Here is a 57671-nt window from a genome sequence, read left to right on the forward strand (position 1 = left end):
CGATCTACTTTCACATTAATGAAAGCATCGTTCATGAGCTCAGCAATTTCAGGATCTTCAAAGCTTTCATGAGCCATTACATGACACCAGTGGCAGGTGGCATAACCAATAGAGAGGAATATAGGTTTGTTCTCAGCTTTTGCTTTTTGAAAGGCTTCATCACCCCAGGGATACCAATCCACAGGATTATCGGCATGTTGTTTTAGATAGGGACTTTTCTCGTTTTTGAGTTTATTCGGCATCGAAATCTTTTTTAAATCGCTGACTGTAATCCACAATAAAGCGATCGTATTTAGTCTTCATAATAGGGGAGGTGATGAGGAAGTCGGCAGAGGAACGGTTGCAGGCCATTGGAATATTATAGACGATACTAATACGCTGCAGAGCCTTCACATCTACATCATGAGGCTGGGCTTGTAGCGGATCCCAGAAAAAGATCATCACGTTAATTTCATTTTGCACAATGGCGGTACCGATTTGAAGGTCACCACCTAGCGGCCCGCTCTTAAACGTAAATACCGGAAGTTTTAATTTTTCTGAAACCAAAGAGCCGGTTGTACCGGTACCAAACAGGTTGTGTTCGGAAAGATGTTCGCTGTTGTATTCCGCCCAATCAAGTAAATCAGCTTTACGGTGATCATGAGCGATCAGCGCAATGTTTTTCTTGGGTTTCATGGGTTCAATAGTATCAGCAATGGAAGGATGTAATTTATTAGCAGACATAGTGAGATGTCGGTTGAGTGAGTAATCAATAACCAAAGATGCGAAGTGAAGGGCAATTATGAAAGTGAATTACTAAAGATAACCAACTGGTAACGCTTTTAATGTGAGGGAGACCTTCATTCTGGTTGCTAACTCCAGCTTAGCAACACAGTCCGGGAAGCTCCAGCTTCCCAAGCCTTAGTTTGATACACTGTATACCTAACTGCGTTAATGACTGGAAGCTGGAGCTTCTGGGTGGGCGTCACGAAGGTAGACCTTCGTGACGAGGGAAAGAGAAACGAATGCGCACAGTTTCCGACCTCTTTTGTTTTCTACTTCGCAAGGAGAAAGACTCTTTTAAAACGTTTTGCTAAAAAATGGCATCATGGCAAGAAAAAGCAATTGCATGTCTCCTCCTTGAGAAGGAGGAGATATAGAGGAGGTCGGTGGTGATAGAAGGGAAAGAGTTGTATTTAGTAGTTAATTCGTTTAGCGTTCTACTGAGGGTTGAAATCAAAGACCCCTGACTCAAACTATAACTAAATAACCAATCTCATTGGTGGACGTTCAAGGCGGATTTGCTTCACTTTAAACTCTTCATCGTCGAAACCTTTAAGCTCTTTCATGCTTTCTTTAACGAAGAAGGTATCAGAGTTTTTTTCGAGATAAAGTTGTACATCAGGATGATTAAAAACAGCTTCTGAAACCATAATCTCCTTCTCTGATGCAATATCCACCAAACGGGAGGCGATATTAACTGTTGTACCAAAATAATCGATTCTGCCGTTTAAGTTTACGGCTGTGCAGTCTCCGAAATGGACCCCTGCTTTAATCTTAAAGGCATCGCCCATGGAAGTTGAAGTCGTAAAAATCTGCTGAATACGCTGAATGGCTTTAAGGGCAGAGACGGGTTCCCAAAAGACAGCCATCACCGAGTCGCCAATGGTTTTCACAATACCGCCACGTTCCTCAGCCACAATCTGCTGAATAATTTTAAAATGACCCATTACTCGTCCTATAGCAGATTCATCACCTTCCTGAACATAAAGTTCAGTTGAGTTCATGAGGTCTGTGAAAAGCATGGTTACTTCCGATGCTTTAACCTTGCTGGTTTCCTTAAGAGTTTCATGAGAGAAAAGCTCTCTGAAGTCATGAGAAGAACTGACCTCGCTGGCATAAATGGCTTCTTCCTTCCAGTTAAGCTTATCAATAAAGCACACCGTTTTTTTCGATGAGCGGTTGCTGATAATCAGGTTTGGGTTGGTTGAAATAGTTATTTCCTGCCCATCCAATTCCGTATCTGGAATATGTATTGTAACGTTTTCAAAACCTTCATCCCGCACATGTAATATCAGGTGTCCCTGGTGATTATGGGTTCGGAATAAGTAAGTTCCCTCTTCGAGCTTAACCTGCGGATAACGCTCACTTCCAATCTCGAGCTTTTGCTGAATTACCCGGTGAGGCTTAGAACGTGGTCCGCCGAGGCAGAATTTTTTATCGGCTAATTTCCTAATCAGGGGATGTGGCCTGAAGACAAGATGCATATTGCGATTGAAGTCCATCATGTAGTCATTATCGCAATTTTCGCAAAATAGATGTACTCGGGCTTCCTTCATTTTTCTGAAGGTATGTTGGGGAGATTTACAAGTTGGACAGCATACATCCCAGCTAAAGTCGAGAAGGTTTAACTTTGCTGCATGGAGGAACACATTTAATACAGAATACTTTTTCTCCCCCCAATATTCAGCAAGGGAATAGGGGTGGATGCGCTCCAAGTCTTCATCATCAGCAGAAGTAATGAGGTCCAAGAGACGGTTAACAATTCGTTTTCTCTTACTCGCCTCTAGCAGCTGTTCTTTTATAACTTTGATCTTGCGGTCTGCCCCTCGCACTAATTTATTCTCTTTAGAAAGCTCATAAGGCTTCAGGTTTTGGCTGACACTTTCATCTACCTGATTTATGAAGTTTGTAAGCTTTCGTTTTATCACATAATCAACAAAGGTTTTAACCATAAAAGAAAAGAAGGGATTGGAAGGCTGAACCCAAAGTTTGATACTTAGCTTGGTTCCATTATCCGTTTCAGTCAGCTCTACAAATAATTTCAATTCCTTCAGGATACCTAACTTATAATATCGGCTAACTCCATAGCGGTAGGGTTCTTCCCACGTGTAGGGATCTTCCTGCCAGGTAGCATAAGACTTGAGCTTGTTGTGGCTAAGCTCTAAAAAACCTTTTGGGGTGGTTCGGGAAAGTGAGGTTTGATGAACAGGGGTAGCACCCAACTTTCGAAATATTCGATTGGTATCAGATAGATACGGCCATAATTCAGCCGGTTCTCCAGCAAGGCTGAAGTGCCAATGGTGTAATTGTTGTTGTCCTTCCTTCATGATAAATAACCGAATAACTCTCAGATAAGGTTCGAATCTTGATGTGTGAACTCTTATCTTTACGGATCACATAATAGAGTTTCTGTTATCCTAAATGTTACAAAATTTTAATAGACTATAATAATGGCAAAAGAAAGAACACTGACTATTCTCAAACCTGATTGTGTCCGAAAAGGGCTGATCGGAGAAGTGACAAAAAGAATCCAGGAAGCTGGATTTAAAATCCTGGCAATGAAGCTAACTCGCCTTACCAAAGATACAGCCGGTGGATTTTATGCCGTGCACAAAGAGCGTCCTTTTTATGATGAGCTATGTGAGTTTATGAGCAGCGGAGCTTGCGTGCCTATGATTCTTGAAAAGGAAAATGCAATCGCAGATTTTAGAACATTGATTGGTGCTACTAACCCAGCTGATGCAGATGAAGGTACGATCAGAGCTGACTTTGCAGACAGCGTTGGCGAAAATATTATCCACGGATCTGATTCTGTAGAAAATGGAAAAATCGAAGCCAATTACTTTTTTGCAGAATCTGATGTAGTTGCAAATCAGGCTTAACAAATTACAGTAATCCTACTAAATTAAAGTCCGGCACTAATATAAGTGACGGACTTTTTTTATGAACTGAAGTTTTAACTCTCATTTTCTATGAAGTACACAATCTCAATCCTTTTCATATCCTTGTTTTTTGTGAGTTGTGATGCAAAACAGGAAAAGCCCGCAACAGTCGTAAAGACCGGGGCTGAAGTATTACTGGATAATCATATATCCGAATTAGAAGGCAAGAGAATCGGGCTTGTGATGAATCCCACCTCCAGAGTAGATGGTATCCACATGGTTGATACTTTGATAAGTCTTGGGGTGAATGTGACGGCTCTATTTGCTGCAGAACATGGCTTTAGGGGAAATGCTGGAGCGGGAGAAACCATAGAAGATGGGGTGGATGCTGAAACCGGATTACCTGTTTTTTCTTTATACGGTTCCACAAAAAAGCCTACTCCTGTGATGATGGAGAACATTGATCTACTTCTTTTTGACTTGCCGGATATGGGCGTGCGATTCTATACCTATAGCACAACAATGGGGCTTGTGATGGAGGCTGTTGCAGAGAATAATAAAGAGCTATGGATTTTAGATCGCCCCAATCCCTTGGGGGGCGAATATGTGGCGGGGTGGATTCTGAGAGATGAATTCAAATCTTTCGTTGGAGCTTACCCGATGCCCATTGCGTATGGACTTACCATGGGTGAACTGGCCGATATGGCCATAGGTGAGGGATGGCTGAACTTGACTTCAAAACCAAATTACAAAGTCATCAAAACCTCCGGATGGGCGCGCGATATGCTTTGGCCGGAAACTGGACTCGAATGGATTGCCCCGTCTCCAAACCTTCCAACTTTTGAACACGCTTTTGCCTATCCCGGCACAGTAATCTTGGAAGGGACAAATATTTCAGAGGGGCGGGGGACTTCAGATCCATTTCTGATAATCGGTTCTCCGAAAACCAATTTTGATACCTCAGCCTTAGCAAAACTTGAAAAAAAGCATAGCCTTAATCTTGAAAAGGTTTCGTTCACACCAAAATCTATACCCGGTAAATCTGCATACCCCAAACACGAAGATCAGCAGTGTACCGGTATTAGTATTTCATTTGATGGAGACTACACCCAAACCGATCCGGTACAACTCGGACTAGATCTGCTCATATTCATGAAGGCAAATACCCCTGATTTTGAGATCAAGGCATTTGCCAACAACCTGTATGGTATCAACCTTAAACAAATCATTGAGCAAGGAAGTGAAATTCCGGGGTGGGAAAAAGAAGCGAATCAATTCAAAAAGCAGAGAAAAAAATACTTACTCTACTGATTGTTATTGCTGCCGTTTCCATTCATAACTTACCAAAGCGGCACTTACAGAAGCGTTCAAAGATTCAACATCATGTTCCATGGGGATGTTAATCAGTTCATCACAACGTTTTAAGTTTGATGGATGAATGCCTTCGCCTTCGCTTCCTATAAGAAAAGCTAGTGGTCGTTTTAGGTCTGTTTCCCAGAGGGTTTGTTTTGCACTTCCATCCAATCCTACAATTGAGAATCCCGTTGCCTTTAGGTCTTTAAGGCCTTGATTGATATCGTGAATTCTGATTACAGGAATTCTACCTGCGGTACCTGCTGATGTTTTAAAAACCGTAGCATTTACCGGCGCCTGATTTTGCATGGGAATAATGACTGCCTCAATTCCGGCAGCAGCGGCAGATCTGAGAATGGCTCCAAAGTTGTGGGGATCTTCAATCCCGTGAAGTAAAAGAACTGCAGGATTGTTTGAGAGTATGAGGGTCTCAACCCAGTCAAAAAAGTTGGTGTACTTTGCAGCACTCATCTGCAAAACAAAGCCCTGATCATTCACTTTGCCAACAAGGTTATAGATTTTTGCCCCGGGAACCTTGACTAAGGGGACATCGTTATCAGAAGCAAGTTCAGATATATTTTGATAAGTAGATGGCTTTATATTGTTCTTTATAAACACTTTGTCAACTTCATCCGGCCGATTTTGTAGAGCTTCTTCGACTGGATTCCGTCCGTAGATAAAAAAGTTTTCTGTTTTTGACATAAAAAATTTTAAAGTCGTTTGAGTTTCATTATAATAAATGAGTGTTAGTATACAGGTTAGCTAAAAAATAAAGGACATGTTTGAAGAAGAGAAACATAAAAATTCATTAGTTAGCGATGGGTCAACGCAGCTAAATATAACAAATCGAAACGCCACAGGTATTTCTGATTTTATGGATCGTGTGCATTCCATTAATGGGTTGCATTTTTTATCTGCCATGAGTCAGATTTTTTTAGGTACATCTGTGGTAGCGCTTTCATTAATAAGCAGTATACAGCCAGTATGGTTAGCAACTATAATGACAGTGTTTGGAAGTATTACAACAATGGTCGGTCTATACTTTATGTATAATATTATTACACAAACCGGTGCCTTCGATTCTCTATTGCACAAAGCGATAAAGCGCGTTATTAGCTCACAAAATTAATCTATCGTTAACAACTAGTTTATTTATTCAATAATTAATCTCATTATTGTTGGGAAGGTTATGTGTTCTTTCTGCTAAACAAACTGAGGAAAAATTGAAATTCTATTCTCTTATCATTGTATTATTGTTGGTATATATTCCTGCATCAGCCCAACAAGGAAAAATGAATTTACCCGTCAAACTCTACACAGATAATAATGATGGCTTTGTAATTATCGGTCATCGGGGAGCAAGTGCTTACTATCCTGAGAATACCCTCTCTGCATTTATAGCTGCGTATGAAATGGGAGCTGAGATGGTAGAGCTCGATATCCTTCTAACCAAAGATGGCGTACCTGTAGTTATTCATGATGAAACGCTGGACAGAACCACAAATGGTAAAGGCAAAGTTGCTGATTTTTCATTGGAAGAATTAAAGAAATTGGATGCCGGACTCTGGTTTGGCGAAGCTCATCAAGGTGAACCGATTCCCACACTTGAAGAAGTACTGCAATTCGCAAAAGGCAAGATTGCACTGAATATTGAAATAAAGACAGAAGCTGTTACTGATACACTTAAGAATGGGGTAGAAGAGAAGGCTCTTAATCTGGTTAAAAAGTACGGAATGCAAGACTACGTACTGTTCTCAAGTTTTGATTACCGGGCTATTGCGCATTTAAGGGAGTTAGATGTTGACATCTCAACTGCTTTGTTATATGAAAGGAGTCAGTCGGGGAGTAGCCTTCCTTCTGAGCTAGTAGCTTCTTATCAAGCTAATGCTTTCAATTGCAGCAGGCGCCAATTCTCCAAAAAGTGGGCAAATGATACAAAGGAGCAAGAAATCCCTGTTTTTATTTATACAGTGAATAAAGAAAAGAATATGAAAAAAATGATAAACCGCGGCGCTAGCGGGATTTTTTCTGATAAGCCCGACCTTTTGAAGCAAGTTGTGGATAATATGTGGAAAACAAAGTGACTTTTATCAGTATTCTACATTGAATAGGGATGGTGAACCTCCTATATTTTACATCCATCAACTACACTCACTTCCCGCATGTCCACCAAATATATTTTTGTAACCGGAGGGGTTACGTCGTCACTAGGTAAAGGTATAATCTGTGCTTCTCTCGGGCGCTTATTAGTGGCGCAAGGTCTCAAAGTTACCATTCAAAAACTGGATCCATATATCAATGTTGATCCCGGAACTATGAACCCGTACGAACACGGGGAAGTTTATGTAACCGACGACGGTGCAGAGACAGATCTTGACTTAGGTCACTACGAACGTTTTTTAGATATAAAAACCTCACAGAGTAATAATGTGACGACTGGCCGCATTTACTATGATGTGATTTCAAAAGAACGTCAGGGAGCATATCTCGGAAAGACCGTTCAGGTTATCCCGCACATTACTGATGAGATTCAATCCCATGTACTCAAGCTTGGTCAGTCAGGGAATTATGATGTTGTGATCATCGAAATTGGTGGTACGGTGGGTGATATTGAAAGTCTTCCATACATAGAAGCTGTTCGTCAGCTCAGATATAATGTAGGCCGCCAAAACACACTTTCCATTCATTTAACATTAGTGCCATATTTGGCAGCTGCAGGTGAGTTGAAGACGAAGCCTACTCAACATTCCGTAAAAACATTATCGGAAAGCGGACTTCAACCGGATATCTTGGTTTGTCGTTCTGAGCATAAACTGGATGAAACAATTCGCCGTAAAGTAGCTCAGTTTTGTAATGTAGATCTCGAAGATGTTATTGAATCCCGGGATGCAAAGAGCATCTATGAAGTGCCGTTGCTGATGCGTGAAGAAGGGCTCGATAAACGGGTTATTGAAAAACTAAAGCTGAAAACTGAAGAACCAAATCTCGATAATTGGATTGGTTTTGTTGAAGCTGTTTGTAATCCATCCGGAGATATTAATATTGCTTTGGTTGGTAAATATGTAGAGCATCATGATTCTTACAAATCAATTGTTGAGGCTTTTATTCATGCCGGTGCAGTCAATGATTGCAAAGTGAATGTTAAATGGATTCAATCAGACGACCTCACCAGAGAAAATGTAAAAGAAACGTTTAAAGATATTTCCGGTGTATTGGTGGCACCAGGATTTGGAGGCCGAGGAATTGATGGTAAACTGGCCGCTGTCGAGTACGCCCGTGTAAATAATATTCCATTTTTTGGAATTTGTCTGGGGATGCAATGCGCAGTTATTGAATATGCCCGTGATGTTTGCGGATGGGAAGATTCAAACAGTACTGAGTTTGATGAAAATACAGAGTATCCCATCATCGATATTATGCACGATCAGAAAAATATCGAGAACATGGGTGGAACTATGCGTCTTGGTAAGTACACCTGTAAGCTCAAAGAGGGTACGAAATCACATGCGGCATACGGCACCGATATTGTAGATGAGCGCCATCGTCATCGCTACGAAGTAAATAATAATTTACGATATAAACTTACAGAACACGGAATGGAACTCGCTGGGATGAACCCGGAAAGAGACTTGGTTGAGATTGTAGAAATTCCTGAACACCCGTGGTTTGTAGGAGTTCAATTCCATCCGGAATTACGCAGTACGGTGAATAATCCACAACCGCTGTTTGTTGATTTTGTGAAGGCCAGCTTGAAGTATGCAAAATCAAACAAGTTGTATAAGTCCCGTAAAAAGTCAGAAGCTGTTCCTGAAAAGTCCTAATGTCCGATTCGTTTTCAAATCGGTTAAGGGTACGGTCTTGTGGCATTTTAGTAGAGGATGAAAAAGTATTACTGATCGAGCTTTTCTCACCAGTCACTAATAAATGGACATGGATTCCACCCGGAGGGGGAGTCGATTTCGGTGAGTCTTTAGAAGATGCATTGATTCGCGAATTCAAGGAAGAAACAAATCTACAGATATCCGTTGGCAAGCGTTTGCATGTAAACGAAGTTATCGTAGGTTCTATACATGCCATTGAATTCTATCACTTAGTGAAACGAGAGGGTGGGGCTTTGAAGCTTGGATCAGACCCCGAAATGACTCCCGACCAGCAGATCTTAAGAGACATCGGTTTTTTCACAAAAGAAGAACTTCAGGAAATAGAGTTAGCACCCGATTTCCTTAAATCTGAGCTTTGGTCTTTAATCTGATGCTGCTTTGTTAAAAGCCTCTTCATTCTTCGGAAGAGAGAAAGAAAACGTACTTCCTTTTCCAACTTCACTTTCTGCCCAAAGCCTGCCATTATTCTTTGAGATGAAGTCTTTACAAAGCATCATGCCAAGACCGGTTCCCTTTTCTTCATTAGTCCCATCAGTCGTATAAAAATTCGACTCTTTAAATAACTGAGTAAGCTTTTCCTCATCAATACCGATTCCACTATCTTTAATATGAAATTCTACTTCCGTCTCTTTTTCTTCGTTCCAAATAGTGACTTCTCCATCATTATGGGTGAATTTCACTGCATTTGATAACAGATTCAGTATTACAAGCCCAACCATATTTTTGTCGGTGTAAACAAAGGCTGAATCCTTAATCTGGTTTACTATACGAATATTCTTTTCTTTGGCTTGTGATGAAATAAGGTTCACGTTTTCATTCACAATGGCTGAAAAATCTAAGGCTTCGGGATGTACATTATATCCTTCAAGTTGACTTTTAGCCCAGTTTAAAAGATTGTTTAGCAGGTTAGAAGTGTATTTGAATCTATCCGCTAAATCAGGAATCATTTGTTGTATATGTTCCTTAGACAAATCGCCCATTTGGCTGAGTGTTAAAAACCCATACAATGAACTTAATGGCCCTCTAAGGTCGTGAGCGATAATAGAGAAGAGGTTGGTCTTAATTTCATTCATCTCCTCCAGGCGTTCTGTTTGTTGCTTGATGTACTCGTTCTTTTCTTTGAGTAGTTCGTTAGCCTTTTTACGAAGGGATGAATTTCGATATTGTAAATAGGCTACAACAATAGCGATAATGAGAAGAGAAAGACTTATGATTATAAAGAAATTACGGTTCGCAACTTCTGTAGCATTTCTAAGGTTTTGCTCTTGTTGAGCTTCTCTGAGATTAAGCTCTCTTTCCCTGAACTCATTTTCAGCTTGCATGCGCCCGACTTCACGACTTATGTCGTTATTAAAAAGACTATCAGAAAGTGAACTGAAAATTTCGTGAAAACTGAGCGCTTCTTCGAACTCATTCCTTTCTTTGTGAACTTGATATAAAGTCTGGGCTGATGTGTGCTTTTCAGGAAGTCCTCCAAACTCATGAGCTATGTCATAAGCCTCTTCAGCAAAAGCTAGTGCCTCCTCTAAATCTCCTAACCGAAGGTAGGTTTTAGAAATACCATTCAAGGATTGGACCTTTTCGAGCTCATTTCCAAGCTCATTGTACTTTTCAATCGAACGTTTAAAGTAACTTTGAGCTCTGCTATAACTTTCTCGCTGGAGATAAATATCGCCAAGTTTAAAAGTAGCCAGACCTATTGCCCGCTGATCAAAATCTCCACCTTTAAAATTTAATACTCTCATAAGCTGTTCTTCAGCATTATCGAGATCTCCAAGCTCATAATAGATGAACCCCAGGTTTACAGGAACAGAGATGGTTGAAGCTTCTAGCGTGCGAAGGGAATCGAGTTGAAGAAAGATATCCAAGGCTTCTTCATAATCTTCAATTTTAAGATAGCTGACACCGATATTGTTGAGATTCTGAAAAGCACCAAGATCTTGATCTAATTCTTTAAACAATTCATAGGCTTCTATAAAATAGCTTAGCCCGGGTTGATAGCTGCCCTGAGCGGCGTATGAAATTCCAACCATTTGATTTAGATAAGCTCGTTCAATTCGAAACTTGTTGATGTCATTATGACCCAGACCTTTTCGGGCTATCTCATAGGTCTTTTGGTAATCCCCGCGGTTGAAGGCGACTGTAGCTAGTAAGTATTGAGCATTAAGAAAGCCTTTTGTGAAATCAATTTGTTGAGATTTCTCTTTTGCTAGTTCAGCATACTTCAGGGTGCTGTCAAATTCTGAATAGCGATAGAACGTAGCTAATTCTAAAAGTGTATTAACACGTGCAGTATCCTCTGTACTGTTACTGCTTTCATAAACCAATAAAATATCTCTGAGGCTATCTGGTGTATTGGATTGACCAAAGCAGGATACGGTTCCGGCAATTATGAAAACAAAAAATAAATATATGTTCTGTAGATGATTCAATGTGCAGTACTACTAAAAATTCAGGTCATAAATAGCTGTATTCAATACCTTTTTCAATGCCTGATAACCAATATTAGGCAACCTTAATTGTCAAAATAAATGAAACCTTCTTTAATGCTTATCAAAAGGCATTGCATTCCTTATATTCAAGAAATTCTAACCAACAAATACCAATGAAAAAATTACTTGTATCGTCTTTTGCACTGTTGATCATAATAATTGCAGGAGCATGTTCAAATTCAGAGAACACAAAAACTTTTGTTAATGTGAATGGCTACACTTTTCAGGGCGATTCGCTGATTACTTTCAGCTCCTTCGTAATTAAAGATGGCAAGGTAAGTCAGCTGGGTGATGACGAAGCAGGTGTTAACTCCGCGGGAGAGGTTGTTGATTTACAAGGTAAGACGGTACTCCCCGGGCTGATTGATGCTCATGGTCACGTAATGGGTTTAGGCTTTCAGGAACTGAATGTGAATGTAGCCGGGATCGAATCCCTTGAAGCTACTCTGGATACCATCAGAGCTTATGCTGAAGCTAATCCGGATTTAGAATGGATTCAGGGTAGAGGCTGGAACCAAACGCTTTGGGAAGAAAATGAATTTCCAACAGCTGCTGACTTAGACCGTGTTGTTCCAGACCGACCTGTATATTTATCCCGGGTTGATGGTCATGCCGGCTGGGTAAATTCAAAAGCTATGGAATTGGCAAACATCAGCAAAGATACGCCCGACCCTCAGGGTGGTAAAGTTATTCGGGATAGAAGTGGTAATGCTACCGGAGTTTTTGTGGATGCAGCAGAGAGTTACATAAATGAAGTGATTCCTGAGCCAACAGAAACGGAGCGAAGACTTGCCCTTGAAGAAGCCCTGAAACAAATGGCAAGTGAAGGTATTACCTCCGCACATGATGCCGGAGTTAGCCCAACTAATTGGGAGATTTACAAAGAGTTTGCTGACAATGGAAAGATGACCACTCGGGTATATGGTATGATTGGTGGTATGGAAGCCTTCCGGGAATTATCTAAAAATGGCCCTATTGATTCTTATGCAAACGATAGGTTAGCATTGAGAAGCGTGAAATTGTATTCAGATGGTGCTTTAGGAAGTCGGGGGGCTGCAATGATTGAGCCTTATTCTGATGATCCCGGTAACCGAGGTCTTCTATTTGCTGATCAGGAAGAGTTTAATAAAATAACAATGGAGACTGCTTCTGCAGGCTATCAAACTAATGTACATGCTATTGGTGACCGAGCTAATCGCGTGATTCTCAATTCTTTTGAGAACATTCGGGAAGAGTTAGGAAATCAGGGATTACGGCACCGGATTGAACATGCTCAAATCGTGTCATTAGAAGATATCCCACGATTTGCAGAATTAGACATTATTGCTTCCATGCAGCCCCGACATGCAACCAGTGATAAAAACATGGCGGAAGATCGGGTTGGGCCTGATCGTATTGAAGGAGGATATGCATGGCAAACATTTTTAGATCAAGGTACTGTAGTTGCTGCGGGATCTGATTTTCCGGTTGAACCATCAAATCCTTTTTGGGGATTATATTCTGCCATAACAAGAATGGATCACCAAGGAAACCCTGAAGGTGGCTGGTATCCTGAGGAGTCGCTAAGCAGAGAACAAGCATTGCGAGCTTTCACTATTGATGCAGCCTACTCCGCTCATCAGGAAGAAGTGATAGGTTCTCTTGAAGAAGGTAAATGGGCTGATTTTGTGGTTATAGACCAGGACTATTTTGAAATACCCGCAAGCGAAATCTGGAAAGTGAATGTATTGGAAACCTGGGTAGCAGGAGAGAAGGTGTTTTCGAAATCTGAATAACACAACTTGTTCCTCCTGATCAGCTTAACCTGATATACAGAACATTTAAAAGCCTCATTTTATAAATGAGGCTTTTTGTTTTTGAAAGGGTTTCAATAATCATATATTATATGTGCGATATATGTAATCAGAAGGAGCTAGAATGTCAGATATGCGAAATCCGTTAAGAGGGAGGGGCGCAACAGATAACCCCGTTAATAGGTTTGAAGGAAATTATATCGACTACGACGTTGATGAAGAAACCGGTGAAAAGCCATCACCCAAAACCCAACTAATCAGGGACGATACCAAGTCGGTCATCACATATAACAAAAGTGAGGACATCAGTTTTAATGCAAGTATTAATCCATATCGGGGCTGTGAACATGGATGTATTTACTGTTATGCACGGCCCTATCATGAATTTTTAGGCTATTCTTCCGGGCTGGATTTTGAGTCTAAGATTGTTGTGAAGTATGATGCACCGCAATTATTAAAAAAGGAACTAAGCTCTCCAAAATGGAAGCCTCAGGTAATAGCGATGAGTGGAGTCACGGATGTATACCAGCCTTTGGAAAAGAAGCTCGAAATAACAAGAGGATGCCTTGAAGTATTGGCTGAATTTCGAAATCCGGTGGGACTGATCACCAAAAATCATCTTATAACCCGTGATATTGATCTGCTTTGTGAGCTTAATGACTATAACTGTGTAAGTGTGACTATTTCAATTACCACCCTCGATAAAGATCTTACCGGGGTGATGGAGCCTCGGACTTCTCGTCCCAATAAAAGACTTGATGCCATTCGAAAGCTCTCTGCCGCAGGTATTCCGGTTGGCGTGAACGTAGCTCCGATTATTCCGGGGCTTACAGATCATGAATGTGCAGAGATTCTGGAAAAAGCGGCAGCAGCAGGTGCCTCATTTGCTGGGTATACCATAGTTCGTTTACCCTATAAGGTGAAAGATATGTTTACAGAGTGGCTTGGGCATCATTATCCCGATCGCAAAAAGAAAGTGCTACGCAAGATATTAGATATCCGCGATGGGAAGTTAAACAGCTACGAGTGGAATGAACGAATGAAAGGGAAGGGCAACTTCTCAAAACAGATATCCGATCTTTTTAAAGTTCAGACGAAACGTTTGGGGCTTAATGAGAAAAAGCGTGTGTTGACTACCGAGCATTTTAAGAAGAGTACGGGATCACAGTTGAAGCTGTTTTAAATTCTATTACAAATAATTAATGTCAATAAAGAAACAATTCGATTTTTCTCTCGTCTATATAAGTGGTTAGTAACTTTTTAAAAATCCGGCGTCTTAGTTCGGGAGCAAAATAGAAAAAGTAGCTTTTTCAAAAATATCGGCTCTCTTATTTTGATGTCGGTTTTTTTATGCCCTTCATTTTTGTGATTTCATCCAATCTTAATATTAGAAGTGTATTTCTAATTTGACATTTGAACACTCGGAAATTACAATTCAGTGCTAATCTAAATCTCTTATAAAGGAGGATTCGATATGAACGAAGAAGCATTTCTTGAAGCTGCAGAGAACGGCGATTTTGAAACTATCCAAGGGTTGCTACAGGATGGACTAAGCGTTAACACTAAAGATGTACACGACCGAACGGCCTTGCTTAAAGCCGCAAAGTATGGACATAAAAAAATAGTAGAACTGTTAATTAAACATGGCGCAGAAGTAGATTATCGTGATAATCGGGGGACTTCGGCTTTATATTGGGCATCAACGAATGGGTACTATGACATTGTACAGTTATTGATAGATAACAGCAGCGATGTGGATGTACATGATGACAGGGGATGGTCGGCAAAAGATCAGGCAATTACCCAGCACCACAGTAACATTGTAGAATTATTAAACGCTGCAGGTGCTCATTAAAGAAAACCGTGATAACTTTTAGGAGATAGCCCCGTCACAAAGTGATGGGGCTTTTTTATTCCTTAGCGTATAAAACAAAAATGGTAGGGCGCTTATTTAAATCGGGCAGCTTTTTCGATTCCCATTCAGAGATATGTTTTGAAATGATTTCCTCACTCGGCAAGGTAATATCGGTAGCGGTGCAAAGCCGTGTTGCTGGAGAACAGGTGTCAATAATATCCTTCAGCAATTCATTATTTCGATAAGGAGCTTCCATAAAAATTTGTGTACGGTCATGTCGTCTGGATTCTCCCTCAAGCTGTTTAACCATAGACTTTCGCTTATTCTGATCAATAGGAAGGTATCCATGGAAGGCAAAAGCTTGTCCATTAAAGCCGGATGCCATCATCGCCAATAAAATTGAGGAAGGCCCGATTAAAGGAACGACATCAATCTTATACTGATGTGCGAGTTTAACCAATCTTGCTCCGGGGTCAGCTATTCCTGGAGCTCCAGCTTCCGATAACACTCCAGCGTTTCTCCCATCTAATAACGGTTTTAGAAAAGAGTGAATTTCCTGATCGGGAGTGTTTTTATTGAGGTGATAGAAATCAATTTCATAAACCGGCACGGTATCTCCGACCCATTGCAGAAAAGTGGTGGCGCTTTTAAGGTTTTCAACCATCAGCACATCCAGTTTTCGTAAAATATCAAGCGTGTATTCCGGAAGTGTATTGTTTTCCGGTGTTTTTCCTAAAGTAGTTGGAATGAGATATAAAGTACCGTTATTCATTAATCGACTCGTTCAATTTCAAATTTTTCGTCATCAGCATTAGCTACTTTTCGCCTGACATATCGATTCACAAAGAATCCGGATATTACCGTCACCACAAGCCCTATAAATGCTACACTCATGTTAAATAAAGAAGTACTCTTTTGGATGTTGAAGGTAGGATAGAGTACAATTTCCTGCATCGCTCCTTTCTGGTAACGAATTGGGATGTTTGCACTTTCCATTAGCTCCTGAGCCATTTGTATAGAGAGGGAGAGCCTTCGCTCTATGGTTTCGCCATCTACTTCAAATTTGATATCGATATAACCGTTGCTTTGTGCCGCAATTTGTTTGACGTCGAAATCAGTGACTTCGGCAAGGTAGGTGGTTCCATTTTCGTAGGTATCAATAGCCCCTTTATGAACCATACCTTGCTGAAATACCAGAAACAGAAGGTATGCAGGAACGACCCAGTAAAAATATAGATAGCGGTATTTATTCATTGTTATCTGCAATTTCTTTTTGGGTGGTTTGATACAAAGCAGGGTCCCAGATTAAACGTTGCTGGAAGTCTTCCTGCATGTGATTGGCCGACATATGTACCCAGAAGCCAACTGGAAGCTGATCAAAAAAGACAGCCTGAACGGAAGTATGACCGTCATAGATAGAAGTGCCAAAGTCAATCCCACCCAGAAGTCCCATGCGGTTATCATAGATAGCACCATAGTCTTCAAAACTACGTGAAATAGGTTCAGAGCCCATGGGCCAGCGAAGCTTTTCTTTGATTTGTTCTGATATCTGTGGACTAATGACTTCATCCCGAAGCAATCGTACCATCAAATCAGCAAGTTGGGCGGTCGTTGCCTGTGGGAAGTGTTCAAGAGCATCTCGCTCCTGCATAAAAGTTAAGGATAGGCGATCATCATCAAACTGGTCTTTGACTTTTTGATTATATGAGGGATCATTGTTCAATCTTCGTGCTTCAGAAATCGATTTCTCGGCAAATTCAGCAAAGCTCATTTCATTTATTCCTGTGGTATCATTTAACTCCGGATTTATAGCTGTATACATTCCGCTGAAAGGAAGAGGCAGAGATGTTTGAGGCATACCAAGGGAGTCGATCAAAGTACGAATGTTTTCTTCCCCCAAACGGAACCATAAATAATCTGCTGAAACCAAGTCGCTGTTTTGAAGCATGGCTAGGACCACATCATCAAGTGGAGTATTTCCATCCTCAAATTCTTCAATCAGTTTATTGTGATTATTTTCACTGATCTCTGGAAGAGCAAACTTTTTGATTTCTTCTAAGCTGATCAATTCTGTTGGATCCAAGATACCGTTGGCAACCTGCCGCTCATATTCCATCACCAAAAAGATATTACCGGTGGCACCTAAAGCCCTCGGAACATCCTCTCTATATGAGATGCCAGAATCAGGATTGTTAACATTGTAGGAAGTGATGGAAACCCACTCAGGATGTTCGCCGATAAATTCGGCCAAACCAGCCAGTGAGTAGGTATTTTCGATGTATTGACTTCCTTCAGCCATCCCTTCTTCATTTTCAAAAAGGGTTTCGAAACCAGAATAATTAAGGCCAATAACCATGGCAAAGACAAAAGCTGCTGCTGCCAAAAAGGTGAGTAAAAACTTAAATGCTCTCTTCAAGAAACGGATTGATTTAATAGATTGAAATTACTCATTAAAGATACAAAGAAGAATAGAGGATATCCTGAGTTTATAGGTGATAAGGGTGAAATTTGATGACCCTGTTAAGAAAGTTAACCATAGTAAAAACCTTACGACCTCTTCTGTCTTTACTGAATCGAGTTCAGCACTGGCTTCCTTAGCAAGGAGAAGGACTCTTTAGCTAAATTTTGAGTAGATGAGAGGGTAGTTTTCTAATGGCGAGATATAAAAGCCTCTCCTTGAGAAGGAGAGGTTTGGAGAGGTCGAAGTGTAAGGCTTTGAGTTAGAAGCTGGCTCTGAATACTTTAGCTCATAATCACATTCCCGCCACAGCTTGCATCATAAGAGCACAAGCCCACGCACCATAAGTACCTAAGGCATAACCTAATACCGCGAGTAATACACCAACCGGTGCAAGTGCAGGGTGGAATGCAGAAGCTACAATCGGTGCCGATGCTGCACCTCCCACGTTAGCCTGGCTTCCTACAGCTACAAAGAAAAAGGGAGCTTTAATCAATTTCCCAACCGTGAGAAGAACAAGGACATGAATGAGAATCCAAACGGCACCAATGACGAAAAAACCGGGAGCGTCCAGCATTGAGGCGATATTCATTTTCATGCCGATTGTCATTACAAGGATGTAGAGAAACAAACTTCCCACTTTAGAAGCACCGGCTCCTTCAAGGTTTCTAACTTTGGTAAAAGAAAGGATAAGCCCACCAGTAGTTGCAACTACTACAATCCAGAAAAAGGAGGAGTCTAAACTCATACGGGATAACTGAGGAGCATTCGCTTTTACCCAAGGCCCCACTGAGTCACCAACAAGGTGTCCTAAGGCGACCACTGAAAATGCTACGGCCGCAATTTTTGTGAAATCAACCAATGACGGAACACGAGCAATATTTGCCTGATAGTCAGCGATTTTATTTTTCAATTGATCGATTGCCGAAGAATCAGCTTTAAACCATTCATCAACTCGGTCAGAGATACCAGCTCCATACAGTAGAAAAGCCAACCAAATGTTAGCTACGATGATATCTACAGTCACCATAGCGCCAAATAAATCGGTGCTAGGTTCAAAAACTTCCAGCATTGCGGTTTGATTAGCACCACCACCAATCCAACTTCCGGCTACAGTTGCTAACCCTCTCCAAACTTCTTCAGGTCCGGTTCCTCCCACAATTTCAGGACTTATTGTTCCCACAATTAATAATGCGATAGGCCCCCCAATCATAATACTTCCGGTTCCGGCCAAGAACATAATGATAGCTTTGGGCCCAAGATTGTAAATACCCTTCAGGTCGATACTCAACGTGAGTAAGACCAAACTAGCTGGCAATAAATATCGGGAAGCCATGTAATAGAGGTTTGATCCTTCCTCTGAAACAATTCCAAATGTTGTTAGCAGAGAAGGAATGAAATAGCACAACAGAAGGGAGGGAACAAATTTATAGAACTTCTTCCATTTGGGATTATCACTGTGAGAAGTAGCGAAAATTCCGGCTAGTATCGCCATCAGAATTCCAAAGGTGACGGCATCATTGGTGATAAGTGCTGAATCCATGAAGAGAGATTTATTCCTGATTTATTTCGATTGAGAATACAAAATTCTTGGGAATGAGTCAGAAACTGTTTTCAAGATCTAGAATAGAAAAAAAGAGTTAAATAGAGCTTTTCTATAAGGGATTGGGTGTGATAGTCTTTATTTTTAGTGTTCTCTCACTCAATACATAAACACATTAAATCAATGATTGTATCCAAATTCGGAGGCACCAGCGTTGGCACATTCGAGGCCATGCAGCGCAGTGCCAATATTGTGGCAGCCGACTCTGACCGTCAGCTGATAGTAATCAGTGCCACATCAGGCACAACGAACGACTTGGTCGCTTTGTCAGCCAATAACATCGATTCGACACAGCGGGAAGAACTGTTGGGGAATATTGAAAAAAGGCATATTGATATTATCGAGCAGTGCAAAGAGCAGGATAAACTCAGGGACATTTTCTATAAAGAGTTTTCTGCATTACGAGAACATCTGGATTTTGTAGGTCGTGATAAGCGCTGGAAAGACCAGCTTTTCGCCTTTGGTGAGTTGATGTCGACTAAAATATTTGTTGAAGTACTGAAAGAAGTAGGCGTAGATGTAGAATGGCTGGATGCTCGTTCGGTAATGAAAACGGATTCCACGTTTGGGAATGCAGATCCGATTCTGGCTTCTATCAAAAAGAAAGCTGATAAGAATATCCAGAAAGGAAAAACCTATCTAACTCAAGGATTTATTGGTTCTGATGTATTTGGCAATACAACAACGCTGGGAAGGGGTGGTAGTGATTTTTCAGCCTCACTTTTTGCGGAAGCGATAGGCGCAGAGACTCTGGAAATCTGGACAGATGTTGCCGGAGTTTATACAACCGACCCCCGAATTGTGCCAGAAGCTTTTCCTATTCAGGAAATTAGTTTTGATGAAGCTGCTGAGCTTTCCGTTTTTGGTGGAAAAGTTCTGCATCCGGCAACACTTAAACCGGCCATAAGGGGAGGAGTGAATGTCCGCGTAGCCTCAAGTACGCATCCGGATTTACCGGGAACGTATGTAGTAAAAGAAGCGGACAATAAACCGCCCATCCGAGCAATTTCTCTCCGTAAAGATCAAACGCTCCTTACGGTGAACAGCCTTGAGATGCTTCATCAGCATGGATTTCTGGCTCATTTATTCAAAACGTTGGCCGAACATAAAATTTCGGTAGATCTGGTAAGTACCAGTGAGGTAAGTGTAGCACTAACATTAGATACCGCAGTAAATGCAGCTAACAAGGTGGAACTGACGGATGATATCATTGAAGAGCTCGAGCGTTTTGCTGAAGTTATTGTAGAAGATGGATTGGCCCTGATTGCTTTAATTGGGAATAATCTCCAGAAAACTTCCGGTATTGGCGGACCGTTATTTACCGCTCTTGAAACATACAATGTGCGTTTGATCTGCCACGGAGCTAGTCCAAATAATCTTTGCTTTCTGGTTGACCATGAGCAGTCGGAAGATGTCGTTCGTATGTTGCACAAAAAATTTATTACTGAATAAAAACCATCAGGTATTTATGAAAATTGCAGTTATTGGAGCAGGAAAAACAGGCGGAAAAGTCGTTGAGCTTTTGGGAGATGAACTTTCCGAAGTTTTTGACGGGGATAATAAGCTCACCGTTGAAAAGCTAAAAGAATCTGACGCTGCCATTATATTCGTTCCCGGTGACGCGGTTTCGGATATTATTGGCACCGTTATTGAATCCGGAATTCCAGCGGCATGGGGAAGTACGGGACATAAGTGGCCGGAAGACTTAGAAGAAAAAGTAAAAGCAAAAAATACCAGGTGGGTTCTCGCTTCTAATTTTAGTTTGGGGATGAATGTGATCCGCAAAAGCATCGAAGCTATTTCAGCCGGTTCAGCTATTTTGAAAGACCCGGAATTTCATATTCACGAAGTGCATCACATTCATAAAAAAGATGCTCCAAGCGGAACAGCACTTTCCTGGAAAGAATGGCTTGATAAAGAAGCAGAGGTCACATCAGCCCGCGAAGGGGATGTAAAAGGAATTCATGAGCTAACCTTGAAAACCGGCACCGAAGAAATCACCCTGAGACACAAAGCATTAGATAGAGCTTTATTTGCTGAAGGAGCAATTTGGGCAGCAAAGCAGCTGGTCAATAATTCGAAGATGGAAGCGGGAATTCGTACCTTTGGGCAGTTATTTGATCAAATTATGGAGGAACAGGAATAATGGAAAATTTTCCACTTTGGACGGCGATTGTCACCCCTATGAATACCGATGGGAGTGTAGATTTCAAAAGCTTTGAAACCATTCTCAAGAAACAGGAAGACGCCGGTAATGGAGTGCTGATTTTAGGAAGCACCGGAGAAGGGTTAAATCTAAATGAAGAAGAAAAACGGGAGATCGTAGAGTTTACGAAAGACCTGGATTTGGTTGTTCCAATGATGGTCGGAATCGGAGGATTTAACCTCCCTGCACAGGTCGATTTCATTCATTTCTGCAATGAAATTGAACCGGATGCCTTACTACTGGTAACTCCTCTATATGCAAAACCTGGAGCCGAAGGACAGTTTGAGTGGTTTTGCGAATTGATGGCGGAAACAGAAATTCCATGCATGCTCTACAATGTTCCTTCCCGAACAGGTGTAAAAATGCACCCAAGCGTTCCGGCACGATTGAATGAAGAGTTTGACCATTTGATGGGAGTGAAGGAAGCCAGCGGAAGCGTAGAAGAGTTTAAGGCTTTTCGCCAGGAAGCTCCTAATGTCAAGTTCTACAGCGGAGATGATGGTATGACGCCGGCTTTCACCAAAGAAGGCGGTGTTGGCTTGGTTTCGGTAGCCTCAAACGTATGGCCAAAAGCAACACACAAATATGTAGACCTTTGTCTTGAAGGGAAGACAGATAATCTATTTCCTCTCTGGAAAAACGCAACGGATGCCTTGTTTAAAGCCCCAAATCCCGTTCCTGTGAAAGTATTACTCAGTACCAAGAACTGGATCGATAATGATACGGTTAGGTTACCATTGTCACTAGGTGATATTTCAGATGAGGTAGAGCAAAACCTTGCTAATTACGATAAAGAAATCACGAGCTGGCTAGAAGAGCAGCACTAATTAAGAATTGAATTAATTAATACATATATAAAATGAGTTACGAAGATATTTTAGATCAATTAGAAGAAGGAACCGTACGAGCAGCCAATAAAACTGAAAATGGCTGGGAGGCGAATATTGAGGTTAAAGAAGCAATTTTGGCTTCTTTTAAAGACGGAGAGAATACTTCTTATGAAGGTATTTATGAAGGATTTGTAGACAAGCACAATTTGCCTCCGCGATTTTTTGGTCCTGAAGATGGCGTTCGATTAGTGCCCGGTGGTTCTTCTGTACGAAGAGGAGCTTACGTTTCTTCAGGAGTGATCATCATGCCACCTGCATACATCAACGTAGGTGCATATGTAGATGAAGGCTCTATGGTTGATAGTCACGCGCTGGTAGGTTCTTGTGCACAGATTGGTAAAAACGTCCACCTCTCTGCAGGTGTTCAAATTGGCGGGGTTTTAGAGCCCGTTGGAATGAACCCAGTAATTATTGAAGATGATTGCTTTATCGGAGCAGGATCTGTGATCGTTGAAGGAATTCTTGTTAAAAAAGGTGCAGTGATTGCTCCTGGTGTTACCCTTTCAAAAGCAGTACCTGTTTACGATACTGTGAATAAAACGGTGCTTGAACGCGGAGCTGATATCCCAGAAAATGCAGTTGTGATTCCAGGAACTCGTCCTGTTAACAACGATTGGGCGAAAGAAAACGGGCTCAGCATGGCTTGCCCAATTATCGTGAAGTACAGAGATGAAGGGAGTAATGCTTCGCTAGAGCTGGAAGAGGCACTTAGATAAGCCTTATTTAAAAATTCAAAGATTATAAAAAGCCTTCTAGTCATACTAGGAGGCTTTTTTTTAACATTTGTAGTTTTCTTCAAGAGATACAATAATATTTTTCGCAGACGTAGCTCATGAATTTAGTTCTTGGAAAAGAATGCTATAGTTCCTAGTAACTTAAAGTATAAACTTTTTGATGTCACCCCAGCTAACCAGTTCAATGCTATTTTTTTGTAGTGCTGATTTGATCTTTTCATCCGTAAAAAAGTCGAAGTCGATTTGTCGCCACTCAGATCCAAAATTAGGGTGATTAACTGTGATTCCCTTCATTTCATCATCATCGAAAGCAGGGTGAATGAGAATGATATTCAAGCCAGCCGATAAATTTTCGATAACATCAGAGTAGTAATTGTTTAGCCCCCCGAATTGAAAATCTTCAAAAGTCGCACAATATGCTTTATCTACCAAGAAGTCTTCTTTTTGAATGGTTTCTTCATAATTAAGGCCAACCATTTTCAATAGGTCTTTGCTCATCAAAACTGGGAGTTTGTACTTATTCCCCAATTGCCGGTATACATCAAAAAAATCAGGACGTGCTCCCACGCTGTACATATGAGAGTCAACGTGGGTTGGTTTTAAACCGAATTTTAAGGCTCTTTTTATTTGGGCGTTGAGCTCTTTTTCAATATCCGATGCAGTAGCATGATTTCTTAAATCTTCTCTGCTTTTAAAGAAGTATCCGTTCTCATCTACTAAACTCGGTACCTCAGAAATAGGCAAAACCGGTCCGAATTTATAAGATTCCCACTCGCAGGTAAGCGTTAAGTGAATTCCATGATCCAGTTGTGAGTTTTCTTTGGCAAAATTCGCCATTTCATAAAACCAGGGACAAGGAACCATTATGCTGTAAGAATTTACTATTCCATTATTGAGTGATTGAATAGTAGCCATGTTCTCAGAATGAGATAGTCCGGCATCGTCAGCATGTATAATTAGCAGTTTGGCTTTCTCTGAAAATCCAAGTTTCTGAGCTAAATTCATTTTATTTAAAGTTCTGATAATTGTGAGCTTTATTTTTTGAAGGAAGAGTCAGGGCATATATTTACTCAAGATCTTCCCACCACTTTGTGAAAGTTTGAGTAGAATCATTAAGGTTTACTTTCTCGCCGATAACCGGAGTAACCAGAGGAATAGGATTCTCCTTATTGAAATTACTCACTTCGTTTAAAGGCTCATCCCAGGGATGCATGGCGAGGACGAATTTAGAAGAGTGAACAGGGAAGAGGCGTTTGGCTTTTAAGTCTTTGGTGGCTTGAATCACTTCTTCCGGAAATAAATGGAGCTCTCGCCAGGCGACATTATATTGGCCGTTGTCAAGGATGGCCAAGTCGATAGGGCCATATTTCTCACCAATCTCAGCAAAGAATGGATCGTAGCCACTATCGCCGCCGAAGTATATTTTTTGTGATGGTGACTCAAATAAATAGGAAGCCCAAAGAGTATTTTTTCGGGTAAATCCACGCCCTGAGAAGTGCCGGGCCGGCAAGGTTCTGATTACAAAACCTGAATCCGGTCTAAGTTCATTGTACCAGTCCTGCTCGGTGATTTGATCTTCAGAATATCCCCAACGCTTAAAATGAGAACCTACTCCAAGCCCGCAAATTACCGTCTTTACTTTGTCCTTAAGGCTTGTGATGGTTTTGTAGTCTAAGTGATCATAATGGTCGTGGCTGATAAACAAATAATCGATTTCGGGGAGATCTTCCGCTGAGTAGATATCGGTTCCCGGAAAAGCCTTAAGCGTTCCGGGAATAGGAGAAGCATTCCCGCTAAAAACAGGGTCTACCAATATTTTCTTGCCGTCCAGCTGTATAAAATAGGATGAATGACCAAACCAGATAAGCACATTTTCATCATCAGAAAGACTCAAAATATCAGTTTTCTGTGATGGTATAGAATTTTTTGGCTCGGTCCGGGGGTGATTATTGAAAAACTGATTATATATAATCCCCAGTGTAGTATAACCTTCGGTTAAGTCTGGGGTAAAGTTGAGATTTTTAAACTGACTTCCTGCATAGTTTTCTGATTGAGCAATATTTTCAAGATTCTTTCCAGATGGAGCTTGACCAAATTGAGGCTGTTTCATAAAGAAAAAAGTGGCAACAGCGAGAATGAGTGCAATACTAATAAAGATGATCATAGTTATTTTTAAAAAAGATAGGAGCCGATTCATAGCATAGAATGAAGATGCATATATAATTCAGTAAAAGTGGCTGAATATAGGCATCCAGCCGTAATTTTATAAGCTGTAGCCATCTTCACTACAAAATATATCTGGCAAATAGAGAAAGATAACATCAGTTTTTAAGAATCAGTACAACCCAATCCTTTCCAGTATTAGAAGGTGGAAGACCAAGATCCTGCTCACTTCCTCCTACAATCTGTTTTATAGAACCGGTTTTAAGTGCGCCCCCGTTTAGCGGGTCATACCAATAAACATTGAAATTGTCGTATGCTGCACTCAGGTCAATGGTTGAATTCGAATATTCAGGAATATATGCAGCATAAATCTCATCAGGTTTGGTCAGGCAAAAGCTTTTTGCTTTGCTTATTAATCCATGATTCGCTTCCATTTCCCAATACGGGAGATACTCATCAAAAAATACTTTTGCATGATTGGTAATCTCCCAAAGTTGATCCCGTTGTCTCCAATCTTCGGTTGTGAGATCGTTCTGTGGGCTGTTGGCGCCAAAATACCATTCTACACCTGCTGACCCTGATAATAAAGTTCCCCACAGCACTAAATGCGTAAGGGTGGGGTGATTTGGGTCGGCAGAGTCTGCTTTAGCACCTGTATGCCACATCCCGATTTCATCCATCGTTACTAGCCATTCATGTCCGGCTTTCTTCGATTTTTCTTTAAGACTCAATACAACCTCTGCAGCACTTTCTCGCTCGTGATGTTGTAACGAAATGCCATCCAAATAGGGGAATCCGAGTAAGTCATCTAATACAGGTGCCCGTAGATCTTCGTCAGGCAACGTGTGAATAACAACGGGATGATTATAAGGATCATTATTTTTGATAAACCTAGCTGCTGCTTTCCGTTGAGCATCCGTTTGGGCTCCGGTTGGTACCCAGGGAGCAGGTCCATTTTCTTCCCCTAAATTCCAGACCAAAGCGTTATGATGTCCAAACCGGGCAATCAGTTCATGAAAGTATAGTTTTCTGTCAGGCCCCATGTCACCGCCATCTAACATGGTTTCGTTTTCGGTTTCCTGCAGAACCACATGCATCATAATTCCTTTCGATTGCATGTGCTGAAATAGAATTTCCCATTGGCTTAATTTACTCACATCAAACCGGGTAAAATCATCAGGGCTTCTGTACATCCATACATCTTTTCCATCCCCCTTTATGTTTAGTGTGAGAAAGTAAACCGCATTCATGCCTTTAGAAGACAGGTAATTGATTGCGCCAATAATTCCTTTTCCTTTTCCATCTTGCCAAGTCGGGTCGCCGAGATTCCAATCCTGTATATGCGGCTCATACCGATGGATTTCTCCCGTTGTTTGGGCTTCACCGTCCTTGTTTAAAATTTCCATACGGTAGGTATTGTCGAAGTCCTCAAAAGCTAAAAAGTTCTCCGGACTATCAGCTCCAACTTTTAAAAAATAATCCCCGGAAGCTTCAAATTTAAAGTAGCCACTATCAGCAATAATCTTTCCCGAAGCTCTGAAATCAGATGAAGTTTTCTGTGATGGGATTACTTCAAATGTACCGGTGCTATTTTGAAGTTTGATTTCCTCTGCTGATTCAATCTCTTGTGATATGGCAATACTGTCACCTTTAAAAAGTGTGGCTTTATACGACCATTCCCCAGTATGTTCAGGATTGAATCTAACTTGCCAAACTGAACCTGAATCCGCACTGGTTTCCGCAGCGTTACCGTCGGCAGCATAAAATCCGCGAATTACTTCGGTCGTTTCTTTGTGCTCAAATTCAACAAGCAGTAAATACTGAAGGAATGGGTTTTCAGTACTGTATTCTGATGTAGCTGGGCCTTCAAATGAAAGGGTATAGGTATGCCACTGCTCAATCTTAGTAATTGAGGATTGCCCAACATTGTAGCCTATTAACACGAAAGCTAATGTAGTAATCAGACTTATTTTTCTAATCTTCATAGAGGAAAGGGAGAATACTTTAGTATATATTGCCCGTTAATGAACTGAAAAATCCCTTCAATATGAAAAACTATTTTCTCGTTTTGTTCCTGCTTGCCAGCACAACTTCACTATTTCAATCCGGTTCCAATTGCGATGATGGGGTGCTGGTAGAAAAAGAAGGAATAGTGATCGTGGAGGCCGAGTCCACAACTCTTTCAGAAGGATGGGAATTACAGGATGAAGTAGCGGGATTCTCCGGAGAAGGCTATCTGACGTGGATGCTGCCCACTAATGTCGAGGCACAAAATCAAGGATTATTGAGTTATTCATTTAAGATTAGTGAACCGGGAAAATACACCGTTAAAATCAGAAATTACCACGATTGTGAAGACTTTACGGAGTGCAATGATATTTTTTTGAAAATGAATGATGGATCGTGGGAGAAGAACTTCAACCACACATTAAGCGAGTGGGACTGGAATTCGCGGCAGGATATTGACCACGTTTTTTCGGATGCTACTTATGACCTTGAAGCAGGAACACATACGCTGCACCTGAGCGGCCGATCTCAGCACTTTAGTATTGACAAGATTGCCATCTTCCGGGAGGGAACTCCTGAAAAAGTGTACCAAACTGCTGAGGCATCTACCTGTGAGAAAGTATCAGAATAGTAATACTAAACGGCCAAAGCTTTATTGGCAACAGCCAATCCCTTCACAAAAGCCTGAATAACAGCCTCAAGTGTATCAGGAGATGCTCCTTTGGAAGTAAATCGATGTCCTTCTTTTTCGAGGGTCAGAGTTACAATTACAAGGGAATCAGTATCAGGACTTAGAATCTCTACTTCGTGATTAATCACTTCAAGAGGAAGGAATCCATCGGTCTCAGCTTTGATAGCTGTCAGGATAGCATCAATAGGACCTACGCCCTGATCCAAAGAAATGACCTCATCCCGGTCTTCAATTTTAAGTTTCACGGCAGCACTTACCAAGCCATGCTTTCGCATTGTAAGTTTATAATCAACAACTTCAACAGGGTGTTTAAGGTCAGCGTCTTCATTATATACCAAAGAACGCAGTACTTTGATTTCTTCCTCTTTAAGTGTTTTCCCTTTGCGGTTTATGTTATGCACGTACTCATCATATAGCTTAGTATGACCTTCATCCATGCTTACATTTTCAAAACCTGCATCACGGGATTGTCCCCAGCTGTTTTTCTGCATATCAATATATCCCGATTCGATATACTGTTGAATGCGCTCCAGGTTTGCCGGAAGTACAGGGGAGGAGAGCGAATACTTAGCTACAATGTGTGAGCTCTTTAATCCAGTTCCTGTGAGTACAAAAAGACATTTTTTGCCTTTAAACTTATCCAGATTATTTTTGAATGTAGCCAGTGGGATAGCACAAGCCGGTTCAGTGAAGTAGCCTTCCTCAACCGTCATCTCTTTCATGGATTCGAGCAACTCATTTTCAGTTGCTGTAAAAGCAAGTCCATCCGTTTCTTCAATACCTCGCAAAACTTTGTAGAAATCAAGGGGGTCTCCAACGGCAACGGCATCTGCCATCGTGTTAACCTGCTCTTTCACAATTTTGTCTTTTTTGAAAATACCTTCCACTACAGGAGAACTTTGCTCTGGCTGAACGGCCACAAAACGGGGTATTTTATCAATCATACCTGAGGCCTTCATTTCCTTGTAGCCCTTATAGATAGCTGCGAAATTGGTTCCGGCACCGATAGGAACAAAGATGTAATCGAAATCGGTATCACCTTGTTCTTGCAGCTCATAGGAAAATGATTTCTGACCTTCCTGACGAAATACATAATCTCCTGCTAAGTAATAATTACCGGACTTGGCAAATTCACGGCAAAGCTTCTCACAAGCCATGAAATCCCCTTTTATTTTGATGATGTTGGCATCGTAAATAGTTGCTTGAGCTAACTTTACTTCCGGGGTCTTTTCCGGAACAAACACAAAACAGGGTATTTTAAAATAACAGGCATAAGCGGCCACAGATGCAGCCATATTTCCGGTAGAAGCCAAACAAATTGCATCCGCTTCTAACTCCAGTGCTTTCTGAACTTCAACATAGCTTCCACGATCTTTGAAACAACCGGTTGGATGTTCAAATTCGAGCTTTGCATAGAGTTCCGCCTCATATCTTTCTGAAAGCCTATTTAGTTTTTTTAGAGAGGTGAAATTATTTTTTAAGGGATCCGGGAGAATCTCTTTCAGGGGATACTGAATATTTTGAGCTGTTTCATTGTATTCAATATCCAACACGCCGCCACATTCTGTGCAGTAAGTACTAGTCTCTCTTTCGTCATTTTCATGGCCACACATAATGCAGCTCATGGTATATCCGGAATTGGTTGCTTTCATGAATAAAAGATTAATGGGATTCGTGCAATTTTGCGACCCCAAAGTTATCAAAAAAATCAGATAAAAGCGCTTTTTTAGCGATTCTGATTACAAAGGAAGAATAATGATTTGTTCGAAGTCAAGGTCGAGTTCTGATAGAACGGGAGCAGCAATTTCTTCAATTTCAGATTCACTATAATCGTTGAGCCCTTCCAGTTTCACGTAAAGAATCTCGTTTTGCTCATCAATAAAAAATTGAGCATCATCTGATTCAAAACTCTCTTTCAGCGTTTGTATTAGAAATTCTACATCTTCAATAAAAGCTTGTAATTCGTCTTCGGTAGGTTCGCTCATTTTGTGTAGGTTCTTAGCTTAGAAATTCAGCCCTAAATCTATGAATAATTATTTGGCAAAACTGTGGGAAATTTCCCGGAAATCAGAACGACTCATTTTGGGGTTGATGTCTGGTACTTCTCTTGACGGGCTCGATATCTGCCTTTGCAAAGCCTCCGGTTCGGGAAGTGAAATATCCATCGAAGTATCTGAATTTACTACAGTGGCGTACACGGACAAGTTGAGAAATAGAATTCTTGGTGTTCAATCCAAAAATCAGATCAACACCAGAGAGCTTACTCTGCTGAATACGGAGCTTGCTTTGGTTTACAGTAATTATGTGCTTGAAGCTTTGGGGAAATGGGGTATTAAGACCGAAGAAATTGATATGATTGCGAGCCACGGCCAAACGGTCTATCATGCTCCTGAGCAAGAAAAAGGAGGTATGAATGCGACGCTTCAAATCGCAGATGGAGATCATATAGCTCAGAAAACGGGAATCATCACAGTCTCGGACTTCCGCCAAAAGCATACGGCCGCAGGCGGACAAGGAGCTCCACTTGCAGGCATTTTTGATGAGGTTTTATTTCGGGAAGAAGCTAAAAACAGAATGCTGCTGAACCTGGGTGGGATTGCTAATTTTACCTGGTTGCCTTCAAAGAAAAGCGGAAAGTCTACGCTGACAGGAGATATCGGACCGGCCAACACGCTCATTAACGAAGCGATGCAGAAGTATTACAATAAGCCCTATGATGATGGAGGGGAAGTGGCAGAATCGGGAACCGTCAATACTGAATTGGTTCGTTATGTGTTGTTGGAACCTTATTTCAGAAAGTCATTCCCCAAAACTACCGGACAAGAAGATTTCCAGCTTGAGTTCATCGAGAACCTGATGGAAGGCCACGGGATTGAGCTCTCAAAGGAAAATTTAGTAGCCTCACTGACAGCCATTACTTCACAAAGTATTACCCGTGCTTTTGATGAGATTCTGGGTGAAAATGAACGAGCAGATTGTTTTGTAAGCGGAGGTGGCCTTCACAATAAAACCCTGATGAAAGATTTGAAAAAGCGAAATCAAAACATTTCATTTATGAACTTTGATGAGCTTGGAATTCCTTCTGATGCCAAAGAAGCGGCTATGATGGGCTTTTTTGCAAATGAATTGATTGCCGGAGAAGGATTTCCAATTCCTGGTGTTACAGAAGAAAAAATTCACTTTGGAAAAATTAGTTTACCACACTAATCCACTCAGCTATGAAATGCACTTCTATCCTGTTTACTTTTTTATTAATTACAAATATCGCCTACTCTCAGAATACCATCACAGGGCAAGTTATTGATGCCGAGACAGGTCAGCCTATACCGTTTGTTAATATTGGGATCGTAGAGCTTTTGAAAGGTACGGTTAGCACTCAGAATGGGGCTTTTACTTTAGGATATAATGGGGAATCGGACGAAGTAAGCTTTTCAGCAATTGGTTTTGAACCTGCTAAAAGAACAGTAAAGGAGTTGCTGGCAAATAGTGCAGTAATGCTTCAGCCTGTTCGATATGAACTTGATGAAATAACGGTTGAGGAAAAAGCCCTGGGAAGAATAAAAGACATGGGTTTTAACCTCAAGAAAAGAGGACATAGTATTGGATTTGGAAGCACACTGCTCGGTACAGAGATAGGTGGACTGATCGATATTGACCGGGAGACTATTATCTATTCAGCGCACTTTATTTTCAATCATACAGGAAATGATTCTTTGTTATTCAGAGTGAATTTATACGAAATGGAGAATGATAAACCCGGCCGGAATCTTATTCCTGAAAATGTGCTTTTTAATCCTCCAAAAGAACCCGGAACGGCTACTGTGGACTTAAGAAAATTTGACTTGGTTACCGATAAATCAGTTCTGCTATCTGTAGAATGGGTAGAAGCTGTTTCTTTAGATAACCAGGAGATTCAGGATATTAGTTTTAGGGCAGATCGGAAAATGCGCAGACCAAATACCTGGTACCGGTCAACGAGTTTAGCTCCCTTTATGAAGATGGATCAATACGTGAAATATAATATTGGTTTTTATCTGACGGCCCAGCAGGTGAAGAAGTAAACTATACTTCAAAACTTTAACCATGATTCTTAGGATTTTAGGATTACCCTGATTAAAAATCTGTGGTCATTAGATAAAACCGCCTTATCCGAGTTCTATCCTTGAGTCTCTTCCAGCGCCCAGGCCAACTCATCAACTATGCGCTTAATTTGTTCATTGGTAATGACGAGTGGCGGTAAAAATCGCACTACAGTTCCATGTGCGGCATTCCCGAGGATGTTATGCTCAAACATTTTATCGATTACAGGTCTGGCCGGGCGGTCGAGCTCTACGCCTAACATCAAACCAAGTCCGCGAATGTCTTTTACAGATGGGTGGTTGCCAACTTTCTCTTTGAGCAAGTTCATCATGAAAGCTCCTTTCTCGGCAGCTTGCTCTACAAGTCCTTCTTCTTCGATAGCATCCAAAGCCGCATTAGCGACATGGCAGGAAAAAGGGTTTCCTCCAAATGTAGTGCCATGATCTCCAAACCCTAACGCTGAGGCGACATCTTCTTTAGCCATAATGGCTCCAATGGGAATTCCTCCGGCTAAAGCTTTGGCGGTTGCTACAATATCCGGCTTCACATCAAAATGCTGGTAGGCATAAAACTTACCGGAGCGACCAATTCCACATTGAACTTCGTCTATTATCATCAGGATATTGAGCTCATCACAAAGCTGACGGGTTTTATGTAGAAACTCGGCATCAATTACATTCACTCCGCCGGAACCCTGAATGGTTTCAAATCCAATAGCGATGGTGTCTTTATTAGCAACAGCCTTCAATGTTTCAAAATCATTAAAAGGAACCTGCTCGAAACCGGTAGGCATAGGGTCAAATCCCTCGCGGTAGCTTTGCATACCCATTGCTATGGTTGTAACAGAACGTCCGTGAAAGCCTTCACTGAGAGTAATGACATTTCCGGTCTTTCCGTGCTTTTTACCCCACTTACGAGCCAATTTTACGCAGGCTTCCATCGATTCAACACCACTGTTGCAAAAGAAAACCCGGTCTAACCCCGATAACTTAGCCAGTTTCTCAGCCAGTAAACTTTGGGGTTCATTATAAAAGAAATTGGATGCATGAAGCATCTTATCGGCTTGCTCTTTGATTGCAGCAACAACTTTTGGGTGAGCATGACCCAGATTGTTTACGGCAAGACCTCCAAAAGCGTCCAGATATTCATTGCCATCGGTATCCCAAACAAGGGCTCCTTTACCATGTGAAAGAGTGACGGGCAGGCGGTTATATACCTGAAAGTGATATTGCTTTTCGAGCTGCTGAGCTTTGTCCATTTTGTTTCGTTATTCGTTAATTCGTTAATGGGTATTCGTAATAGCGGAGAACCTATTAACGATTAACCATTTACGAGATTGAGTCCAATTCGGCCTCTTTCCAAGTCCAAAGTAATAATCTCAAGGCTGATAATATCACCCACGCTAACAACATCATGCGGATCTTCGATCTTTCTGTTCTCAGCCATGTTTGAAATGTGAAGTAAACCGTCTTGCTTAACTCCAATATCTACAAATGCACCAAAATCGACTACGTTTCGCACGGTGCCTTCTAATTTCTGTCCTACTTTCAAATCTTCCATCTTCATCACGTCGGTGCGGAGTAATGGTTTTTGGAGGTTTTCACGGGGGTCACGTCCCGGTTTCTGCAGGTTTTCGATGATGAGTTCCAGAGTAGGAACACCCACACCAATTTGTTCAGCCGTTTCTTTCAGGTTTATGTTTTTGAACTTGGATGCAATCTTATCTTTTTCAGTCGAAAGCTTTTCCAGGTTCACGCTAAATAGATTGCACAGCTTTTCAGCTGCTTCATAGCTCTCGGGGTGAATGGCTGTGTTGTCCAAAGGATTCTTGGATTCGGGAATGCGCATAAATCCGGCTGCCTGCTGAAAGCGAAAATCACCCACTCCGGCAATGCCTTTAATTTGATCACGATCCATAAAAATACCCTGCTCTTCACGATGCTTCACAATGTTGGTAGCTACTCGTTTACTTAAACCCGAGATATGAGAGAGCAAAGGAGCAGAGGCGGTATTCAAATTCACGCCCACTTCATTCACACAACTTTCCACCACATCATCCAGCTTACCTGCCAGCTGATTTTGATTCACATCATGCTGATACAACCCCACACCAATCGATTTTGGATCAATCTTCACGAGTTCTGCTAATGGATCCTGAACTCGGCGGGCAATAGAAATATTTCCTCTTTGTGCAGCATCTAGCTCGGGAAATTCTTCTCTTGCAACAGAAGAAGCTGAATACACCGAGGCACCGGCTTCATTCACAATCATATAGTGAAGCTCTTCTTCCGGATGTTTTTCTTTTCTTTTCTGAAGGAAGTCAGCCACAATCTGCTCCGTTTCGCGACTGGCTGTTCCGTTTCCAATAGCAATCAGACTGACTCCATATTTATCAATCAGCTTTTCAAAAACAGCTTCAGCTTCGGCTACTTTTTTCTGAGGTGGAGTAGGATAGGTAGTAGTGCCTTCCATGTATTTTCCGTGCTGATCGACCACGGCTACTTTACAACCACTTCGGAACGCGGGATCAATTCCCATAACAACTTTATTGTCCAAAGGAGGCTGCATCAACAAATTCCCAAGGTTGGTTGCAAAGGTCTCGATGGCATGTTCATCGGCTTTGTCGGTTAAATCACTCCGAAGCTCTCGTTCAAGAGAAGGAAACAGAAGCCGTTTGTAAGCATCTTCTACGGCATCCTGCAAGCGTTCTGTGAAAATGCTTCGATCATTACTAATCACCAGATCATCAATATTCTCGAGCGTGCGTTCTTCCCAAAGCTCCACATTCACAAACAGGATATTCTCTTTTTCACCCCGATTGATGGCCAAAACCTGATAAGGCTTCATCTTGCTTGCACGATATGAGAATTCATAATAATCCTCATAATTCGTACGGTCTTTTACTGCTGGATTTTTCTTGGTTACGATATTCGCATGACTGGCAAATACCTTTCGCAGCATTTCCCGAACTTCAAGACTTTCGTTAATCCACTCCGCCACAATATCAGTCGCACCGTCAAAGGCATCTTCAACGGTTTCAACTTCTTTTTCTTTATCGATGTATTCCTTGGCGTACTCAACCGGATCACCGTTTGTAATTTCCTGATCCCAAATTAGCTCAGCCAGAGGCTCCAGTCCTTTTTCTTTGGCTTTGTCGCCGCGGGTCTTGCGCTTCTGTTTGTAAGGAAGGTAGATGTCCTCCAGCGTAGTCAGGTCGGTACAAGCTTTGATCTGTTCTTCCAGTTCAGATGTCAGCTTGTCTTGCTCCCTGATGGCTTTTAAAATGGTTTCTTTTCTGGCTTCCAGCGTTCGCTGTGTTTCCAGTCCATCCCTTACAGCACGGATTTGTTCTTCGTCTAATCCGTCTGTGGCTTCTTTTCGATATCGCGCTAAAAAAGGAACGGTAGCACCTTCATCTAAAAAATTAGCAACGGTGCTGATTTGCTTGGGTGAGAAGTTTAATTGCTTCGCTAAAAAACTAAAAATATGGGTATCGCTCATTGATGATATTCGTTTCAAAATTAGGAAGCTGAAAATAAGAACTCGGAGAGGAAATGTTGAACTTTAAATTGGGAAATTTTGGATTCGTTATTCGTTACTCGTTAATGGTAAATTCGAATAACGAATCAACGAATAACGAAAATAATTCTGTAACCTTTTTAGGTATCATCAGTGTACATAGTTGGAAACAGAAAGCTCGGGAAATTTTACACGGTGGATTCAACTTCGGATAAGGCATTAATGATGAAAGTGAAGAATGGGGACCTTGATAAATTAGGTCTGCTGTTTGAGCGATATAATCGCCCGCTGTTCAGTTTTTTCTACCTGATGTGCAAGGAAGCCGAGCTGTGTGAAGATCTGGTTCAGTCTGTTTTCGAAAGGATCTTAAAATATCGGGAGACCTACACAGGTGATGGTAAATTTACCACCTGGATGTTCAGCATAGCCCGAAATGCTCATATCGATCATTACCGAAAGCAACAGCGAGAAGGAATTCCGGTAGAGATTGATGAAGAAAGGTTGGAGCTGGACGATGAAGAAACCAAAGTTGTTGTCAATAAGCAGGAAAAGAAAGACTTGCTTGAGATGGCACTGGAAAGGTTGGACGAAGACAAGAGAGAGATAGTAATTTTAAGCCGATATGAAGGATTGAAATACAAAGAAATCGCTGACATCCTGGATTCTACAGAAGGAGCGATAAAAGTTAAAATGTTTAGGGCCATGAAAGAGTTAAAAGATTTAGTAAACATGCTAAATGAGGAGTGCAGCAATGAATGAGAAACATGAACAGTTGATTGCCGATTATCTAGCCGGGTCTCTCGATGACGCCGGCAAGACAAAAGTAGAGGAAATGATCGCCAGTGGTGAAATTGACTTTATGGAATTTCGAGAGCTGGAAAAATTACATGAGGATTTGGGTTCAATACCAACCCCGGCGCCTGGCAAGGCAATGAGTGCAAATTTCTATGCTATGCTGGAGGAGGAAAAGAAAAATATTAAACCTTCATGGATTGAGTCGGCAGTAGACCATATCCGCCAAGTATTGGAAGAATTGACTATGCCTCGCCTGGCTTACGGGTTAGTGCTGTTATTTATAGGTGGTTTTATAGGGACACAGCTAAATGGAGGACAGTCTGAAATTGAACAGCTCAGCCAGGAAGTGCAGGATATGCGTGAAATGATGATGGTAAATATGCTGGAAGGCGCTTCGGCGGCAGACAGGCTTAAAGCGGTGACCATTAGCAGTGAATTGACCTCCGTAGATTCTGAAGCTATTCATGCTCTTTTATTTACATTGAATAATGATCCCAGTGTAAACGTACGGGTTCAAGCCATAGAAGCTTTGAAGCGATGGGGGAATAATGAACGGGTTCGCCAGGGATTAGTTAAATCGATTGCTAAGCAGCAATCCCCAATTGTAATCATAGAATTAGCGGATGCCATGTTGGAATTAGAACTTCGCAATTCGGCACCGGAATTCAGAAAGCTTATCGAAGAGAGAACGCTGGATTTCACCGTAAAACAGAAACTTGAAAACAGCATAGCTGCACTATCGTGAGGAAGAGTATGAAAACTGTGATAACGTTTATAATTGTTTTAGCAAGTACAGCTTTATATGCACAAACGACTATTTCATCTCAAAGGGTTCAGGAAGAGATTGAAATGCGAATCCCAGCTTCTGAATTTAACGCTGAAACCTTCTTTCACCTAAAGAACATAAATGGAGATTTGAATGCTGAAGGTTATGATGGAGATGAAATCATCATCACAGGGACAAAGATTATCACAACCAAACCCAGATATAAAGATGACTTTAATCCCGATGAAATTTACCTGGATCGGCTGGACGGTAGGAATAGCATTTTTGTATTTGTCCGTCAGCCTGGGGTCGAAGTGAGAATACAGGGGGATGAGTTACATTATGACTCAAGAAAAAGAAGCAGGAAAAAATATAGCAATGATGATCGTTTGGACTTCGAGTTTAACCTTCAGGCAAAAATACCACGCCATCTAATGGCGGAAATTTCCACTATCAATGGCGGAGAAGTTGTTGTTGAAGGCATGAAGAATGGTGTTGAAGCATTTAATGTAAACGGAAGTGTTTTTGTGAATGATGTAGCGGGTCATGTAAAAGCCAACACGGTAAATGGTAATATCCGTGTAGAGTTTAGTGAAACTCCCTTAGATGACTCTGAATTCAACACGGTAAACGGAACAGTTGAAGTATTTGCACCAAAAAATTTAGCTGCTGTTGTAACCTTCAAGAGTATGCACGGTGAACTATATACCGACTTCGAGAATATTGAATACCTGCCTAACCGGGTAAAAAAGAATAAGGATGGGAAGAACCGGTACAGCATAGAGCAAACAGCTCCAATTCAAATCGGCGAAGGCGGTCCTGAAATGCACTTTCAGCTTTTAAATGGAAGTGCCTACATCAAACAAAGAAAATCATAAAGAATAAATACCATGAATACGTTAATAAAACAGTTCGTTTTTACAGTAATAATCAGCCTTCTTTCCATCCCGGCGCTGGCACAAAATAATCTTGAAATTCCTCTTTCAAACCCCGGGCAACCTGGAAAATTGATTGTGGCGGCTAACTTCTCTGACGAAGTACAGGTGAGAGTACATGACAAAGATAATGTCATCGTTAATTATGATGGTCAAGAAGACGAGGATGATCATGATGCCATGAGAAACGGAATGCGAAGGATTTCAGGCGGTGGAGTCAGTATAGATGTAACCGAAGATAATAACGAAGTACGGGTTAATACCGGCCCTATGCCAAACAGTGATTTAGAGATGATCATCTATGTCCCCAGAAACTTTTCACTGAAGTTAAATACCATTCAAGGGGACGTTATGGTTACCGGCCTAAAAGGAGAGTTAGAAATCAGTGCCGTTAATGGCGATGTAGAGCTCTTGGATATTTCAGGTACGGTTTTAGTGAATAGCGTGAATGGAGATATAGAGATTGATTTCAATGAAGTTGATCCTGATTCCCCAATGTCTTTCACCGGAGTAAATGGTGATATCGATGTGTCACTGCCTGCAAATGCTAAGTTCACGGCAAAAATGAAAACCGAGTGGGGTGAAGTTCTCACTAACTTTGATATGGATATAAACCGCACTCCTTCAAAAACGGAAGAAAATAAAGATGGAGAGTACCGTGTATCTGTGAATAAATGGATCACCGGAAAAGTAAATGGCGGAGGTCCGGAATATTTGTTCAAAACTCTACACGGAGATATTTCAATTCGTAAAAAGTAAAATAATTCAGCAACCTTTTAAGGTTGTGCTCGTCTATATAAAAAATCATAACTGGAGCTGTAAGCCATTTGTACCAATGTGTTTGCAGGGATAGGACTCCTCTCTAAATTCATAATAAACCATGAAAAGTCTATACGCTACAATAGCAATGGTATGTCTATGTGCTAACGTATTTGCACAGAATTCCTATCAAAAAAGTGGAGATACCATCAACGTAAAAACAGATGATGTACGAAGAGGGACAGCACAAAGCCCTGCAATGGAAGCGGTAAGAATTACCGAAGGAAACAAGGTGAATTTAGATGGGTTTCTTAATGAAGATGTCTGGCTTGTTGCTCCCAAAGCAACTCAATTTACCCAACGTGCACCAGACGATGGAAGCACTGCTTCAGAGAGAACAGAAATTCAACTGCTATATACCGATTCATATATTTATGTAGGCATCAGAGCTTATGATTCAGCTCCTGATTCTATTCAGGCTCCTCTGTTTCGCCGCGACGGGAGTGAGGCTAGTGATTGGGTCTATGTAAGTTTTGATAGCTATAACGATAAACGAACCGCTTTCACTTTTGCGATCAATCCAAGGGGAGTGCAAAAAGATGTACTGCACTATGATGATACTAACGAAGATATTTTATGGGATGCCGTTTGGGAGGCAAAGACGAATATAAATGACGAGGGCTGGTCAGCAGAGATGAAAATTCCCCTTTCACAATTGCGCTTTAGTTCTAAAGACATGGTGCAGTCGTGGGGGGTTAATTTTCAAAGAAGAGTTGCCCGAAATGGAGAGGTATCTTTCTGGGCACCAACCTCACAGAATGAGACAGGTATAGTCTCAAAATTTGGAAGATTGAATGGGATTGAAAATTTAAGAGAACCCCGCCGGCTTGAAATAGCACCTTATGTATCAGCAGATTTAACACGTGTTCCATCTTCAAACACCTCAAGTCCTTATATCAGCAGAAACGAATTAGGGGGAAGTATTGGGGGAGATATTAAATATGGCTTAACCACTGATTTAACCCTCACAGCTACAATAAACCCTGATTTTGGTCAGGTAGAAGCTGATCCTGCAGTCATCAATCTATCAGCTAACGAGAATTTCTTTGCCGAACGCCGGCCTTTCTTTCTTGAAGGAAACGATATTTTTCAGTTTGGAAACACTAAAACATTCAGTCGGTTTGGAAATCCAGTAACATTCTATTCAAGACGAATTGGTCGGTCACCTCAGGGAAGTCCGGGACGGGCAGGTATTAATGCTGAATATGTTGACCGACCTGATTTTACGACCATTGCCACCGCTGCAAAAGTAAGTGGAAAAACTCAAAATGGATGGTCATTAGGTTTTTTGGATGCTTATACCCTGAAAGAGGAGGCTAACTTTACCCGGCAAAATGGAACAGAAGGTTCGTTTGCTGTAGAGCCGGCAACTAACTACATGGTGTTTCGGACGAAGAAAGATATCAACGAGGGAAATACTTATTTCGGTGGATTTGCAAGTGCGGTTAATAGAAGTATAGATGGTACTTACTTTGAAGATTATCTGCGGTCTTCGGCCTACCTGGGGGGCGTGGACTTTGAACATAACTTCAATAATCGAAACTGGATTGCGAGTGGTGCATTTTCATACAGTTCGATTAATGGGACGCAAGAAGCTATTCAGTTAGCGCAAACCTCACCGGTTCGGCGTTACAATCGGGTGGATTCTGACGAACTTTTTGTTGATCCCACCGCAACAAATCTCTCCGGATTCGCTACAGAAGTTAGCATTCAAAAACGTGGAGGAGAAGATAATTGGCTAGGGTCACTGACTTATTCGGATGTGTCTCCCGGATATGAAACAAATGACATTGGCTTTCAGAATAGATCAGATTATCGGTCGATAAACGGTGGTGGCGTTTACCGGGAAACGGATCCTAAACGGGTTCAGTATTTTGAACAATGGTTGTTCAAAGGGCTGTCTTGGAATTACGACAATGATGTGATTAGTAATTGGTATGGAATTGGAGCGTTTGTTCGGTTCGACAATCTTTGGACCTTCAATTATAACGCTAATGCATCAGGAAAGAGCTATTCCGATCGAATAACTCGCGGTGGACCGGTTATGGAAGTTGCTAAAAACTGGAATTTCAATATGAACATTAACACGAACCAGAATAAAGATGTCTCTTTTAATTTTGGCACCTATCAGAGACAAGATGTTGCTGGTGAGTTTGATAATGATGTTTGGGTTGGAGTGACATTTCTTCCCACTTCTTTTGTACAGCTATCTATTTCTCCCGAATTCATCTACCAAAGAGATATTGACCAGTATGTAACAAGAGTTGATGATGCCAATGCAACAGACACCTACGGAACCCGATATGTATTCGCAGATATTAAGCAAAGGACTCTGGTGGCTAGCGTCAGACTAAACTGGACTTTTACTCCTACAGTGAGCCTTCAAACATACGTTCGGCCATTTATATCAACAGGTGAGTATTCAAAATTCAAGGAATTTGCCGAACCACGAACTTATAACTTTGATGTTTACGGAAGAGACAAAGGAACGATAACTCAGGCAGAAAACGGCAATTATACCATCGACCCAGACGGCACTGGTAGTTCAGAACCTTTTAGCTTTTCTGATCCCGATTTCAACTTTCGTTCGGTTCAGGGGAATGCTGTATTCAGATGGGAGTATATGCCCGGATCCACCTTATTCCTCGTATGGCAACAACAGCGGAATGATTTTGTTGGAATGGGGAATTTTGATTTAGGCCGAGACCTGGACGGGTTGTTCAGTGCTAAACCCACAAATATTTTCTTAGTGAAATTGAGTTATTGGTTTGGATCTTGATGAGATAAACTACAGCTGCTTTCGGATTACAATAAACACCAAGATCATGGAAGAGTAGCCGATGAAAAAAGGTATAATGAAATCTTTCAGACCAAGAACAAGCATTACACTGATAATAAGAAGCTGGAAGCCAAGGCCAAAAGTAGACACGGCTGTCATCAACCAATTAGGGAAATGGGATGAATCGGCAGCTGTTTTATCCATCATATAGATTGTTTTATCAAAGTAGCCATAGCAGATTTTATATAAGCGAAAAAGGATGTTGACGGTTTTCTGCTTTTCTCCTTTTAGAGCTGTTGGGGTGGAGTCTTCGAAAATTCTGCTGGTTTTGTCTCCGCCGTGAGCATTCCTTAGGATCACATAGTAATAATTATACAATGTGCCTTGTAGCTGTAGGCCGAGAAATGCGAGTACGGTAAGAGTAATATTGGAATCCGTGATATACCACAGAGAAGAGAGTATCAGCATATTAAGGATCACATCAGATACTGAATCAAGATATCGGCCGGTATAGGAAGGAGTTTTTTTGAGCCGGGCCAGTTCACCATCGGCAGCATCCAGAATAGACTTAAACACAAGGAAAAATGCAGCAGCACCATAATATCCATTGACGATACAAAAGATGGCAATAAGCCCAGATACTATAAATCCTAAGGTAACATGAACCGGAGTGAAGGATGTATTTTTCAGAGAATGTGCAATGACCCTTGCTACTGGCCTTCCATAATCGGATAAATCTATAAACTGATAATCTTTAGGTAATTTAGACACTAATACGTATTTGGGAAAGCGTTTCAAGTTTTGGCTAGCTAAATATCAAACACACTTAGCTAGTAGGATATACAAATAGAAGTATACAGGTTTTGTTTTGATGCTAACCTATAGAATTGGCGATGAGTTCCTCCTTTTCCTTTTTTGGATATTGCTTTATCTGATATTCTCTTTTACAGGCCTTTGATCGATTAGCAAGTTCCTCAACATAGACCAGTGATTTAGGTATGTGAGCTCGCAAATAACGAGCTCCCTTTCCCTTTTTGTGTTGATTCCAACGCCTTATAACATGGTTGGTACATCCAGTGTACAGACTTCCATCCATACACCTAATGATGTAAACAAACCAAGTCTTCATATGGATATGAGATTTATTCTGAACGTAATTCTGATTTAACTCCAGCAGAGCTTAGCTAGGTAATCGTAATAAATAAAGAGCAGAAGATTTTATTCTACTGAAGTTTTGCACGTCTTTAGTCCAAACGGCGCATAAAGCGGACAAAAACTGAAAAGACTTGTAAGTACAAATACGCCTGCAAGTACTAATAAAACAATTCCAAGTGTGCCTGTTACCGTTCCCGTAAAGTATAAGGCCACAAAAATGATAGCCAAAACAAACCGAATAATTTTATCAGCGGAACCCATATTCTTTTTCATGATATCCTCATATTTTTATTAGATAAATTTTTGAATCAATAAAACTAAGCCGGTAATAATTAATATACACAGTACACAAACGGCTAGAAGTTTTAGTATTTTCATGCCCATAATAAAACTTATTTATAAAGGTTTCGTGAACTTGTTATTACAATCGAATTGTAATTAAAATATTTATCAAAAAGAGAAATGAATACACAGCATCTTACGGCAGAACAAGTTAAATCAGTTCAAGCCAGTTTTATCAATAAAGTGTACGGCTGGATGGCTCTGGCATTAGCTTTAACCGGCTTTGTTGCTTTAAGAACTGCAGACTCAGGATTTGCGTCCACGGTAGCTCAAAACCAGATTTTATTTTTTGGGATTGCATTGGCAGAAATTGGATTGGTAGTATGGCTGTCGAGCAGAATTAATTCCATGAATGCCAGCATGGCGATTGGACTGTTTTTACTCTATTCGGCTCTTAATGGACTTACGATGTCGATTATATTTCTGATTTATACTTCCGCTTCCATCGCCTCCACGTTTTTTATAACAGCCGGTACATTTGGCGTGATGAGTGCCTATGGTTACTTCACCAAAAAAGATTTGACGAGTATTGGGAATATAGCCTTTATGGGCCTTATAGGTATAATTATCGCCTCAATTGTGAACATATTCTTGCAAAGTTCTATGCTGTATTGGCTAGTGACTTACGCTGGGGTTTTAGTATTTGTAGGGCTTACCGCTTATGACACTCAGAAGATCAAGAAAATGAGCCTTGAAATGGATATTGAATCGGAGGAGGGAAGCAAAGGTGCAATAATGGGAGCCCTTGCACTATATCTTGACTTCATCAACATGTTTATTTTCTTACTTCGAATCTTTGGGCAGCGGAAATAAATGGATTGAAAGTATCGGATAAATTGTATTGCTGAGAAAAAGGCAGAAATGGCTGATTTCAGTACATTATCTAAATCCGATAAAAGCAGAATTGTAGAGATGGCGTGGGAAGACCGTACCCCTTTTGATGCCATCGAATTTCAGTTTGGTCTCAGTGAAGATGAAACCATTCAGCTAATGCGATCCGAAATGAAACGTTCCAGCTTTAAGATGTGGCGGGAACGTGTTTCCGGAAGAGATACCAAACACCGCAAAAAGAGAAAAGAAGAAGTGAATCGATTTGTAAGCCCAAATCAAAACTAGTCCATTTCTTCTAAAATCTTCTCTAATTCTCCTTTATCATAATGCTTGCCGTTTGAAACTACCGAATAGATTTGCTCAGTATTTTTAATATCGGATAATGGATTCGCATTTAGAATAAGTAGATCTGCCTGCTTGCCAATGTTGATACTTCCTGTTTGATCGTAATCACCAAAAAAGAGAGATCCGTTTAATGACGAAGCTTGCAAAGCTTCCAGTGGAGTTAAGCCTGAGCTAACAAATTCCTGCAGTTCTTTGTGTAGAGAAATACCGGGATAAACATAAGAATTGTAGGCTCCGGCATCAGAACCTGCTAATATTTTAATACCAGCCGCCTGCATATCTCCCGTTATTTTCTTGAATAAATCATTGAGCTCTTTTTCAAACTGGATGGCTTCTGCGTCCCGGCGCTGAGCAGAGCGAACTCTTCGCTGATAAGTCTCCTGAATATCTTCCGGAATATATTTCAAGTACTCATCGTCAGTATGATCAACCTCATGAAGAAAGCTTAAGATATTGTCAATGTGCAGGGTTGGGATCACATAAACTTCCTCTTCAACCAATCTTTGATAGAAAACTCTGGCGGTATCTTCATTATAGCTTTCTTTAAGTTCAGCGACTGCAGACCAAAACCCAAGCCTCCCATTATAGACATCGCTGGTGATTTCAAGTTCTCTGTCTGAGGTTCCTTTCAAAACGTAATACAAATGCTCAATGCCATCCAGACCTTCGGAAATGGCATCATCAATAAAGATACTCATTGGCATATGTCCGGTGACGGTAAGTCCTCGTTCTTCGGCTTGACGAATAATCTCGAGGTATGCTTCCCCACTCAAGGTACTTTCGTAGATCTTAACATAATCAACCCCGATAGACTCAAGAGAATCGAGAGCTGCAGATATTTCCTCAGAATTCACCACTTCGATGGAACCTTCCCAGGTGGGGTCGGGGCCATCAATTTTTGGTCCGGATGTGTAGATGTCAGGTCCTTCAAGCGATCCGGCTTCAATCTGTGACTGCCAGTCAAATATCGAAGGGGTTAGATCACCGCCGGCATCTCGCACCGAGGTCACTCCACTTGCTAAGTACATGGGCAGCAAACTTCGGTTTGAAGGTACAAGTTCTTGTCCGCCGCGTAAGTGGATGTGCATATCCCAGAGTCCGGGTATTACATACTTACCCTCCATCGCGATAGTCTCAAATACATCGGGTGATTTTGCTCCATCCTCAAAAATATCTGCTATCTCGTTCTTGTTGATTAGTATAGATTGATTTTCAGAGATGTTGCCGGTCTCAATATCAATGACATTCACGCCGGTAATTAAATATTGATCAGGGTTAGCAGAGTTGGAACAAGCTGAGAAAAATAGAATCAGAGATAAAAACAGGTAATTAGTGATACGCATAATTTGAGCTTTGGCTTATTCTTAATCTTTTAGTGAAATTGTATAACAACCGGCAAGTGATCGGATGGAGTGCGATTATCTTTGATCTCGTTGATCACGGAGTAGCTTTCAACGGTAATATCTTCCGATACAAAAATGTAGTCGATTCGATCCTCAAGAGGATGGGTAGTATCAAATCCATTGAAGGTGCCAATAGGTCCCATAGGTTCTGTTTTGCTGATATCCCTCGAATCTTTGAGATGAGTTGTAAGGAAATTAATAGGATCTGAGCCCGGAATGGCATTAAAATCGCCCATCACCAACATAGGGTAGTTTTGGGAATTCAGATTTTCAGCTCTTTCCCAAATCAGTTTGAGAGCCTCCAATCTGGCTGTGGCTCCTCTGTGATCGAGGTGGGCATTAAATACCCAGAAATGCTCATCACTATCTATGTCTCTTAAAAGAACAAAGGTGCAAACACGGAGATTGGCTGCATCCCAGCCCATAGAGACTTCCTCAGGAGTTTCTGATAACCAAAAAGTACCTTCTTCAAGAAGCTGAAGACTGCTTGTGTTGTAGAAAATAGCCGAGTGTTCACCGGCACTAACGCCGTCTCGTCTGCCAACTCCGGCATAGTCATAGTTACTCAGTGTGCTATCTAAGTAGGAGATTTGTTCCGGTAAACCTTCCTGAGTTCCAAATACGTCAAGCTTTAAGTCCAGGATTTGTGAGGTCACCCATTCCTTTCGGTTCTCCCACTGGTTAATTCCATCGCTTTGCGTATTCATTCTGATATTATAAGTAGCTGCTTTGTAATTTTGTGTTTTGCAGCCTGTAAAGACTAGAAAAATTAAAAGGGTAATTATATATCGCATGGACTCATCTTTTAACTTAAGATACTTGAACTGTCTTAAAATTACTTTTTGCGTATGTAAAAGAGTTTTTCGTAAAAGGGATCGAATGGATTAAAGAAAATGGAATTTAAATCTTATAGCTATTTTAGAAATTCCTTATCTTTTAGATTCGAAAAAATTCTCCGTAAAAATCGGAAAGAAAAAGTTAATGAGTAAAGCAGTTGATAAGGACAATCAGGGATTTTGGGATCGTATGGGGATCGGGTTATCCGGACTTTGCGCTATTCACTGTTTACTGGTTCCGGTATTTGTTTCTTTAATTCCTCTCTGGCCGGCTATTGAAGAATTTCATGAATATACTCACCTGATATTTTTCCTTGCTATAGCACCGGCAGTCATTTTGTCCATAAAAAACCGTAAAGATTTAAAAGCTATTTCCGGGTATTTGTTTGTAGGTCTCGCCATTATTTTTGTTGCCTGGTATTTTAATCATCAGCTTGGTGATTACGGCGAGGCAGGTGTGACATTAGTCGGCAGCTCATTACTCATCAGGGGGCACTGGTTAAATTATAAAACTAAGATTGGGCGTTAGTTCAGGTTCTGTTCCAGAAGTTTTATTACTTCCATTGCGCATCCCCAGCTTAAGGTTACCCCGGCACCTCCGTGCCCATAGTTATGAATGACAAGTTTGTCGTGAATGACTTCGGGTTCAAGTCTTAACCCATCTTCTTTTTTTCTTATGTATCGATATCCAACTTTGGATTTCAGTTTTGACAATTCATCAATTTTATTGACACCAAAAGTGTGTTCAATAATTTCAGTGTTGATCGCTAAAATTTGTTTTGGGACTTCCAGGTTTCCAATAGTTACGGTAGGTTGAATAGATTGCTCTCCGTTCCAGTTTCCGCTTTCGTCTAGTCGACCTGCTTGTCTGCTTCCGCCAAAAATCCAACCGTCACTGCGTGGATAGAAATAGACATCTTGAAGGCTGCCATTCTCACTTTTATAAACTTCTTGACCAGGCGAAAAGTTATAAGAGACCAACTCCCCATCTGGATTTCGAAGCTTTGTTTTTCCGGGAATACGTAATAAGTGTCCGCGGTGAATGAGCTGATTTGGGTCATTCATCAATTCCACAGCACCAAGTCCGGAGCAGTTGATGACATACTGAAATGGGAGTGTTGAAATATCCTCTGATCTCAGATCCCTGATTTCTAACCTGATATTACCCCCCAGTATTTTATCAATCAAAGCTGGGAAATAGAGACTCCAATCCGCGAAAAAGCAATTAAACTTCCATCCGGATGATATCTCAATTGATGGATGTGAAGGATGGAAAGAGTTCCTAAAAGCCGGGAAATTTTGAAACTCCCTCATTAAACCTGCATAGGATGGAAGTGAAGTTTCAGAAGCAAATAACTCAAAATGCTGATGGATATTCAGCCCCGGAAACCCTTCATTAAACAGCTTTTGAAAATGATTTTGACTATTAATAAACAGAGCGTCTAATCTTTCCGAAGAAACAGAATGAGGAATTACTGAAGCCGCAGGATAAAGGCTTGCAAATGCAGGGTCAGCCTGTGCTTTCCTTGGATCGGCTTTACTGATGATAGTAACATCCCAACCCTTTCGCTCAAGTAAGAGGGCGGTAGTTAAACCGGAAACACCGCTTCCAATGATGCATATATTTTTTTTAGAACTCATACCAAAATATAAAGGCTTAGAAGTTGGAATAAATTAATTTTAAGGAGTCTTAAGTTGTTGTTTCAAGTAGCTAATTTTGGTAATTTTAGTAAACTTTAGGACAGGCTTTAGTGTATAAATTAATATCATCTGTATTACTACTGGTAATCTTGTCGGGCATAATATCTTGCAATTTGCTCACCGTGGATGAAGAAGCTTCAAACTACCCGTCGGTGTTTCCTCAACTGGAGTTTTCTGAACTTCGGGAAATGAATGAAACGTACCAATCTGAGAATAGCGAACACATTTGCTCCACGCTGAATATGTACGGTTTTACAGGTTATAGTGAAATATTTTTTGAGAATGGAGTTAATCCCTGTGAAAACCGGGAAGTGCTAAGGGTTGAAATGACAAACCCTGATACCGTGCAAGCAGCAGCTAAGAAATCTCTTTTACAGAATGAAAAATACACGGGTGTTTCTGATACTTCCCAACTGAAATTAAAAGGGATGGAGTCTATCCAAGGGTGCATTGTTTGTTCCGGCCCCGACCAGTACAGTGGAATCATTGAGTGGAAACTGGTTTTTGAAAATCAGTATATCGATTCCGTCAAAGTTATTGATACCGAAATCACGGTGATAATGGATGCGGAAGGAGTAAATCAAATTTGGGGAAATTGGTATCCTGATTTTAAAGTACCCGATTTTGTAAACTTTGGATACGAAGAAGTTCAGGAAGGTATGGTTGGTTGGCAAATTGATATGAGGCCTTACACCGGCGAGGAAGAAATTTATACAGTACAGGCAGAAGATCTGTCTGATCAACCATATAAAGTTCACTTACCGGTAGAGGTTGATAGCGAAAGACAGCTAGAACTGAGGACTTGTTGGGCAATTCCAATTTCACAAGATAGATCAGGTTTTGATGGTTGGATAGCATATATAGATATTGAAGAGGGCTTTTTAGTAGATATAGAAGCTCAGTAAAATGGAGAGGTTTAGTATTTATGCTGACTCTAAATTTTGCAGAGTTAAATAATTAGTAACATATTTGAGGTTAGATACTCTTAACTTAGATAGGTAGCTACATTTTAAAGTTTAAAGGATAATAGTTTGACAGAATCGACAAAAAAAATACTGATCGTTGAAGATGATATGATCATCTCTTTAGTTGTTGAAAACATGATAAAAAAATTAGGCTACACTCTGGTTGGCAAAGCAGCTTCGGGAGAAGAAGCCATTGACCTGGCCAAAGAACACAAGCCTGATATTGTGTTGATGGACATCCGTTTAAAAGGAGAGATGGATGGTATTGAAGCAGTTACTCAGATTAGGGAGCATATTAAGACGGACGTTATTTACCTAACCGGAAATTCGGATAAGGTGAATTATGAGCGTGCAAAGGCTACTGAATGTATTGACCTGATTTCGAAACCATTTACTATTGGTGAACTAACCCGTTCTTTAGAACTAGTTGCCTGATAATTTTTTGCATCTTTATTGGGTTTAAACCGTAGGCTACTCCGATAAAATTAACGGGCATATGCTATGAGTACAAAATTTAAAAATCTGAGAAATGATTTAGAGGACCTTGAACAAGAAGGTCAGTTTGATGTAAACGAAAGCTCATCTGTTAGAGGCGGTAAATCAAACTCAAAGCTTGCAAATTATATTCTTCTATTCGCCTTTTTAGCCACGCTTACTTTCTACGCAGGTTCAAAAATAAATTTCGATAGCCTGACCTGGAATCCAATTGAAAACATTGTTCAGGAACTCAATCAGCCTAATGAATCACTCTTAACAGGTATGGGTGAATGGATGGAGGAGATGGGATATGGAACCCTGACAAGAGAAGAGCTTATCGCATTACGTCAGGAAGGAGTTACCGCAACCTATACCTCTCAAATCAGAGATGCCGGCTATACCGATGTAACTCTTGATCAACTGGTTGAACTTTCGGATGCTGGCGTAAGTGCCACTTTTACCCGAATGATGAAGGAATTAGGTTATGAACTGAGTATCCCTGATTTGATAGATCTTGAGAGAGCAGGTGTCACGGCTTATTTCACAAGTAACATGCTGGACCTTGGTTACACAATGGAAGATCTGTCGAAAGAAAACCTGATTCGCCTCGGAAATATTGGAGTAACCCACTCTCTTGCTGAACGCCTTATCGAAGAGCAGGAAGTGCGCCCAACAATAGATGAGTTAATTCGGTATCGTATTAGTAACCAATAACTTACAAGGTTTTCCGGAACATTTATTTCTTTAAAACCTTTATAAGTAGTGAATAGACACAACAAAACTACTTATAATGAAAAAATTACTATCAATATTTACCTTATTAACTCTTTCAGCGCTCTTTACGCAGGCTACTGCACAGGAGTATTTAATAGAAAATTCATCTGGGATTGGTCCAAAAATTGGCTTTTATAAAGCCCCTGATGCTGAAGACGGTGCTATGTTTATCGGACTTCAGTCCAGAACAAAAGGACAGTATGTTGGCGCTGAATTTTCTCTGGAATATAGAGGTGAACAAAGCTATTCAACCACTGGTGGCGAAGTAACAGTATCTCAAGTGCCCGTTACAGGTTCTTTGATGGTATTTGCCCCGCTAGCTGAAAACTTTGCACCCTATGGATTAGCTGGATTAGGAGCTTATTATACGATCTATGATTATGACGGTGGTTTTACAAATCCCGGTGATGATACTGACGTTAACTTGGGCTATCACTTAGGTTTTGGTGCTGATGTAGCGCTATCGGAATCAGCTGCACTGAATGTTGATTACAGATATTTGTTTCTTGACGGAAATAATGACGGTTTTTCTGATAATGAATTCAGTGGGAATGTAATTTCAGCTGGACTCACATTTTATTTCTAGTCAAAACTATCCTATTTTAAGAATCCTGTACTTTAAAGGTGCGGGATTTTTTTGTTTAAATCACTCAGTAAACATCACTCACTCATACTCAATTTCAATTCATACTTATGTCGGAACTTGTATTACCTGAAGTAGAACTCAATATTTATTCACCTAAGGATCCCACAGAAATAACCGTTGTGGAGAACTATGTGTGTACCAAGGAAAGCAGCCCTAATTTTGTCCGTCACGTCACCTTCGATGTTTCAGGAACAGAACTGGAAGGAAGGGTAAGGGCAGGACAGTCAATTGGGATTTTACCTCCCGGAGAAAACGAGAAAGGAAGGCCGCACAAGCTCAGGTTGTACTCTGTATCGTCTCCAACAAAAGGAGAGGGTGGTAAGTTGAATTTAATTTCTACGACCGTTAAACGGACCATTGAAGAATTGGATGGTAAATTATACACCGGAATTGCTTCTAATTATCTGGCTGATCTGAAGCCGGGTGATAAAGTGAAAGCGACAGGCCCTAGCGGCAAGCGGTTTTTGTTGCCTGAAAATGAAAAGAGTTTCAACTACGTGTTCTTTGCGACTGGAACTGGAATTGCACCTTTTCGGGCGTTCATAAAAGAACTGTATGAGGAGAATGATTATGACGGTCACATTGCTCTTGTATTTGGCTGTGCATATCGGACGGACCTTATCTACGCTGATCTCTTTAAGGAAATGGATGAGAAGCATGAGAACTTTCACTATATAACATGTGTGTCTAGAGAAGCTCGCCGCTCTGATGGGACAAAGAAATATGTTCAAAGTTCAATTATGGATTGTGCTCCACAGCTCGATCCTATTCTAAGCCAAGAAAATACCCTGCTCTATATTTGTGGGTTGAAAGGCATGGAGACAGGAATCTATCAAAACTTGGCAATTAAAGGGTTTTCAGAGTATCTGGTTCTAAAATCTGATTATGCAGAAATAGATCCTGCCGAATGGGACTGGGAAGAGATGCGCCGAAATGTTAAACCTGGTGACCGGACGTTCGAAGAAGTTTATTAATCACTTCCATGTGTTTTTGTTACTCCCCCTGAGACGATAAATCGCATGAAGTTGGTTGGATCTGTTTTTATCAGGGTTACTTTATCTTTTGGGACGATATATAAGTTTCCTGAAAAATTATAGGAGTGAGGGCAGTAGACCGCTACTTCTCCATCAAGGCCGAAGTGAGCCAGAGATTCCTGAGTGATAAATCCGAATCTTTTCATTCCTGCAGGTTCACTGAATTCAACATAAACCGGTTTGGTGAATTTCTTTTTATCACCAACAAAGGCCTCTGTCAAATCCTTTAAGGACGAGTACACAATGTTAACGAAAGGCGTTTTTGTTAAAAGTCTTTCGAAAAAGTGAACTACCGGTTTAAGAAATGTTTGGGTAAGAATGAATCCGACGACCGTAACCACAATGAAGCCTGTAACGATTCCTAGTCCTGGTATTTCTAGATCAAACCAGCTATAGAAAAGGCTGTTAAATAAGCTATTCATCCAGATAACAAATGCGTATACCAAATAAATAGTAGCGCTTAAAGGCAGGATGATTAACATACCCCGCAGAAAGTAATTCAGAATTGTTTTCATGATAGGTAGATGATTTTGGCTTTAACTGAATCTAAAGGTAAATCCCGAAAGATGTAGGTAGATCAACTTTATAAAAATAGCCTTCATTAAGTGAGTCATTCCTCAAGGACTTCAGAAATAACTATTCAACGATTAGGCAGCTTAACAACAGACTACTCTAATTCAATTTTGTCAATGAGGAGGCGAAAGGATTGTGGCTTCTTGTTTCCTATTAAAAACCCAATCTCTTCAATGGTTTGGAAGTTAAAGTTATCCCTGTTCAATCGATTTCCCCTGTAAATAGGATAGAGCTCATTTAGAGAGATTTCTACTTCTTGCCACTTACCATTGGTTTCAAAATAGGTAACGTAGGATTGATAAGCTCTGCGGTTATGCTTTACACGAAACTGATACTTCTCTCCATTTCCCTTCAGGCGAATAATGATTTTCTGTTCAGGTTTAACATCTAATGCACGTAATGGCAAACGGACTGAAGAAAATCCGCCGTTATTCTCAAGGGACACTTCACCCTCAAAAAGTCCATGCCCCTCCGGTGATATTTTCATGTTTCCGTCGGATCTTCCTCCCATCACAACATCATCAACAATGCTCCACCTGTTGGGGTTGGAGTCAGTATTAAAGTCGAAAATTACTTTGGGATTAAAAGCCATCATTAAGAATAAAAAACCAGCTATATACTTCATAAGTGTTCCTTTTTAGTACACAAGTAAAAGTATTCATGCTGCTGATTAGTTCCTTTAGTTAACCTTTATGTTTCCTGATTTGAGCTGTTCATAATTTCAAACCAGTTGATGTTTCGGGTTAAATACATCACCACCGACAAAACCACAAACAAACCGAGACTGCCGAGAAGTAAGGCGAAATCTTGAAGCTGAAGTAGAATATAGAGGTATCCATATAAGATGATTAACACTCCTGCTATAACCCCTGTTTTAAGCTTATCAGATAGTATGCTGTACGAATAGATGGTAATCAATGAAATGATGGCAGTGGAGGCAATGATGTATGCAAAGCTAAACACCACATATTCAGAAATAGATAAAAGAAGGGTATAGAAGATCAATAGCGCAAAACCTATTAAAAGATATTGCAGGGGGTGGATGATATTCTTGCTGAGCAGCTCAATCATGAAGAAAGTCAAGAATGTGAGCGAGATAAACATGATGGCATATTTTGCAGTACGCATCGTCTTCTGATACTCATCAACCCCGAGCAGGAGGTCTACACCAAAGGTAGAATTCGAGATTTCCTGGTTGGCTCCGGTCCACTGTTGAGGGAAGTTTCTATTCAGGTGAAGTACTTTCCAATTAGCCTCAAAACCGGCTTCGCTCACCTCCCGATCTACAGGAAGAAAATTACCTGTAAAGCTTGGGTTAGCCCATATCGAGGAAAGTTCGACTGCAGTTTGTTTTCCAACAGGGGAGAATCGCATTCCTGTACTTCCGTTTAGGTTTAGTTCAAAACTGAAAGAGTATGGTTCGCCCGGTTGAATGTCCGGAGCAATTGAAATACCTGACTGTAAAACATCATTCGTTTCGATTCCGGGATTAGCTAGCAATGCTTCGCCTTCCCAGTTTATGGTCACAAAGTCTTTGATCCCGGTCATATCAGAAATGCCAAATGAAACAAAGGCATTTTCAGGCAGGAAGTCTTCTTCGGGGATTTTGAATCCATCTAAATCAATAGCAGGGAAATTACCGGAGACAGATAATTTGCTGTTATAAACAATGACCTCGTAAATACCTCGATAACGAACTTCAGGAAGTACTTCGCCTTCTATATTCAGGTTTTCAGGTAGAAAGTGTGCATACCGGATAGTTTGCTCAACATCATCTTCACCTTTAAAATAATATTTGTAGGGAATAGTAATGATTGGGCCTACAAGATCCTGTTCACTTCCCCATTTCTGACTGATTTCATCAGCTACCAAATCACGCCGATCTTCCCTTTCTGAAATCAAATTCTGTATTAGCAATGCAGGAATCAGGAGAATAAGAGTCAGAAAAGCTATGATAAATAATCGGGTTCCTAGTGAGTGCTTTAAATTCTTCATGATCTTGAATTTATTTATTTAGTTGTGGTATGTGCTTTATTCTGTTCTCCGATAGCGTGTCTGAAAAATAATCCGGATGTCGCAAAGAGTATTACAAAGAAGGTGTTGAGCACAAATACACCTGATACACCGGCCGCTCCCCATGAGATAACTTCTGGTGGCCATAAAATCAATGCAAAAACAGGTACAAGGGCTTGAGCAAGAGCTGTGGCAAACATTACATAAGCCATTCCTTGAGTCCTTAGCCAGGCTATAAGGGCTCCAATAATTTCAATTGCTATGACACCAAGATACATCAGGTTGGCAGGATTACCCTCATTCCCAATAAAGCCAACGGCTCCATTAATCCAAAGAACGAAGAAAGGTCCGACTAGAGCCAATCCCAGCCCAATTCGATAACTCCAGCTTTTTCTGTTTTTGGTTATTAAGAGATAACTGAAACCAGTGCCAAAAATTAAGCCGCCCATGAAAATGAAGTCGCTAAGCGTCCATACCACTTCGGTGGTAAATTGCATCGCAATTAAAGGGATCAGAAGGAGGAGTCCCGTCAAAGCGGCCAATAGTGCGGTAGATCTATAGAAATGTTGGTTCGTGTTCATAATGTTTGTTTAGTTGTATTTACGGAAAGTACTTTGAATTACAAAGTGTAGTTATAAAAAAATTTAGGCCGGTTGGTTTTTATTCTTTTTGATAATGATTAAAAGCCAAATAGATCCTGTAACAATCATTCCTAGTGGGACAGCACCTGGTTCATCTTCAACCACAATCATAAAGACTAATAATAAAACGCCAATAATGATTGTGAGTAAAGATAAAAACCGTTGTGTATTCTTCTTATTTGAGATTCTTGAAGTCATGATTTTTTCGCATTTATGATTTTTTCCATTAGGCTGAGGTAGTCATCAAAAGCAGCTTTACCTTCGGCAGTCATTTCATATTTAGTATTGGGTTTATTGTCAATGAAAGACTTTTCAACGGAAACAAACCCTTCCTTTTCCAATTTTTTGATATGAGTGGCAAGGTTTCCATCAGTCACGCCGAGAAATTCCTTTAACGCACTGAAATCCAGAGAGTCATTAACAGCCAAGGCAGACATGATTCCCAGTCTTACCCTGCTTTCGAATGCTTTATGTAAGTCATCGAATGATAGTTTCAATTTAGATCACCGCTCAAACCTGAAGTACATGTAAATCCCATAGATCAGATGGATAACGCCGAACCCAATGGTCCAAAACAGAATGCCAAACTCAATAAACCAGATATTCATCAGGCCTAAAAGTATCTGAGCAAAGCCCATGAACTTCACTTCTTTGATGGTGTAGCTGCCGGCGTTATATAAGGCAAGTCCGTAAAATATAAGCATGAACGGAGCTGCTAAACCAATCAGCCCTTTGACTATAAACATCAAAACTAAAGCACCTCCAACTGAAAGCGGAACAGCCATGCTAGCCAGAAGTCTTCGGGAAGTAGCATTCCAGACCTGTTCACCTTTATCACTCGCTTTTCTTCGGGAGAAGAGTACTGCTGTAATCAATGCCAGAACTAAAATTCCTAAAGCCAGTAGTACAACCGGAGTGAGGTTTGAGAATGAATACTGAACTGCATCCGGATTAAATTCCAGGACGGCGTAGGCAACATAAGCTCCTGCAAGGGCATAAATGCCCGCCATGATTCCTGCCCACCCTGAGAGGGATAAAAATTTTGAAGAGCGCTCCATCATGGAACGGATCTCTGCAATGTCTTGGATATAATCTTGTTGTTCTTTCATGCAAAGTACTTTTAAATACAAAGTTAGTTTTTATAAAGATACTCTGCAAGTCTTGAGAGAATTATTTTTTTGAAGGATTATGAATCAGAGCTCGGGGTATGCGTTCCCAAGCTGGAGCTTGGGAACGAGTAAGAGAATATTTCTAAGTCTTAAATTAAACTTCCCAGCCTTTTCGGTAGGTACGTCCAACGAACTGATTGGCTTGTTTGAGATTTGTAATCTCGGTGTTCTCGCCATCCCAGAGTAGTTTCTTGCGTCCGTAGTATTCCAGGCGTCCTTCACTATTTTCTCTTCGCAGTAAATAGCTGCGAATAGCAAGATTCCCCATCAGCACGGTTTCGGTCATGGGGCCAGCGTAGTCAAAAGAGGAGGTAAGCTCTCTGTGTTCTTTGCTGTCAAAACCGGCTTTGCAGGCATCAATCCATTTTCGGTGATGTCCGTATTCAGGTTCTTCATTTTCTTCTGTTTCAGGACCAAATTCAGTGGTTCCGTCATTCAGGTACAGTTTGGGCATTAATGGAGAACTGTCGTTGATGTTTGTGGATATCACTCCGTTTTCACCAATTATCAAAACACCATTTGCGCTGTTATTTCCGCCCATATCATGATCGGCTGGGATGATTTCCGGGCGAGATGGCTTAATGCCACCATCACTCCAGGTCATTGTAACAGGGGATTGAGTTTTATCAGTGGCCTCATAATGCATGGTAATAAAGGAGGAAGCCGGACAACCTTCAGGATGATAGTCTGGAGTCCACATTTCGGTATAAATGGTACCAACACTGCATTCGGCATCAGTTGGGTAGGTAAGCCCTAAAGTCCGGTACGGAATATCAATCAGGTGACAGCCGACATCCCCCAAAGCTCCTGTGCCATAATCCCACCAACCCCTCCAATTGAAAGGGTGTAAGTTTGGAGTGTATGGGCGCATTTCAGCAGGACCCAGCCATAGATCCCAATCCAGTGCATCGGGTTTTTGGCTTGGATCCGGTTCAGGCATAGCAAAACCCTGAGGCCAAACGGGGCGATTAGTCCATACATTCACTTCTGAAATCTTTCCTAACTTTCCGGAATCAATCCAGCCCTGTACCATATTAAGCAGAGGGTTCGATGCTCCCTGATTTCCCATTTGAGTTACTATTTTCTTTTCCCGTGCCATTTCTGTTAAAAGCCGGGCTTCCCTGATATTGTGCGTCATGGGCTTTTGGACATACACATGAATTCCAAGCTCCATGGCATATTTGGCAGCCGGAGCGTGATTATGATCCGGCGTTGAAATGGTAACAGCATCCAGGTCGGGTTCGGCCTCCAGCATTTCCCTATAATCACTGTATCTTTTGGCTTCAGGAAATGCTTCCACTGA

The 57671-nt window shown here is 41.0% G+C and carries 59 protein-coding genes (1 of these 59 running past the window's edge); 29 read left to right on the forward strand and 30 right to left on the reverse strand.

All coding sequences use genetic code 11. From position 1 onward, the window contains the following. The 3 genes from CL667_05070 to CL667_05080 all read right to left on the reverse strand — a co-directional run. Positions 1–242 (reverse strand): thioredoxin domain-containing protein (locus tag CL667_05070; GenBank protein ID MAL17065.1); only part of this gene is annotated, 242 nt, incomplete at its 3' end. Next, entirely contained in the window at positions 232–675 is a 444-nt protein-coding gene (locus CL667_05075) for a methylglyoxal synthase (protein ID MAL17066.1), read from the reverse strand. The genes CL667_05070 and CL667_05075, both read right to left, overlap by 11 nt. Before the next feature lie 566 nt (positions 676–1241). Beyond that, on the reverse strand, positions 1242–3089 hold the full coding sequence (locus CL667_05080; protein MAL17067.1) for an adenylate/guanylate cyclase domain-containing protein: 1848 nt from the start codon (positions 3087–3089) through the stop codon (positions 1242–1244). A 123-nt stretch (positions 3090–3212) separates the two neighbouring features. On the opposite strand from CL667_05080, the gene CL667_05085 reads away from it, so the two are divergent. Together CL667_05085 and CL667_05090 are read left to right on the forward strand one after the other, a co-directional pair. After that, positions 3213–3644, forward strand: coding sequence for a nucleoside-diphosphate kinase (locus CL667_05085; protein ID MAL17068.1), 432 nt, complete (start codon positions 3213–3215; stop codon positions 3642–3644). A 90-nt stretch (positions 3645–3734) separates the two neighbouring features. Next, positions 3735–4955: a hypothetical protein gene (locus tag CL667_05090; protein MAL17069.1), complete on the forward strand. Its 1221-nt coding sequence runs from the start codon at positions 3735–3737 to the stop codon at positions 4953–4955. A gap of 3 nt (positions 4956–4958) precedes the next feature. On the opposite strand, the gene CL667_05095 is transcribed toward CL667_05090, so the two are convergent. Continuing rightward, positions 4959–5699, reverse strand: coding sequence for a 23S rRNA (guanosine(2251)-2'-O)-methyltransferase RlmB (locus CL667_05095; protein MAL17070.1), 741 nt, complete (start codon positions 5697–5699; stop codon positions 4959–4961). 76 nt (positions 5700–5775) lie between these two features. On the opposite strand from CL667_05095, the gene CL667_05100 reads away from it, so the two are divergent. The 4 genes from CL667_05100 (at position 5776) to CL667_05115 (ending at position 9249) form a co-directional block, all read left to right on the forward strand. Next, positions 5776–6126, forward strand: a complete 351-nt coding sequence (locus tag CL667_05100; protein ID MAL17071.1) for a hypothetical protein — start codon at positions 5776–5778, stop codon at positions 6124–6126. 163 nt (positions 6127–6289) lie between these two features. Then, on the forward strand, positions 6290–7081 hold the full coding sequence (locus CL667_05105; GenBank protein MAL17072.1) for a hypothetical protein: 792 nt from the start codon (positions 6290–6292) through the stop codon (positions 7079–7081). A 78-nt stretch (positions 7082–7159) separates the two neighbouring features. Beyond that, the gene (locus CL667_05110; GenBank protein MAL17073.1) at positions 7160–8818 is read left to right on the forward strand and encodes a CTP synthetase; all 1659 of its coding nucleotides are present in this window, start codon (positions 7160–7162) and stop codon (positions 8816–8818) included. Beyond that, a complete protein-coding gene (locus CL667_05115; protein MAL17074.1) occupies positions 8818–9249 on the forward strand; it encodes an NUDIX hydrolase in 432 nt (143 codons plus the stop codon). The genes CL667_05110 and CL667_05115 overlap by 1 nt, the downstream gene beginning before the upstream one ends. Here the strand turns inward: CL667_05115 and CL667_05120 are convergent. Next, positions 9241–11205, reverse strand: coding sequence for a hypothetical protein (locus CL667_05120; protein ID MAL17075.1), 1965 nt, complete (start codon positions 11203–11205; stop codon positions 9241–9243). The genes CL667_05115 and CL667_05120 overlap by 9 nt on opposite strands. Positions 11206–11483: 278 nt before the next feature. On the opposite strand from CL667_05120, the gene CL667_05125 reads away from it, so the two are divergent. The 3 genes from CL667_05125 to CL667_05135 all read left to right on the forward strand — a co-directional run bounded on the left by CL667_05125 (position 11484) and on the right by CL667_05135 (position 15018). Beyond that, positions 11484–13145 carry an amidohydrolase gene (locus CL667_05125; protein MAL17076.1) on the forward strand — a complete coding sequence of 554 codons (1662 nt, stop codon included), beginning with the start codon at positions 11484–11486 and terminating at the stop codon, positions 13143–13145. A gap of 142 nt (positions 13146–13287) precedes the next feature. Then, positions 13288–14346: a radical SAM protein gene (locus CL667_05130; GenBank protein MAL17077.1), complete on the forward strand. Its 1059-nt coding sequence runs from the start codon at positions 13288–13290 to the stop codon at positions 14344–14346. A 291-nt stretch (positions 14347–14637) separates the two neighbouring features. After that, positions 14638–15018 carry a hypothetical protein gene (locus CL667_05135; GenBank protein MAL17078.1) on the forward strand — a complete coding sequence of 127 codons (381 nt, stop codon included), beginning with the start codon at positions 14638–14640 and terminating at the stop codon, positions 15016–15018. Between the two features lie 55 nt (positions 15019–15073). Here the strand turns inward: CL667_05135 and CL667_05140 are convergent, their stop codons facing one another. The 4 genes from CL667_05140 to CL667_05155 all read right to left on the reverse strand — a co-directional run bounded on the left by CL667_05140 (position 15074) and on the right by CL667_05155 (position 19019). After that, complete coding sequence (locus CL667_05140) at positions 15074–15790, reverse strand: SAM-dependent methyltransferase (GenBank protein ID MAL17079.1); 717 nt, start codon at positions 15788–15790, stop codon at positions 15074–15076. Next, the gene (locus tag CL667_05145; protein ID MAL17080.1) at positions 15790–16272 is read right to left on the reverse strand and encodes a hypothetical protein; all 483 of its coding nucleotides are present in this window, start codon (positions 16270–16272) and stop codon (positions 15790–15792) included. Before CL667_05145 ends, CL667_05140 begins: the two co-directional genes overlap by 1 nt. Then, the gene (locus CL667_05150; protein MAL17081.1) at positions 16265–17434 is read right to left on the reverse strand and encodes a hypothetical protein; all 1170 of its coding nucleotides are present in this window, start codon (positions 17432–17434) and stop codon (positions 16265–16267) included. Before CL667_05150 ends, CL667_05145 begins: the two co-directional genes overlap by 8 nt. 337 nt (positions 17435–17771) lie before the next feature. Further along, positions 17772–19019 carry a hypothetical protein gene (locus CL667_05155; protein MAL17082.1) on the reverse strand — a complete coding sequence of 416 codons (1248 nt, stop codon included), beginning with the start codon at positions 19017–19019 and terminating at the stop codon, positions 17772–17774. 183 nt (positions 19020–19202) lie between these two features. Between CL667_05155 and CL667_05160 the strand changes: the two genes are divergently transcribed. From CL667_05160 to CL667_05175, 4 genes are read left to right on the forward strand one after another with little or no spacing between them, the layout of a single operon-like run. Beyond that, positions 19203–20531, forward strand: a complete 1329-nt coding sequence (locus tag CL667_05160; protein MAL17083.1) for a lysine-sensitive aspartokinase 3 — start codon at positions 19203–19205, stop codon at positions 20529–20531. 16 nt (positions 20532–20547) lie between these two features. Then, entirely contained in the window at positions 20548–21225 is a 678-nt protein-coding gene (locus CL667_05165; protein MAL17084.1) for a hypothetical protein, read from the forward strand. Beyond that, positions 21225–22112, forward strand: a complete 888-nt coding sequence (locus CL667_05170; GenBank protein ID MAL17085.1) for a 4-hydroxy-tetrahydrodipicolinate synthase — start codon at positions 21225–21227, stop codon at positions 22110–22112. The genes CL667_05165 and CL667_05170 overlap by 1 nt, the downstream gene beginning before the upstream one ends. Positions 22113–22144: 32 nt before the next feature. Then, a complete protein-coding gene (locus tag CL667_05175) occupies positions 22145–22891 on the forward strand; it encodes a 2,3,4,5-tetrahydropyridine-2,6-dicarboxylate N-succinyltransferase (protein ID MAL17086.1) in 747 nt (248 codons plus the stop codon). 159 nt (positions 22892–23050) lie between these two features. On the opposite strand, the gene CL667_05180 is transcribed toward CL667_05175, so the two are convergent. The 3 genes from CL667_05180 to CL667_05190 all read right to left on the reverse strand — a co-directional run bounded on the left by CL667_05180 (position 23051) and on the right by CL667_05190 (position 27051). Next, on the reverse strand, positions 23051–23914 hold the full coding sequence (locus CL667_05180; GenBank protein MAL17087.1) for a hypothetical protein: 864 nt from the start codon (positions 23912–23914) through the stop codon (positions 23051–23053). A 61-nt stretch (positions 23915–23975) separates the two neighbouring features. Continuing rightward, positions 23976–25106, reverse strand: a complete 1131-nt coding sequence (locus CL667_05185) for an MBL fold metallo-hydrolase (GenBank protein MAL17088.1) — start codon at positions 25104–25106, stop codon at positions 23976–23978. A gap of 124 nt (positions 25107–25230) precedes the next feature. Then, positions 25231–27051 (reverse strand): DUF5060 domain-containing protein, encoded by a 1821-nt coding sequence (locus CL667_05190; protein ID MAL17089.1) that lies wholly within the window; start codon positions 27049–27051, stop codon positions 25231–25233. A 68-nt stretch (positions 27052–27119) separates the two neighbouring features. Between CL667_05190 and CL667_05195 the strand changes: the two genes are divergently transcribed. Further along, positions 27120–27710 carry a hypothetical protein gene (locus tag CL667_05195; GenBank protein ID MAL17090.1) on the forward strand — a complete coding sequence of 197 codons (591 nt, stop codon included), beginning with the start codon at positions 27120–27122 and terminating at the stop codon, positions 27708–27710. 5 nt (positions 27711–27715) lie between these two features. Here the strand turns inward: CL667_05195 and thrC are convergent, their stop codons facing one another. Next, complete coding sequence (gene thrC / locus CL667_05200) at positions 27716–29422, reverse strand: threonine synthase (protein ID MAL17091.1); 1707 nt, start codon at positions 29420–29422, stop codon at positions 27716–27718. Positions 29423–29509: 87 nt separating this feature from the next. Then, entirely contained in the window at positions 29510–29755 is a 246-nt protein-coding gene (locus CL667_05205; GenBank protein MAL17092.1) for a hypothetical protein, read from the reverse strand. Positions 29756–29795: 40 nt separating this feature from the next. Here CL667_05205 and CL667_05210 point away from each other — a divergent pair, with 40 nt between their 5' ends. Next, positions 29796–30977: an anhydro-N-acetylmuramic acid kinase gene (locus tag CL667_05210; protein ID MAL17093.1), complete on the forward strand. Its 1182-nt coding sequence runs from the start codon at positions 29796–29798 to the stop codon at positions 30975–30977. 11 nt (positions 30978–30988) lie between these two features. Then, entirely contained in the window at positions 30989–31831 is an 843-nt protein-coding gene (locus CL667_05215) for a hypothetical protein (protein MAL17094.1), read from the forward strand. 95 nt (positions 31832–31926) lie between these two features. Here the strand turns inward: CL667_05215 and CL667_05220 are convergent, their stop codons facing one another. Beyond that, a complete protein-coding gene (locus tag CL667_05220; GenBank protein MAL17095.1) occupies positions 31927–33108 on the reverse strand; it encodes an aspartate aminotransferase family protein in 1182 nt (393 codons plus the stop codon). A gap of 62 nt (positions 33109–33170) precedes the next feature. Next, complete coding sequence (locus CL667_05225) at positions 33171–35351, reverse strand: RNA-binding transcriptional accessory protein (protein ID MAL17096.1); 2181 nt, start codon at positions 35349–35351, stop codon at positions 33171–33173. 213 nt (positions 35352–35564) lie between these two features. Between CL667_05225 and CL667_05230 the strand changes: the two genes are divergently transcribed. The 5 genes from CL667_05230 (at position 35565) to CL667_05250 (ending at position 41463) form a co-directional block, all read left to right on the forward strand. Next, the gene (locus tag CL667_05230; protein MAL17097.1) at positions 35565–36128 is read left to right on the forward strand and encodes an RNA polymerase subunit sigma-24; all 564 of its coding nucleotides are present in this window, start codon (positions 35565–35567) and stop codon (positions 36126–36128) included. After that, positions 36121–36909 carry a hypothetical protein gene (locus CL667_05235; GenBank protein MAL17098.1) on the forward strand — a complete coding sequence of 263 codons (789 nt, stop codon included), beginning with the start codon at positions 36121–36123 and terminating at the stop codon, positions 36907–36909. The genes CL667_05230 and CL667_05235 overlap by 8 nt, the downstream gene beginning before the upstream one ends. Positions 36910–36917: 8 nt before the next feature. Then, positions 36918–37808 (forward strand): hypothetical protein, encoded by an 891-nt coding sequence (locus CL667_05240; protein ID MAL17099.1) that lies wholly within the window; start codon positions 36918–36920, stop codon positions 37806–37808. Between the two features lie 12 nt (positions 37809–37820). After that, entirely contained in the window at positions 37821–38624 is an 804-nt protein-coding gene (locus tag CL667_05245) for a hypothetical protein (GenBank protein MAL17100.1), read from the forward strand. Positions 38625–38745: 121 nt separating this feature from the next. Beyond that, positions 38746–41463, forward strand: coding sequence for a hypothetical protein (locus tag CL667_05250; protein MAL17101.1), 2718 nt, complete (start codon positions 38746–38748; stop codon positions 41461–41463). Positions 41464–41472: 9 nt separating this feature from the next. On the opposite strand, the gene CL667_05255 is transcribed toward CL667_05250, so the two are convergent. The 3 genes from CL667_05255 to CL667_05265 all read right to left on the reverse strand — a co-directional run bounded on the left by CL667_05255 (position 41473) and on the right by CL667_05265 (position 42891). After that, the gene (locus CL667_05255; GenBank protein ID MAL17102.1) at positions 41473–42234 is read right to left on the reverse strand and encodes a CDP-alcohol phosphatidyltransferase; all 762 of its coding nucleotides are present in this window, start codon (positions 42232–42234) and stop codon (positions 41473–41475) included. A 103-nt stretch (positions 42235–42337) separates the two neighbouring features. Continuing rightward, positions 42338–42592: a hypothetical protein gene (locus tag CL667_05260; protein ID MAL17103.1), complete on the reverse strand. Its 255-nt coding sequence runs from the start codon at positions 42590–42592 to the stop codon at positions 42338–42340. Positions 42593–42681: 89 nt separating this feature from the next. Continuing rightward, positions 42682–42891 (reverse strand): hypothetical protein, encoded by a 210-nt coding sequence (locus CL667_05265; GenBank protein ID MAL17104.1) that lies wholly within the window; start codon positions 42889–42891, stop codon positions 42682–42684. Between the two features lie 189 nt (positions 42892–43080). Between CL667_05265 and CL667_05270 the strand changes: the two genes are divergently transcribed. Both CL667_05270 and CL667_05275 read left to right on the forward strand, forming a co-directional pair. Next, positions 43081–43773 carry a hypothetical protein gene (locus CL667_05270; GenBank protein ID MAL17105.1) on the forward strand — a complete coding sequence of 231 codons (693 nt, stop codon included), beginning with the start codon at positions 43081–43083 and terminating at the stop codon, positions 43771–43773. 48 nt (positions 43774–43821) lie between these two features. After that, entirely contained in the window at positions 43822–44076 is a 255-nt protein-coding gene (locus CL667_05275; protein ID MAL17106.1) for a TIGR03643 family protein, read from the forward strand. Here the strand turns inward: CL667_05275 and CL667_05280 are convergent. Both CL667_05280 and CL667_05285 read right to left on the reverse strand, forming a co-directional pair. Continuing rightward, a complete protein-coding gene (locus CL667_05280) occupies positions 44073–45479 on the reverse strand; it encodes an amidohydrolase (protein ID MAL17107.1) in 1407 nt (468 codons plus the stop codon). The genes CL667_05275 and CL667_05280 overlap by 4 nt on opposite strands. Before the next feature lie 29 nt (positions 45480–45508). Further along, a complete protein-coding gene (locus CL667_05285) occupies positions 45509–46333 on the reverse strand; it encodes an endonuclease/exonuclease/phosphatase (protein MAL17108.1) in 825 nt (274 codons plus the stop codon). Positions 46334–46520: 187 nt separating this feature from the next. On the opposite strand from CL667_05285, the gene CL667_05290 reads away from it, so the two are divergent. After that, on the forward strand, positions 46521–46904 hold the full coding sequence (locus tag CL667_05290; GenBank protein MAL17109.1) for a hypothetical protein: 384 nt from the start codon (positions 46521–46523) through the stop codon (positions 46902–46904). Here the strand turns inward: CL667_05290 and CL667_05295 are convergent. Beyond that, positions 46901–48016 carry a hypothetical protein gene (locus CL667_05295; GenBank protein MAL17110.1) on the reverse strand — a complete coding sequence of 372 codons (1116 nt, stop codon included), beginning with the start codon at positions 48014–48016 and terminating at the stop codon, positions 46901–46903. The genes CL667_05290 and CL667_05295 overlap by 4 nt on opposite strands. Positions 48017–48165: 149 nt before the next feature. On the opposite strand from CL667_05295, the gene CL667_05300 reads away from it, so the two are divergent. From CL667_05300 to CL667_05320, 5 genes are all read left to right on the forward strand, one after another. Beyond that, positions 48166–48981 carry a hypothetical protein gene (locus tag CL667_05300; protein MAL17111.1) on the forward strand — a complete coding sequence of 272 codons (816 nt, stop codon included), beginning with the start codon at positions 48166–48168 and terminating at the stop codon, positions 48979–48981. Between the two features lie 126 nt (positions 48982–49107). Beyond that, entirely contained in the window at positions 49108–49476 is a 369-nt protein-coding gene (locus CL667_05305; GenBank protein ID MAL17112.1) for a response regulator, read from the forward strand. Between the two features lie 66 nt (positions 49477–49542). Further along, positions 49543–50232, forward strand: a complete 690-nt coding sequence (locus tag CL667_05310; protein ID MAL17113.1) for a hypothetical protein — start codon at positions 49543–49545, stop codon at positions 50230–50232. 76 nt (positions 50233–50308) lie between these two features. Further along, positions 50309–50878 (forward strand): hypothetical protein, encoded by a 570-nt coding sequence (locus tag CL667_05315; GenBank protein MAL17114.1) that lies wholly within the window; start codon positions 50309–50311, stop codon positions 50876–50878. Between the two features lie 107 nt (positions 50879–50985). Next, entirely contained in the window at positions 50986–51912 is a 927-nt protein-coding gene (locus CL667_05320) for a hypothetical protein (protein ID MAL17115.1), read from the forward strand. On the opposite strand, the gene CL667_05325 is transcribed toward CL667_05320, so the two are convergent. From CL667_05325 to CL667_05360, 8 genes are all read right to left on the reverse strand, one after another. Continuing rightward, on the reverse strand, positions 51909–52487 hold the full coding sequence (locus CL667_05325) for a hypothetical protein (GenBank protein MAL17116.1): 579 nt from the start codon (positions 52485–52487) through the stop codon (positions 51909–51911). The genes CL667_05320 and CL667_05325 overlap by 4 nt on opposite strands. A 152-nt stretch (positions 52488–52639) precedes the next feature. Continuing rightward, positions 52640–53170: a CIA30 family protein gene (locus CL667_05330; GenBank protein ID MAL17117.1), complete on the reverse strand. Its 531-nt coding sequence runs from the start codon at positions 53168–53170 to the stop codon at positions 52640–52642. Positions 53171–53235: 65 nt separating this feature from the next. Then, positions 53236–54540 carry a cell envelope integrity protein CreD gene (locus CL667_05335; GenBank protein ID MAL17118.1) on the reverse strand — a complete coding sequence of 435 codons (1305 nt, stop codon included), beginning with the start codon at positions 54538–54540 and terminating at the stop codon, positions 53236–53238. Positions 54541–54554: 14 nt separating this feature from the next. After that, positions 54555–55139: a hypothetical protein gene (locus CL667_05340; GenBank protein MAL17119.1), complete on the reverse strand. Its 585-nt coding sequence runs from the start codon at positions 55137–55139 to the stop codon at positions 54555–54557. Between the two features lie 63 nt (positions 55140–55202). Continuing rightward, a complete protein-coding gene (locus CL667_05345) occupies positions 55203–55397 on the reverse strand; it encodes a hypothetical protein (protein ID MAL17120.1) in 195 nt (64 codons plus the stop codon). Next, complete coding sequence (locus CL667_05350) at positions 55394–55696, reverse strand: transcriptional regulator (protein MAL17121.1); 303 nt, start codon at positions 55694–55696, stop codon at positions 55394–55396. The genes CL667_05345 and CL667_05350 overlap by 4 nt, the downstream gene beginning before the upstream one ends. Before the next feature lie 6 nt (positions 55697–55702). Continuing rightward, complete coding sequence (locus CL667_05355) at positions 55703–56308, reverse strand: hypothetical protein (protein MAL17122.1); 606 nt, start codon at positions 56306–56308, stop codon at positions 55703–55705. A 154-nt stretch (positions 56309–56462) separates the two neighbouring features. Beyond that, on the reverse strand, positions 56463–57671 hold the 3' portion of the coding sequence (locus CL667_05360) for an oxidoreductase (protein ID MAL17123.1). Its footprint extends 258 nt past the window's final position; the window shows 1209 of its 1467 coding nt (coding positions 259–1467); its start codon lies beyond the right edge, outside the window; its stop codon occupies positions 56463–56465.

This window comes from Balneola sp., from assembly GCA_002694685.1.
Classification (GTDB): domain Bacteria; phylum Bacteroidota; class Rhodothermia; order Balneolales; family Balneolaceae; genus Gracilimonas.

Bases quoted from the DNA above. Each gene is read 5' to 3' on its own strand.
- CL667_05075 (MAL17066.1), bottom strand. From the start codon at position 675: ATGAAACCCAAGAAAAACATTGCGCTGATCGCTCATGATCACCGTAAA.
- CL667_05080 (MAL17067.1), bottom strand. From the start codon at position 3,089: ATGAAGGAAGGACAACAACAATTACACCATTGGCACTTCAGCCTTGCT.
- CL667_05085 (MAL17068.1), top strand. From the start codon at position 3,213: ATGGCAAAAGAAAGAACACTGACTATTCTCAAACCTGATTGTGTCCGA.
- CL667_05090 (MAL17069.1), top strand. From the start codon at position 3,735: ATGAAGTACACAATCTCAATCCTTTTCATATCCTTGTTTTTTGTGAGT.
- CL667_05095 (MAL17070.1), bottom strand. From the start codon at position 5,699: ATGTCAAAAACAGAAAACTTTTTTATCTACGGACGGAATCCAGTCGAA.
- CL667_05100 (MAL17071.1), top strand. From the start codon at position 5,776: ATGTTTGAAGAAGAGAAACATAAAAATTCATTAGTTAGCGATGGGTCA.
- CL667_05105 (MAL17072.1), top strand. From the start codon at position 6,290: ATGAATTTACCCGTCAAACTCTACACAGATAATAATGATGGCTTTGTA.
- CL667_05110 (MAL17073.1), top strand. From the start codon at position 7,160: ATGTCCACCAAATATATTTTTGTAACCGGAGGGGTTACGTCGTCACTA.
- CL667_05115 (MAL17074.1), top strand. From the start codon at position 8,818: ATGTCCGATTCGTTTTCAAATCGGTTAAGGGTACGGTCTTGTGGCATT.
- CL667_05125 (MAL17076.1), top strand. From the start codon at position 11,484: ATGAAAAAATTACTTGTATCGTCTTTTGCACTGTTGATCATAATAATT.
- CL667_05130 (MAL17077.1), top strand. From the start codon at position 13,288: ATGTCAGATATGCGAAATCCGTTAAGAGGGAGGGGCGCAACAGATAAC.
- CL667_05135 (MAL17078.1), top strand. From the start codon at position 14,638: ATGAACGAAGAAGCATTTCTTGAAGCTGCAGAGAACGGCGATTTTGAA.
- CL667_05140 (MAL17079.1), bottom strand. From the start codon at position 15,790: ATGAATAACGGTACTTTATATCTCATTCCAACTACTTTAGGAAAAACA.
- CL667_05145 (MAL17080.1), bottom strand. From the start codon at position 16,272: ATGAATAAATACCGCTATCTATATTTTTACTGGGTCGTTCCTGCATAC.
- CL667_05155 (MAL17082.1), bottom strand. From the start codon at position 19,019: ATGGATTCAGCACTTATCACCAATGATGCCGTCACCTTTGGAATTCTG.
- CL667_05160 (MAL17083.1), top strand. From the start codon at position 19,203: ATGATTGTATCCAAATTCGGAGGCACCAGCGTTGGCACATTCGAGGCC.
- CL667_05165 (MAL17084.1), top strand. From the start codon at position 20,548: ATGAAAATTGCAGTTATTGGAGCAGGAAAAACAGGCGGAAAAGTCGTT.
- CL667_05170 (MAL17085.1), top strand. From the start codon at position 21,225: ATGGAAAATTTTCCACTTTGGACGGCGATTGTCACCCCTATGAATACC.
- CL667_05175 (MAL17086.1), top strand. From the start codon at position 22,145: ATGAGTTACGAAGATATTTTAGATCAATTAGAAGAAGGAACCGTACGA.
- CL667_05180 (MAL17087.1), bottom strand. From the start codon at position 23,914: ATGAATTTAGCTCAGAAACTTGGATTTTCAGAGAAAGCCAAACTGCTA.
- CL667_05185 (MAL17088.1), bottom strand. From the start codon at position 25,106: ATGAATCGGCTCCTATCTTTTTTAAAAATAACTATGATCATCTTTATT.
- CL667_05195 (MAL17090.1), top strand. From the start codon at position 27,120: ATGAAAAACTATTTTCTCGTTTTGTTCCTGCTTGCCAGCACAACTTCA.
- thrC (MAL17091.1), bottom strand. From the start codon at position 29,422: ATGAAAGCAACCAATTCCGGATATACCATGAGCTGCATTATGTGTGGC.
- CL667_05205 (MAL17092.1), bottom strand. From the start codon at position 29,755: ATGAGCGAACCTACCGAAGACGAATTACAAGCTTTTATTGAAGATGTA.
- CL667_05210 (MAL17093.1), top strand. From the start codon at position 29,796: ATGAATAATTATTTGGCAAAACTGTGGGAAATTTCCCGGAAATCAGAA.
- CL667_05215 (MAL17094.1), top strand. From the start codon at position 30,989: ATGAAATGCACTTCTATCCTGTTTACTTTTTTATTAATTACAAATATC.
- CL667_05220 (MAL17095.1), bottom strand. From the start codon at position 33,108: ATGGACAAAGCTCAGCAGCTCGAAAAGCAATATCACTTTCAGGTATAT.
- CL667_05225 (MAL17096.1), bottom strand. From the start codon at position 35,351: ATGAGCGATACCCATATTTTTAGTTTTTTAGCGAAGCAATTAAACTTC.
- CL667_05235 (MAL17098.1), top strand. From the start codon at position 36,121: ATGAATGAGAAACATGAACAGTTGATTGCCGATTATCTAGCCGGGTCT.
- CL667_05240 (MAL17099.1), top strand. From the start codon at position 36,918: ATGAAAACTGTGATAACGTTTATAATTGTTTTAGCAAGTACAGCTTTA.
- CL667_05245 (MAL17100.1), top strand. From the start codon at position 37,821: ATGAATACGTTAATAAAACAGTTCGTTTTTACAGTAATAATCAGCCTT.
- CL667_05250 (MAL17101.1), top strand. From the start codon at position 38,746: ATGAAAAGTCTATACGCTACAATAGCAATGGTATGTCTATGTGCTAAC.
- CL667_05260 (MAL17103.1), bottom strand. From the start codon at position 42,592: ATGAAGACTTGGTTTGTTTACATCATTAGGTGTATGGATGGAAGTCTG.
- CL667_05265 (MAL17104.1), bottom strand. From the start codon at position 42,891: ATGAAAAAGAATATGGGTTCCGCTGATAAAATTATTCGGTTTGTTTTG.
- CL667_05270 (MAL17105.1), top strand. From the start codon at position 43,081: ATGAATACACAGCATCTTACGGCAGAACAAGTTAAATCAGTTCAAGCC.
- CL667_05275 (MAL17106.1), top strand. From the start codon at position 43,822: ATGGCTGATTTCAGTACATTATCTAAATCCGATAAAAGCAGAATTGTA.
- CL667_05280 (MAL17107.1), bottom strand. From the start codon at position 45,479: ATGCGTATCACTAATTACCTGTTTTTATCTCTGATTCTATTTTTCTCA.
- CL667_05285 (MAL17108.1), bottom strand. From the start codon at position 46,333: ATGCGATATATAATTACCCTTTTAATTTTTCTAGTCTTTACAGGCTGC.
- CL667_05290 (MAL17109.1), top strand. From the start codon at position 46,521: ATGAGTAAAGCAGTTGATAAGGACAATCAGGGATTTTGGGATCGTATG.
- CL667_05295 (MAL17110.1), bottom strand. From the start codon at position 48,016: ATGAGTTCTAAAAAAAATATATGCATCATTGGAAGCGGTGTTTCCGGT.
- CL667_05310 (MAL17113.1), top strand. From the start codon at position 49,543: ATGAGTACAAAATTTAAAAATCTGAGAAATGATTTAGAGGACCTTGAA.
- CL667_05315 (MAL17114.1), top strand. From the start codon at position 50,309: ATGAAAAAATTACTATCAATATTTACCTTATTAACTCTTTCAGCGCTC.
- CL667_05320 (MAL17115.1), top strand. From the start codon at position 50,986: ATGTCGGAACTTGTATTACCTGAAGTAGAACTCAATATTTATTCACCT.
- CL667_05325 (MAL17116.1), bottom strand. From the start codon at position 52,487: ATGAAAACAATTCTGAATTACTTTCTGCGGGGTATGTTAATCATCCTG.
- CL667_05330 (MAL17117.1), bottom strand. From the start codon at position 53,170: ATGAAGTATATAGCTGGTTTTTTATTCTTAATGATGGCTTTTAATCCC.
- CL667_05335 (MAL17118.1), bottom strand. From the start codon at position 54,540: ATGAAGAATTTAAAGCACTCACTAGGAACCCGATTATTTATCATAGCT.
- CL667_05340 (MAL17119.1), bottom strand. From the start codon at position 55,139: ATGAACACGAACCAACATTTCTATAGATCTACCGCACTATTGGCCGCT.
- CL667_05345 (MAL17120.1), bottom strand. From the start codon at position 55,397: ATGACTTCAAGAATCTCAAATAAGAAGAATACACAACGGTTTTTATCT.
- CL667_05355 (MAL17122.1), bottom strand. From the start codon at position 56,308: ATGAAAGAACAACAAGATTATATCCAAGACATTGCAGAGATCCGTTCC.